The 56,815-nt window shown below is 67.4% G+C and carries 50 protein-coding genes and 1 riboswitch (1 of these 51 cut by a window edge); of the genes, 26 read left to right on the top strand and 24 right to left on the bottom strand.

Going from position 1 to position 56,815, the window contains the following annotated elements; genetic code table 11:
- Positions 1-763, top strand: the 3' end of a protein-coding gene (prpR, locus tag AC5P5W_RS05155) for a propionate catabolism operon regulatory protein PrpR (RefSeq protein ID WP_134967273.1). The gene continues 821 nt to the left of window position 1, outside the view; the window shows 763 of its 1,584 coding nt (coding positions 822-1,584); the start codon falls outside the window, past its left edge; its stop codon occupies positions 761-763.
- Between the two features lie 74 nt (positions 764-837).
- Here prpR and AC5P5W_RS05150 read toward each other — a convergent pair whose 3' ends face one another.
- The gene (locus AC5P5W_RS05150; protein ID WP_197575392.1) at positions 838-1,290 is read right to left on the bottom strand and encodes a DoxX family protein; all 453 of its coding nucleotides are present in this window, start codon (positions 1,288-1,290) and stop codon (positions 838-840) included.
- A 187-nt stretch (positions 1,291-1,477) separates the two neighbouring features.
- Positions 1,478-2,077 (bottom strand): pyridoxamine 5'-phosphate oxidase, encoded by a 600-nt coding sequence (gene pdxH, locus AC5P5W_RS05145; RefSeq protein WP_126411263.1) that lies wholly within the window; start codon positions 2,075-2,077, stop codon positions 1,478-1,480.
- A gap of 40 nt (positions 2,078-2,117) precedes the next feature.
- Between pdxH and AC5P5W_RS05140 the strand changes: the two genes are divergently transcribed.
- Entirely contained in the window at positions 2,118-2,945 is an 828-nt protein-coding gene (locus AC5P5W_RS05140) for a kinase (protein ID WP_046432003.1), read from the top strand.
- Positions 2,946-2,953: 8 nt separating this feature from the next.
- Here the strand turns inward: AC5P5W_RS05140 and AC5P5W_RS05135 are convergent, their stop codons facing one another.
- On the bottom strand, positions 2,954-3,157 hold the full coding sequence (locus AC5P5W_RS05135; RefSeq protein ID WP_005410663.1) for a dodecin family protein: 204 nt from the start codon (positions 3,155-3,157) through the stop codon (positions 2,954-2,956).
- Between the two features lie 98 nt (positions 3,158-3,255).
- On the opposite strand from AC5P5W_RS05135, the gene AC5P5W_RS05130 reads away from it, so the two are divergent.
- The 5 genes from AC5P5W_RS05130 (at position 3,256) to mdtD (ending at position 7,808) form a co-directional block, all read left to right on the top strand.
- On the top strand, positions 3,256-3,798 hold the full coding sequence (locus AC5P5W_RS05130) for a shikimate kinase (RefSeq protein ID WP_014648049.1): 543 nt from the start codon (positions 3,256-3,258) through the stop codon (positions 3,796-3,798).
- Positions 3,795-4,907: a 3-dehydroquinate synthase gene (gene aroB, locus AC5P5W_RS05125; protein WP_032957074.1), complete on the top strand. Its 1,113-nt coding sequence runs from the start codon at positions 3,795-3,797 to the stop codon at positions 4,905-4,907. The genes AC5P5W_RS05130 and aroB overlap by 4 nt, the downstream gene beginning before the upstream one ends.
- Before the next feature lie 51 nt (positions 4,908-4,958).
- Positions 4,959-5,198: a WGR domain-containing protein gene (locus AC5P5W_RS05120; protein WP_014648051.1), complete on the top strand. Its 240-nt coding sequence runs from the start codon at positions 4,959-4,961 to the stop codon at positions 5,196-5,198.
- 25 nt (positions 5,199-5,223) lie between these two features.
- Positions 5,224-6,306: a uroporphyrinogen decarboxylase gene (gene hemE, locus AC5P5W_RS05115; RefSeq protein ID WP_134809182.1), complete on the top strand. Its 1,083-nt coding sequence runs from the start codon at positions 5,224-5,226 to the stop codon at positions 6,304-6,306.
- A gap of 92 nt (positions 6,307-6,398) precedes the next feature.
- Positions 6,399-7,808: a multidrug transporter subunit MdtD gene (mdtD, locus tag AC5P5W_RS05110; RefSeq protein ID WP_014648053.1), complete on the top strand. Its 1,410-nt coding sequence runs from the start codon at positions 6,399-6,401 to the stop codon at positions 7,806-7,808.
- A gap of 514 nt (positions 7,809-8,322) precedes the next feature.
- Here the strand turns inward: mdtD and AC5P5W_RS05105 are convergent.
- Positions 8,323-11,850, bottom strand: coding sequence for a hybrid sensor histidine kinase/response regulator (locus tag AC5P5W_RS05105; RefSeq protein ID WP_495220892.1), 3,528 nt, complete (start codon positions 11,848-11,850; stop codon positions 8,323-8,325).
- 96 nt (positions 11,851-11,946) lie between these two features.
- Positions 11,947-15,489, bottom strand: coding sequence for a sensor histidine kinase (locus tag AC5P5W_RS05100; RefSeq protein ID WP_197575465.1), 3,543 nt, complete (start codon positions 15,487-15,489; stop codon positions 11,947-11,949).
- Positions 15,490-15,653: 164 nt separating this feature from the next.
- Here AC5P5W_RS05100 and AC5P5W_RS05095 point away from each other — a divergent pair, with 164 nt between their 5' ends.
- Genes AC5P5W_RS05095 through AC5P5W_RS05085 form a run of 3 tightly spaced genes read left to right on the top strand, consistent with a single transcriptional unit; the run spans position 15,654 to position 17,443 of the window.
- Positions 15,654-16,298, top strand: a complete 645-nt coding sequence (locus AC5P5W_RS05095; RefSeq protein WP_014648056.1) for a YceI family protein — start codon at positions 15,654-15,656, stop codon at positions 16,296-16,298.
- The gene (locus AC5P5W_RS05090; protein WP_049441295.1) at positions 16,295-16,867 is read left to right on the top strand and encodes a cytochrome b/b6 domain-containing protein; all 573 of its coding nucleotides are present in this window, start codon (positions 16,295-16,297) and stop codon (positions 16,865-16,867) included. Before AC5P5W_RS05095 ends, AC5P5W_RS05090 begins: the two co-directional genes overlap by 4 nt.
- A gap of 3 nt (positions 16,868-16,870) precedes the next feature.
- Complete coding sequence (locus AC5P5W_RS05085; RefSeq protein ID WP_014648058.1) at positions 16,871-17,443, top strand: YceI family protein; 573 nt, start codon at positions 16,871-16,873, stop codon at positions 17,441-17,443.
- 119 nt (positions 17,444-17,562) lie between these two features.
- On the opposite strand, the gene AC5P5W_RS05080 is transcribed toward AC5P5W_RS05085, so the two are convergent.
- Positions 17,563-17,793, bottom strand: a complete 231-nt coding sequence (locus tag AC5P5W_RS05080) for a glutaredoxin family protein (protein WP_014648059.1) — start codon at positions 17,791-17,793, stop codon at positions 17,563-17,565.
- 99 nt (positions 17,794-17,892) lie between these two features.
- Here AC5P5W_RS05080 and AC5P5W_RS05075 point away from each other — a divergent pair, with 99 nt between their 5' ends.
- Positions 17,893-19,275 carry an L-serine ammonia-lyase gene (locus AC5P5W_RS05075; protein WP_006464040.1) on the top strand — a complete coding sequence of 461 codons (1,383 nt, stop codon included), beginning with the start codon at positions 17,893-17,895 and terminating at the stop codon, positions 19,273-19,275.
- Positions 19,276-19,480: 205 nt separating this feature from the next.
- Positions 19,481-20,476 carry an alpha/beta fold hydrolase gene (locus tag AC5P5W_RS05070; protein WP_014648060.1) on the top strand — a complete coding sequence of 332 codons (996 nt, stop codon included), beginning with the start codon at positions 19,481-19,483 and terminating at the stop codon, positions 20,474-20,476.
- Positions 20,477-20,586: 110 nt separating this feature from the next.
- Here the strand turns inward: AC5P5W_RS05070 and AC5P5W_RS05065 are convergent, their stop codons facing one another.
- From AC5P5W_RS05065 to metX, 3 genes are read right to left on the bottom strand one after another with little or no spacing between them, the layout of a single operon-like run.
- On the bottom strand, positions 20,587-21,654 hold the full coding sequence (locus AC5P5W_RS05065) for a homoserine dehydrogenase family protein (RefSeq protein WP_197574654.1): 1,068 nt from the start codon (positions 21,652-21,654) through the stop codon (positions 20,587-20,589).
- Positions 21,651-22,886, bottom strand: coding sequence for an O-succinylhomoserine (thiol)-lyase (locus tag AC5P5W_RS05060; protein WP_046432019.1), 1,236 nt, complete (start codon positions 22,884-22,886; stop codon positions 21,651-21,653). Before AC5P5W_RS05060 ends, AC5P5W_RS05065 begins: the two co-directional genes overlap by 4 nt.
- Entirely contained in the window at positions 22,883-23,914 is a 1,032-nt protein-coding gene (gene metX / locus AC5P5W_RS05055) for a homoserine O-succinyltransferase MetX (protein WP_197574653.1), read from the bottom strand. The genes AC5P5W_RS05060 and metX overlap by 4 nt, the downstream gene beginning before the upstream one ends.
- Before the next feature lie 77 nt (positions 23,915-23,991).
- Positions 23,992-24,110, bottom strand: a riboswitch (SAM riboswitch).
- A gap of 148 nt (positions 24,111-24,258) precedes the next feature.
- Here metX and AC5P5W_RS05050 point away from each other — a divergent pair.
- From AC5P5W_RS05050 to AC5P5W_RS05035, 4 genes are all read left to right on the top strand, one after another.
- Positions 24,259-25,143 (top strand): M23 family metallopeptidase, encoded by an 885-nt coding sequence (locus tag AC5P5W_RS05050; RefSeq protein WP_197574652.1) that lies wholly within the window; start codon positions 24,259-24,261, stop codon positions 25,141-25,143.
- A 66-nt stretch (positions 25,144-25,209) separates the two neighbouring features.
- On the top strand, positions 25,210-26,814 hold the full coding sequence (locus tag AC5P5W_RS05045) for a peptide chain release factor 3 (protein WP_014648065.1): 1,605 nt from the start codon (positions 25,210-25,212) through the stop codon (positions 26,812-26,814).
- A gap of 160 nt (positions 26,815-26,974) precedes the next feature.
- On the top strand, positions 26,975-27,613 hold the full coding sequence (gene trhA / locus AC5P5W_RS05040; RefSeq protein WP_005410682.1) for a PAQR family membrane homeostasis protein TrhA: 639 nt from the start codon (positions 26,975-26,977) through the stop codon (positions 27,611-27,613).
- A gap of 82 nt (positions 27,614-27,695) precedes the next feature.
- Positions 27,696-29,669, top strand: coding sequence for an AsmA family protein (locus tag AC5P5W_RS05035; protein ID WP_032955910.1), 1,974 nt, complete (start codon positions 27,696-27,698; stop codon positions 29,667-29,669).
- A 483-nt stretch (positions 29,670-30,152) separates the two neighbouring features.
- Here the strand turns inward: AC5P5W_RS05035 and AC5P5W_RS05030 are convergent, their stop codons facing one another.
- From AC5P5W_RS05030 to mtgA, 3 genes are all read right to left on the bottom strand, one after another.
- Positions 30,153-30,584: a CBS domain-containing protein gene (locus AC5P5W_RS05030; protein ID WP_012511858.1), complete on the bottom strand. Its 432-nt coding sequence runs from the start codon at positions 30,582-30,584 to the stop codon at positions 30,153-30,155.
- Positions 30,544-31,563: a glycosyltransferase family 2 protein gene (locus AC5P5W_RS05025; protein ID WP_197574651.1), complete on the bottom strand. Its 1,020-nt coding sequence runs from the start codon at positions 31,561-31,563 to the stop codon at positions 30,544-30,546. Before AC5P5W_RS05025 ends, AC5P5W_RS05030 begins: the two co-directional genes overlap by 41 nt.
- Positions 31,564-31,627: 64 nt before the next feature.
- Positions 31,628-32,377, bottom strand: a complete 750-nt coding sequence (gene mtgA / locus AC5P5W_RS05020; protein ID WP_032957384.1) for a monofunctional biosynthetic peptidoglycan transglycosylase — start codon at positions 32,375-32,377, stop codon at positions 31,628-31,630.
- Between the two features lie 77 nt (positions 32,378-32,454).
- On the opposite strand from mtgA, the gene hslO reads away from it, so the two are divergent.
- The 3 genes from hslO to AC5P5W_RS05005 all read left to right on the top strand — a co-directional run bounded on the left by hslO (position 32,455) and on the right by AC5P5W_RS05005 (position 37,585).
- The gene (gene hslO / locus AC5P5W_RS05015; RefSeq protein WP_014648070.1) at positions 32,455-33,348 is read left to right on the top strand and encodes an Hsp33 family molecular chaperone HslO; all 894 of its coding nucleotides are present in this window, start codon (positions 32,455-32,457) and stop codon (positions 33,346-33,348) included.
- Positions 33,349-33,464: 116 nt separating this feature from the next.
- Positions 33,465-34,313 carry an XOO1806 family protein gene (locus AC5P5W_RS05010; RefSeq protein ID WP_014648071.1) on the top strand — a complete coding sequence of 283 codons (849 nt, stop codon included), beginning with the start codon at positions 33,465-33,467 and terminating at the stop codon, positions 34,311-34,313.
- Between the two features lie 383 nt (positions 34,314-34,696).
- The gene (locus tag AC5P5W_RS05005) at positions 34,697-37,585 is read left to right on the top strand and encodes a TonB-dependent receptor plug domain-containing protein (protein ID WP_053496147.1); all 2,889 of its coding nucleotides are present in this window, start codon (positions 34,697-34,699) and stop codon (positions 37,583-37,585) included.
- Positions 37,586-37,724: 139 nt separating this feature from the next.
- Here AC5P5W_RS05005 and AC5P5W_RS05000 read toward each other — a convergent pair whose 3' ends face one another.
- Positions 37,725-38,327, bottom strand: coding sequence for a TetR/AcrR family transcriptional regulator (locus tag AC5P5W_RS05000; protein WP_005418411.1), 603 nt, complete (start codon positions 38,325-38,327; stop codon positions 37,725-37,727).
- A 153-nt stretch (positions 38,328-38,480) separates the two neighbouring features.
- Between AC5P5W_RS05000 and AC5P5W_RS04995 the strand changes: the two genes are divergently transcribed.
- The 3 genes from AC5P5W_RS04995 to AC5P5W_RS04985 all read left to right on the top strand — a co-directional run bounded on the left by AC5P5W_RS04995 (position 38,481) and on the right by AC5P5W_RS04985 (position 42,415).
- Entirely contained in the window at positions 38,481-39,398 is a 918-nt protein-coding gene (locus AC5P5W_RS04995; protein WP_014648073.1) for an alpha/beta fold hydrolase, read from the top strand.
- Positions 39,395-41,872: an acyl-CoA dehydrogenase gene (locus AC5P5W_RS04990; protein WP_014648074.1), complete on the top strand. Its 2,478-nt coding sequence runs from the start codon at positions 39,395-39,397 to the stop codon at positions 41,870-41,872. The genes AC5P5W_RS04995 and AC5P5W_RS04990 overlap by 4 nt, the downstream gene beginning before the upstream one ends.
- A gap of 75 nt (positions 41,873-41,947) precedes the next feature.
- Positions 41,948-42,415, top strand: coding sequence for a hotdog fold domain-containing protein (locus tag AC5P5W_RS04985; RefSeq protein WP_197574650.1), 468 nt, complete (start codon positions 41,948-41,950; stop codon positions 42,413-42,415).
- 485 nt (positions 42,416-42,900) lie between these two features.
- Here the strand turns inward: AC5P5W_RS04985 and AC5P5W_RS04980 are convergent, their stop codons facing one another.
- Complete coding sequence (locus AC5P5W_RS04980) at positions 42,901-43,251, bottom strand: DUF1304 domain-containing protein (protein WP_014648076.1); 351 nt, start codon at positions 43,249-43,251, stop codon at positions 42,901-42,903.
- Between the two features lie 76 nt (positions 43,252-43,327).
- Positions 43,328-44,656, bottom strand: a complete 1,329-nt coding sequence (locus AC5P5W_RS04975; RefSeq protein ID WP_197574649.1) for an NTP/NDP exchange transporter — start codon at positions 44,654-44,656, stop codon at positions 43,328-43,330.
- A gap of 284 nt (positions 44,657-44,940) precedes the next feature.
- Here AC5P5W_RS04975 and AC5P5W_RS04970 point away from each other — a divergent pair, with 284 nt between their 5' ends.
- Positions 44,941-46,341 carry a serine hydrolase domain-containing protein gene (locus AC5P5W_RS04970; protein WP_126411272.1) on the top strand — a complete coding sequence of 467 codons (1,401 nt, stop codon included), beginning with the start codon at positions 44,941-44,943 and terminating at the stop codon, positions 46,339-46,341.
- A 102-nt stretch (positions 46,342-46,443) separates the two neighbouring features.
- On the opposite strand, the gene AC5P5W_RS04965 is transcribed toward AC5P5W_RS04970, so the two are convergent.
- Positions 46,444-47,202, bottom strand: a complete 759-nt coding sequence (locus AC5P5W_RS04965; RefSeq protein WP_197574648.1) for an SDR family NAD(P)-dependent oxidoreductase — start codon at positions 47,200-47,202, stop codon at positions 46,444-46,446.
- A gap of 114 nt (positions 47,203-47,316) precedes the next feature.
- Between AC5P5W_RS04965 and AC5P5W_RS04960 the strand changes: the two genes are divergently transcribed.
- Entirely contained in the window at positions 47,317-48,210 is an 894-nt protein-coding gene (locus AC5P5W_RS04960; RefSeq protein WP_032960844.1) for a LysR family transcriptional regulator, read from the top strand.
- 124 nt (positions 48,211-48,334) lie between these two features.
- Here the strand turns inward: AC5P5W_RS04960 and AC5P5W_RS04955 are convergent, their stop codons facing one another.
- The 8 genes from AC5P5W_RS04955 to nudE all read right to left on the bottom strand — a co-directional run bounded on the left by AC5P5W_RS04955 (position 48,335) and on the right by nudE (position 54,427).
- On the bottom strand, positions 48,335-48,829 hold the full coding sequence (locus AC5P5W_RS04955) for a hypothetical protein (RefSeq protein ID WP_014648081.1): 495 nt from the start codon (positions 48,827-48,829) through the stop codon (positions 48,335-48,337).
- Positions 48,830-49,604: 775 nt separating this feature from the next.
- Positions 49,605-50,000 carry a glycine cleavage system protein GcvH gene (gcvH, locus tag AC5P5W_RS04950; RefSeq protein ID WP_014648082.1) on the bottom strand — a complete coding sequence of 132 codons (396 nt, stop codon included), beginning with the start codon at positions 49,998-50,000 and terminating at the stop codon, positions 49,605-49,607.
- 93 nt (positions 50,001-50,093) lie between these two features.
- Complete coding sequence (gcvT, locus tag AC5P5W_RS04945; RefSeq protein ID WP_014648083.1) at positions 50,094-51,206, bottom strand: glycine cleavage system aminomethyltransferase GcvT; 1,113 nt, start codon at positions 51,204-51,206, stop codon at positions 50,094-50,096.
- A gap of 157 nt (positions 51,207-51,363) precedes the next feature.
- Positions 51,364-51,666: an Mpo1-like protein gene (locus tag AC5P5W_RS04940; RefSeq protein ID WP_197574647.1), complete on the bottom strand. Its 303-nt coding sequence runs from the start codon at positions 51,664-51,666 to the stop codon at positions 51,364-51,366.
- A 218-nt stretch (positions 51,667-51,884) separates the two neighbouring features.
- A complete protein-coding gene (locus tag AC5P5W_RS04935; protein WP_014648085.1) occupies positions 51,885-52,214 on the bottom strand; it encodes a YnfA family protein in 330 nt (109 codons plus the stop codon).
- Positions 52,211-53,050, bottom strand: coding sequence for a nucleoside triphosphate pyrophosphohydrolase (gene mazG, locus AC5P5W_RS04930; RefSeq protein WP_014648086.1), 840 nt, complete (start codon positions 53,048-53,050; stop codon positions 52,211-52,213). The genes AC5P5W_RS04935 and mazG overlap by 4 nt, the downstream gene beginning before the upstream one ends.
- A 13-nt stretch (positions 53,051-53,063) precedes the next feature.
- Positions 53,064-53,867, bottom strand: coding sequence for a 3'(2'),5'-bisphosphate nucleotidase CysQ (gene cysQ, locus AC5P5W_RS04925; protein WP_014038179.1), 804 nt, complete (start codon positions 53,865-53,867; stop codon positions 53,064-53,066).
- Positions 53,864-54,427: an ADP compounds hydrolase NudE gene (gene nudE, locus AC5P5W_RS04920; protein WP_005418435.1), complete on the bottom strand. Its 564-nt coding sequence runs from the start codon at positions 54,425-54,427 to the stop codon at positions 53,864-53,866. Before nudE ends, cysQ begins: the two co-directional genes overlap by 4 nt.
- A gap of 77 nt (positions 54,428-54,504) precedes the next feature.
- On the opposite strand from nudE, the gene bioA reads away from it, so the two are divergent.
- Positions 54,505-55,896 (top strand): adenosylmethionine--8-amino-7-oxononanoate transaminase, encoded by a 1,392-nt coding sequence (bioA, locus tag AC5P5W_RS04915; RefSeq protein ID WP_032959099.1) that lies wholly within the window; start codon positions 54,505-54,507, stop codon positions 55,894-55,896.
- Entirely contained in the window at positions 55,887-56,624 is a 738-nt protein-coding gene (locus tag AC5P5W_RS04910) for a 16S rRNA (uracil(1498)-N(3))-methyltransferase (RefSeq protein ID WP_197574646.1), read from the top strand. The genes bioA and AC5P5W_RS04910 overlap by 10 nt, the downstream gene beginning before the upstream one ends.
- Positions 56,625-56,815: the final 191 nt, after the last annotated feature.

Below are 56,815 nucleotides of genomic sequence, written 5' to 3'. Positions count from 1 at the left end.
CCGCTTCGTCGCGCTGAACTGTGGCGCGATCAGCGAATCGCTGCTGGAAGCGGAGCTGTTCGGCTACAGCGATGGCGCCTTCACCGGCGCACGGCGTGGCGGCCGCGTTGGCCTGGTGGAAGCTGCAGATGGCGGCACCCTGTTCCTGGACGAAATCGGCGAACTGCCGCTGCCGCTGCAGACCCGCCTGCTGCGGGTGCTGGAGGAACGTGAAGTGCTGCGCGTGGGTGCCACCGAACCGACGCCGGTGGACCTGCGCGTGGTCGCCGCCACCCTGCAGTCGCTGGAGCAGCGCGCGGCAGCCGGCAGCTTCCGCCGCGACCTGTATTACCGCCTGGCCGCGCTGCGGATTGCCCTGCCCTCGCTGCGCGCCCGACGCGGTGACATCCCGTTGCTGGCGCAGCATTTCTTCCGCCAGCTGCGTGGCATCGACGCGCCATTGGATGAGGCGGCGCTGGCGGTGCTGTGCGCGGCCGAGTGGCCGGGAAACGTGCGCGAGCTGCGCAATCTGGTCGATCGCCTGCGCATCCACTGGCAGCCCGGTGAAGGGCTGATCGATACGGCGCGGCTGCTGCAGCTGGCACCCGAGCTGGTGCATGAAGGTGTCGCGGCGTTGCCGCTGGAAAGCAACGGCAGGCGCCCACCGCGGGCCAAGCTGGAAGCACTGTTGCGGGAACACCGGCATGATCGCGAGGGCATGGCGCAGGCGCTGGGCGTGTCACGCACCACGCTGTGGCGCTGGCTGCGCGCGGAGGACCTGTAAAGCCGAGCCCATGCCCGGCTGATGTCCCCGCAGAAGCAGCCGAGCATGGGATCGGCTCTACAGGATGCGTGTCGTCAGCGCGCTTCGATGGCGAACCGTCCACTACCCACTGCGGCAATCCACAGCAGCAGTACGCCCAGCGGCACTTCGCTCAGGTAGAAGAACCAGCTCAGCCAATCCAGCACGCCAAGCCCTGCCGGAATGCGCGCGATGCCATCGGTCAGCGCAGCCACTACGCAGATCGCGGCCAGCAGCAGGGCCGAGGGGCGGCTCAAAAGGCCCAGCACCAGCAGACCACCCGCAATCCACTCGATCGCACCGAGTACCGGCGCACTGAACACCGGGAATGGGATACCGGCATCGACCAGCGTATGCGCCATGCGCTCGCGCCCGGCATCGGTGAACACCTTGTTCCAGCCGGAAACACAGAACATCACACCGGCGACGATGCGGGCGAGCAGCAACAACAACGCTTCCACGCCGCGGCGTGGTGGCGGCACGGCAAACAGGCAACGCCAGGAGGGCATGGCAACTCCGCAGATCGAGGGCATCGCAGCGAGTGTGCCCGTCGCCGACCTGCTCGTGCATGAAGCGGACCAGTCCGTTCGCGACAAACGCAGGTTTCTGTAGAGCCGAGCCCATGCTCGGCTGCTCCTGCGAGAACATCAGCCGAGCATGGGCTCGGCTCTACAGCAGCCCCGGCACCACCCCGCCTTACGGGTACAGCAGGCGCTTGCTCCAGCGCCCTTCGGCGCCGGCTTCATAGCACCAGCGCTCGTGCAGGCGGAACTGCGCGCCAAACCAGAACTCGATGCGGTCAGGCACCACGCGCAGGCCGCTCCAGCCCTCCGGGCGCGGCACGTCCTTGCCCTCGAAGCGGGCTTCGACCTCGGCCACGCGCGCATCGAATTCCTCGCGCGTTGCCAGCGTCTTCGACTGCTGCGAGGCCCACGCGCCGATCTGGCTCATCCGCGGGCGGCTGGCGAAATAGGCGTCGGCTTCGGCATCGGCGACCTGCTCGACACGGCCTTCGATGCGCACCTGGATGCCGGCCTCGCGCAGGCTGCGCCACAGGAACAGCAGTGCAGCCTGCGGATTGGCCTGCAGCTCCCGGCCCTTGTGGCTGTCCAGATGGGTGTAGAACACAAAGCCGCGCTCATCGAACGCCTTCAGCAGCACGGTGCGCGCCGAGGGGCGACCCTGCGTATCGGCGGTGGCCACGGTCATCGCGTTCGGCTCGACCTCGCGGCTCTGTTTGGCCTCGTCGAACAGGCCGGCAAACGTGGACAGGGCTTCGGCGTACAGGTCGCTCATGATTGCGTTCTTCTCACACGGATTGGGCTATTGTGGCTGCATGGCCGCTGCTGCGTATATGCCCCAGGTGAAAGGATTCCCCGAAACATTGGCCGAACAGGCGCTGGATGATGCGCTGGGCAGCGGCGCAGCGGTTCCAGTATTGGCGATCAGCGGCCTGCAGGGGAGCGGCAAATCGACGCTGGCGGCGCAGGTGGTGGCCCGTGCCCAGGCACGCGGCCTGAACGCAGCCACGCTGTCGATCGATGATGTCTACCTGACCCGCGCACAGCGCCAACGGCTGGCCCGCCAGGTGCACCCACTGCTGATCACCCGCGGCCCGCCCGGCACCCACGACCTGCCGCTGGCCCATGCGGTATTGAACGCCGTGGCCGCACGCCAGCCCTTCGCAATGCCGCGCTTCGACAAGCTGGCCGACGAGCGCCTGCCCGAAGCACACTGGCCGCAGCTGCAGCAACCGCTGGACCTGCTGGTATTCGAAGGCTGGTTCCTGGGCACGCCCGCGCAGGATGACGACGCGCTGGACAGCCCGTTGAACGCACTGGAACGCGAAGCCGACGCCGATGGCCGCTGGCGGCGCTGGTGCAACCAGGCGCTGGCCCGTGACTACCCGGCGTTGTGGCAGCGCTGCGACCGCCTGTGGTTCCTGCAGCCGCCGGATTTCTCGGTGGTACCACGCTGGCGCTGGCAGCAGGAGCAGAACCTGCAGGCCGCGCAGCCGGGCCGGCACGGCATGAGCCGGCCACAGCTGGAGCGCTTCGTGCAGTACTACGAGCGGGTCAGCCGGCAGGCATTGAGCGCCCTGCCCGCCCTGGCCGACCACGTGGTGGTGCTGGACGGCCAGCGACAGGTGCAGGACGTGCGCTGAACGCGCCCCTATTCCACCAGGAAAGTCACCCGCAGGTTGACCCGCCATTCGGTGATCTCGCCGCTGCCATTGGTGACCACCTTGGTCTCGTTCACCCAGGCGCCCTGGATGCCCTTGACCGTCTCGGAGACTTTCTTCAGCCCGCTGCGCACGGCGTCTTCCACGCTTTTCGGCGAGGACGCAGTGATTTCGATGACCTTGGCGACCGTCATGGCCTGTACTCCGTCTGGCGCGGGAGACCCCGCAGGAACGCCCACCCTGACGTGAAGAACGTAAAGGCCAGGGCACGGAGGTGTTAGCATCAGAAGGCATGAATCCTGCTCCGAACCTGATCCTGATCGGCCCGATGGGCGCCGGCAAAACCTGCATCGGCCGCCGCCTGGCCGAGCGTTTCACGCTGGACTTCGTCGATGTCGACCAGGCCATCGTCGATGCCGCCGGCGCCAGCATTCCGACCATCTTCGAGCACTCCGGCGAAGCCGGCTTCCGCAGCCATGAACGCCAGGCGCTTGCGCGGGTACTGGAAGGCCGTGGCCAGCTGGTCTCCACCGGTGGCGGCGCCGTGCTGGATCCGGACAATCGTGCACTGATCGCCCGGCGCGGCTTCGTGGTCTATCTTCGGGTCAGCGTGGCCGAACAGCTCGAGCGCCTGGCCCGCGACAAGGGCCGGCCGCTGCTGCAGCGCCCGGACCGCGAGCAGGTGCTGCACGATCTGGCCGCACACCGCGACCCGCTGTACCGCGAACTGGCCGACCTCACCCTCGACACCGACCCGTATACCGCTGCCGATGCGACCGCCCAACTGGTGGTCAAGCTGGCCACGCAATGGCAGCGCCAGGACCTGACCGCATGACCTCCCCCGCCCTGCTGCAGGTCGCCGTTGGCGGCGACCGCCCCTACTCCATCACCATCGGCGCCGGTGCCCAGGCCGATGGCACCGCGCTGGCCTCGCACGTGCGCGGCCGTCATGTGCTGCTGCTCAGCGACAGTGAAGTCGCCCCGCGCTATCTGGCGCCGGTGAAGCAGACGCTGCTGGCCGCTCGCCCCGACCTGGTCATCGGCGAGCACGTGCTGGCCGCGGGCGAAGCCTCCAAGACGCTGGCCGAGTTCGGCCGCGCGATCGAAGCGCTGGCCGCGCTCGGCGCCACCCGCGACGCCTGCGTCTTCGCCCTCGGCGGCGGCGTGGTCGGTGATCTCGCCGGTTTCGCTGCCGCCTGCTGGATGCGCGGCGTGGACTGCGTGCAGCTGCCGACCACCCTGCTGGCAATGGTCGATTCGTCGGTGGGCGGCAAGACCGCAGTCGACATTCCGGCCGGCAAGAACCTGGTCGGTGCCTTCCATCCGCCGCGTGCGGTCATCGCCGATACCCGCGTGCTGGCCACCCTGCCGCCACGCGAGCTGCGTGCCGGCCTGGCCGAAGTGGTGAAGTACGGCGCGCTGGGTGATGCCGTGTTCTTCGAGTGGCTGCAGCAGCATGCCGATGCGCTGCTGGCCGGCGAGGATGCGGTGCTGGCCGAGGCCATCGCGCGCAGCTGCCGGCACAAGGCCGCCATCGTCGAGCGCGACCCGTTCGAAAAGGGCGAGCGTGCCCTGCTCAACCTCGGCCACACCTTCGGCCACGCCATCGAGACCGAACAGGGCTATTCGGCCCCGGGCCGCGATGCGCTGAACCACGGCGAGGCGGTGGCGGTGGGCATGGTGCTGGCGGCGAAGCTGTCCACCGACCTGGGCCTGGCCGACGATGCCGACCGCGCGCGCCTGCAGGCCCTGCTGGAACGCCTCGGCCTGCCGGTGGCGATCCCGGCCGGGCTGGAGCCGCAGGCCCTGCTCGGCCGCATGCGCCTGGACAAGAAGAACGTGGCCGGCCGCCTGCGCCTGGTGTTGTGGCGCGGGATGGGCCGCGCCGAAGTGGTGCCGGACGTGGATGAGGCGGCGGTGCTGAAGGTGCTGTCGGTCCGGTAGTGCCGGCCGCGTTGCGGCCGGGGTCACCCTGGCCCCGCTACAATCGGCGCCATGCACGTTTACCTGCAACATCCCGACGCCGGTGCGCAGGCACCGCGCTTCCTGCGCCTGAGCCTGCTGCCGGACCTGTTCGGCGGCTGGGAGCTGCTGCGCGAGAGCGGCCGTGTCGGCAGCCGCTCGCAGCTGCGGCGCGAGCTGTTCCTGCAGGCCGACGACGCCCGCCACGCCTTCGAGAAGGCCCGTGATGCCGAACTGCATCGCGGCTTCCAGATCCTTTCGCACGGCGACTGACGCCGCTGCTCCTCCCGTCCAAGGAATGCCCATCGTGACCAGCCCTCTCCGCAACGATCGCCTGCTGCGCGCCCTGCGCCGCGAACCGGTGGACTGCACCCCCGTCTGGCTGATGCGCCAGGCCGGCCGCTACCTGCCGGAATACCGCGCGACCCGGGCCAAGGCCGGCAGCTTCCTGGCCATGGCCAAGACCCCGGAGATTGCCTGCGAAGTCACCCTGCAGCCGCTGCGCCGCTTCCCGCTGGATGCGGCCATCCTGTTCTCGGACATCCTCACCATTCCCGATGCGATGGGCCTGGAGCTGTACTTCGTCGAAGGCGAAGGCCCGAAGTTCCGGCACCCGGTGCGTGACGAAGCCGCCATCGCCCGGCTGGCGGTGCCGGACATGGAACAGGACCTGGGCTACGTGATGGATGCGGTACGGCTGATCCGCCGCGAGCTGGACGGCCAGGTGCCGCTGATCGGCTTCTCCGGCAGCCCGTGGACACTGGCCTGCTACATGGTGGAAGGCGGTGGCAGCAAGGACTTTGCGCGCATCAAGGCCATGGCACTGAACCACCCGCAGGCGCTGCACCGCCTGCTGGAGGTCACCACCGACGCGGTGATCGCCTACCTCGGCGCGCAGCGCGCCGCCGGTGCGCAGGCGCTGCAGGTGTTCGACACCTGGGGTGGCGTGCTGTCGCCGGCGATGTACCGCGAGTTCTCGCTGCGCTACCTGCAGCGCATTGCCGAGGGGCTGGAGCGCGGCGAAGGCAGCGAGCGCACGCCGCTGATCCTGTTCGGCAAGGGCACCGGCCTGCACCTGGAAGCGCTGTCGCAGACCGGCGCCGATGCACTGGGCCTGGACTGGACGCTGGACCTGGACGAGGCGATGCGCCGCACCGGTGGCCGCGTTGCCCTGCAGGGCAACCTCGACCCGACCACGCTGTACGCCTCGCCGGATGCGATCGCCGCGGCCGCCGCGCGCGTGCTCGACACCTATGCCGCCGGCAACGGCGGCTCGCGCGAGGGCCATGTGTTCAACCTCGGCCATGGCATGTCGCCGGACATGGACCCGGCGCATGTACAGGTGCTGGTCGACGCAGTGCACGCGCACAGCCAACGCTGAGCATTCCGCATGCAGGTACGGCGCGACCTTGATCGCGCCGTGACCCGCAGTGCGCGATCATGGCGGCCCCCACGCTGCACCGGCCGCACCCCATGTCCACATCGCCATCGACCTACAACCGCCAGCGTCCCCTGCTGTGGCTGGTCTCCCTGGCGATCTTCATGCAGATGCTGGACTCGACCATCGTCAACACGGCGTTGCCGGCGATGGCGGCCAGCCTGGGCGAGAGCCCGCTGCAGATGCAGTCGGTGGTGTTCAGCTATGCGCTGGCGGTAGCCACCTTCATTCCCGCCTCGGGCTGGATCGCCGACCGCTACGGCACCCGGCGCACCTTCCTGGTGGCGATCATCCTGTTCACCCTCGGCTCGCTGGCCTGCGCGCTGGCCCAGCACCTGCACCAGCTGGTCGGTGCGCGCGTGCTGCAGGGCATCGGCGGTGCGATGCTGCTGCCGGTCGGCCGGCTGGCGGTGATGCGCTCGGTGCCCCGCGAGGATTTCCTGCGCGCGATGAGCTTCATCGCCATCCCCGCGCTGGTCGGCCCGCTGATCGGCCCCACGCTGGGCGGCTGGCTGGTCGAGATCGCCTCATGGCACTGGGTGTTCCTGATCAACCTGCCGATCGGCGTGATCGGTTTCATCGCCGCGATGAAGATCATGCCCGACCATTACGCCAGCCACCGCACCCGCTTCGACCTGCGCGGCTACGTCATGCTGGCCTTCGCGATGGTGGTGCTGTCGCTGGCACTGGACGGCATCTCCGGCCTGGGTACGCCACACGCACTGGTGATGCTGATGACCGTGGCTGGCCTGGCCGCGCTGGTGGGCTACTGGCTGCACGCCGCCAACTCGACCGCACCGTTGTTCTCGCTGGCCCTGTTCCGCGTGCCCAGCTACCGCATCGGCATTCTCGGCAACCTGTTCTCGCGCATCGGCAGCAGCGCGATGCCGATGCTGATCCCGCTGCTGCTGCAGGTCGGCCTCGGCCTGGGCCCGATGCATGCCGGCCTGATGATGGTGCCGGTAGCGGCCGCCGGCATGGTCTCCAAGCAGCTGGCGGTGAGGCTGGTCGAGCGCTTCGGTTACCGCCGCGTGCTGATGGTCAACACCGTGCTGGTCGGCCTGGCGATGGCCAGCTTCATCCTGATGACACCCGGCCAGCACCTGGCCTGGCGCCTGCTGCAGCTGGCGTTCTTCGGCGCGGTCAATTCGCTGCAGTTCACCGTGATGAACACCGTGACCCTGCGCGATCTGGACCGTGAGTTCGCCAGTTCCGGCAACAGCCTGCTGTCGATGGTGATGATGCTGGCCGCCGGCTTTGGTGCTGCTGCGGCCGGCAGCCTGCTGGCCGCGTTCGGCAACCACCTGGACAGCAACAGCGCCACCGCCGCGCTGCATGCCACGTTCCTGTGCGTGGGCGCGATCACGCTGACCTCGACGATGATCTTCTGGCAGCTGCCCGACACCAAGCCCGAACCGCGGCAGGTCGAGCACGTCGCGGAGTGAAGGGGGTTCGGCAGGGCCTGCGGCCCTGCACCTGCAGAGGCCGAAGCAACAGCAACAGCAACAGCGAGCATTCCGTGAGTTGGCGGGGCGGAGTCGCAGTGCGGGGACGCCGCAAGTACGTCCCTGTAGGCTTGGCAGCCGCATCCATGCGGCTGACACCCCGCACTGCGACACCCCCCCACCTCTGACAGATGGTCGCTGCTGTTGGTGGGTGTCGACCTTGGTCGACACATCTGTCAGATATCGAAATACATCTGGGGTCAGATCCGTTTTCCTTCGGAAAACGGATCTGACTCCGAGCGTCGTTCCGACAGATCGCGGAATACTATCGAAGGCGGGGTGGGTCCGGTTGCGGGAGTGTCCGCGGCATGGATGCCGCGGCCAAGCCCCCATGGATGGGTTTACGGCGTCTCCCGCAACCGGATCCACCCCGCCATCCCAAGGAATGCAGGCTTTTGACGTTGACGTTGACGTTGATTCTGCAGGTGCAGGACTGCAAGCCCTGCAATAAACCCTACCTGCCCATCGCCCTGGCGATCGCTTCCACCAGCAGTTCACCAGTCACCGGCTTGCGCAGGAAGCCGCCGATGCCGGCCGCTTCCACCTGCTGCTGAAGGTCCGGATCAGTCCGCGCGGTCACCGCCAGCAGCGGCAGCATGTAGCCCTGGTTACGCAGGTGCTGGGCCAGTTCGAAGCCGCTCAGGCCGGGCAGGTCCAGATCCAGCAGGCCGACGTCGAAATCGCCGGCACTGATCTCGCGCAGCGCCGCCAGCGCATGGCCGGCATGCACCACCTCGTGGCCGCGTGCGCTCAACAACCCCCGCACCACATCGGCCACGGTGGCATCGTCCTCGACCAGCAGCACCCGCAGCGGTGGCATGTTCGCCGCATCGTCGCGATGCCCCTCGGCGGACACCTCGGCGTCACCGTCCACCACCAGTGGCAACGGCAGGGTGACGCCGAAGCAGGTGCCCCGGCCCAGCTGGCTCTCCACCTGGATCCGCCCCTGCATCGCTTGTGCCAGCTCGCGGCAGATCGCCAGGCCCAGGCCGCTGCCACCGTACTGCGCTGCCGTACGTGCACCATCGGCCTGCTCGAAGCGTCGGAACAGGCGCTGCTGCTGTTCCTGGCTGATGCCCGGGCCGGTATCACGTACCTCGAAATGCAGCGCGCGCAGCTCGCCATCGCAACGTGCATGCAGGGTGATGGTGCCGCGGCTGGTGAATTTCACTGCGTTCGACAGCAGGTTCAGCAGGATCTGCCGCACGCGCATGGCATCGCCGGTCGCCTGCAGGCCCGGCGGCAGCTGGTTGTCCAGGACGAAGCGCAGGCCCTTCTGTGCAGCCAGCGGGCCCATCAGCGCCGCCAGATCCTGCAGCAGGCCATTCAACGCAAACGACTGCGACTGCAGCTCCAGGCGCCCGGACTCGATCCGCGCCAGGTCCAGCGCATCGTTGACCAGATGCAGCAGGTGCTCGCCCGCATGCCGGATCGACTGCGTGTAGCCGCGCTGCTGCGGGTCCAGTGGCGAAGCCAGCAGCAGCTCGCTCATGCCCAGCACGCCGGTCATCGGCGTACGGATCTCATGGCCAAGGTTGGCCAGGAAGCGGGTCTTGGCCGCCGAGGCCTGCTCGGCCAGTTCCTGCTTGTGCAGCGCCAGCTGGTAGGCGTGGCGCCGCTGCAGGCGGCGTCGGTACAACCAGGCGAACCAGCTGGTCAGCAGCAACCCGACCGACGCCAGCACCAGCAGGCCGGACAGGCTGCGCCACCACGGCGGCTGCACGCGGAACTCCAGGCTCTGCACCCGCGACCACACATGGTCGGCCGAGCGTGCCTGCACCTCCAGCCGGTAGCTGCCCGGCGCCAGGCGCGAGAACAGGCGTTCACCCGCCGGACCGACCTCAACCCAATCCGGGTCGTAGCCGGCCAGGCGATAACGGTAGGTATTGGACGCCGAGTCGGCAAAGGACAGCAATCGCGCGACGATGCGCAGGTCGCGATCGCCATCGGCGATCTGCAACGGCGCATCGTGGGTCATGTCCAGCACCTGTTCGTTGCGGCGCACTTCCACCCGCTCGATCACCAGTGGCGCGCGACGTACCGAAGGCCGTACCTGCTCCGGGTCGAACACCACCGCGCCCGCTGCCGTTCCGGCCACCAGGTGGCCATCGGCCGCTGCGATCAGGGTGTGCTCGCGGAATTCCTGGCTTGGCAGGCCGTCGTGCACGCCGTACAGGCGCACGCTCTGCCCATCGGCACTGACACGTACCAGGCCGCGTGCGCTGGTCGCCCAGGCCACGCCCTGCGCATCCACCACCAGGCCAGAGGCGGAGATCGCCGGATAGCCCTGTTCGGCACCGACCACCGCCTGCCGTTCCAGCCGCCCCTGGCTCCAGCGGTATCGCGACAGGCGCCCGTCCTCGGACAACCAGACCTGGCCGTCACGGCCCACATGCAACGCATGGATGGCCGTTGCCGGCGCACCCGGCACCGGCTGGAAGCGTTCGCTTTCCGGCAGCCACTGCAGCAGGCCACGGCTGCTGGCCAGCCAGATATGGTCCTGCGGACCGCATTCCACATCGAGGTTGAGCTGGCCCTGCTGCAGGCCGCGCTGGCCATTGTCCAGCTGGCGCCGCAGGCGTCCGTCGAGATCACGTTGCTGCAGGCCCGCGGGAAGCATCAACCAGAGGCTGTCGCCGTCGCAGGTCATCATCGCTTCGATGACCCCTTCCATCGCCGCATCGGTACCGGCATCACGGCCCCAACGACGCAGTTCGCGCCGTTGCGGGTCGTAGCGCACCAGTGCATCGGTCGATCCGATCCAGACCTGGCCACGCCGGTCCTCGCGCACCGAGGTCAGCCAGTGCATGCCGTTGACCCAGGTGCGGTGCTGCTCGATCCTGCCGGTCTTCGGATCGAAGCGGTCCAGCGCGCCATGGCTGCCCACGGTCCAGACACCGCCATTGCTGGACGGGCTGGTGCCCAGCACGAGCGCATTGCGCAGCGAGCTGGGGTCGTCCTCCAGCCGCGACAGCACCGAGAACTGCCACCAGCGTGGCAGCAGGTGCCACAACCCGGCATTGGTGCTGGCCAGCCAGATGCCACCTTCGCGGTCCTCATAGGCACCGGTCCAGTTCGGCCGCACCGGACCGCGTGCGATCGCGCTGTACAGAGGCACGGTCTGGTACTGGCCGTCGACCGCACGTCCCAGCCCGGTGCGCGTATCCAGCCAATGCCCGCCCTGCTCGTCGCGCAGCATCATGCCCAGCACCTGCTCGCCTGGCGGCAGCTTCCACGGTGGTGCCTCGAAGCGGCCATCCGGGCGGCGCACGGTGGCCCCGGCCATCGTGCTGATCCACAGGCTGCCATCGGGCTCGGCGGTCAACCCGTTGATCAGCAGGCTGGGAATGATGTCCGTACCGACACGCTCGAAGTCGGTCCCGGTCCAGCGTGCCACGCCATGCTTGGTGCCGATCCACAGGCTGCCATCGGCCAGCGTGGCCAGGTAGGGCACCGACGACGAAGGCAGGCTGCGCGGATTGTTCGGCTCGGGCAGGTAGCGCTGCAGGCGGTCCTGGCTGTCCAGGCGGTACAGGCCGCCTTCGTGGGTACCGAACCAGATCGAGCCATCAGGCGTGCTGGCCAGGCTCCAGACCGTGTTGGTGCCCATCAACGGCTGGCTGCTGCGGTCGTAGAAGTGCAGCTGCCGGCGGTCGGCCGACATGCGCACCAGGCCAGCGTTCTCGGTGCCTATCCACAACTGGTTGCGGGCATCGACCAGCACCGTCCAGATGCGGTTGTCACGCAGTCCATCCTTGGAACGCCACACGCGGTAAGTGCGGCCGTCATAGCGGGCCAGGCCATCGTTGGTCGCGATCCACAGGTAGCCGTACCGGTCCTCGGCCATGCGGTTGACGGTATTGGACGGCAGGCCATCGAACACCGTCACCTGCCGCGGGCTCGGAGGCACCGGCTGTGCCGCAGCGGGCAACGCGCCGCACAGGAGGACCAGCAGCAGCATCGCCGCCCGCAGATACACCACCGATTGCCTCCTCACGCTGGTCCTGATGATTCCCGCGCTGCGGGCGTCGGCATGGTAAACCGAAAGTCGCGCCGTTCACGCCCGGCGCCGGCACGGTCACGCAGTTGCCTGCCGTTTCGCACGCGCCTGGGCGATGGCCGCCACCAGCAGGTCGCCGGTCACCGGCTTGCGCAGGAAGCCATCGAAGCCGGCGGCCAGCACCTGGGTTTCGGCGTAGGCATCGGAACGGGCGGTCACTGCCACCAGCGGCAGTTCATAGCCCATGGTGCGCAGCTGGCGGGCGATGGCCGTACCGTCCAGCGCGGGCAGATCGAGATCGAGCAGGCCGACGTCGAAACCATCGGTGGCGATCTCCGACAGCGCACCCAGGCCATGCAGCACGTGGACCACCTCATGCCCGCGCCCCCGCAGCAGGCCGGCGATGACCTCGGCCACCGTGGCGTCGTCCTCGACCAGCAGGATGCGCAGCGGCGGCAGTTCCGGCAGGGCCGCCACCTCGCCCGCGGTGCCGGCGGCCTGGCGCGTCCAGGGCAGGGGCAGGCGCACGCGGAACCGCGCACCCTTGCCAGGCTGGCTGTCCACTTCGATACGCCCCCCCATCGCCACCGCCAGTTCCTGGCAGATCGCCAGTCCCAGGCCACTGCCGCCGTAGCGCGACGCGGTGCGCGGACCGTCGGCCTGTTCAAAACGATGGAACAGGCGCTGCTGCTGCTCGGCATTGATGCCCGGGCCACTGTCATGCACTTCGAAACACAGGCCGCCCTTCTCTTCCAGGCGTACGGCCAGGCCGACGTGGCCGCGCTCGGTGAACTTGATGGCGTTGCCGAGCAGGTTCAGCAGGATCTGGCGCACGCGCATCTCGTCGCCGCTGACACTGACCGGCCCTGCCGGGTTTTCACCGCGCCGGAATTCCAGCTGGCGCTGCTGCGCCATCGGCTGCATCAGGCCCTGCACCTGGTCAAGCAGTTCCTCCAGGTCGAACGGACGCAGATCCAGCTCAAGCCGCCCGGCTTCGATGCGGGCCAGGTCCAGCGCATCGTTGACCAGCCGCAGCAGATGGCTGCCGGCCTGCTGGATCGACCCCGCGTAGCCACGCTGCACCGGATCCAGCGGAGTCGCCAGCAGCAGTTCGCTCATGCCCAGCACGCCGGTCATCGGCGTGCGTACTTCGTGGCCCAGCGTGGCCAGGAAACGGCTCTTGGCCTGCGAGGCCTGCTCGGCCAGCTGCTGCTTGTGCACCGTCAGCTGCCATTGCTGGCGACGGCGCAGCCGCGCGCGGACCGACCAGACCAGGACCACCAGCAGCAGCGACCCCAGCAGGATGTAGCCGAAGATCGCCATGCCGCTGCGCCACCACGGCGGCAGCACCTTCACCTGCAACTGCTGCGAAGGTGTCCACGCGCCCCGGGCGGTCGCTGCCTGCACCTCGATGACGTAGCTGCCGGTCGGCAGCCGCGACAGGGTGCGCTGGCCATCGCCCCCCTGCTCCACCCAGTCCTGGTCATAGCCCTGCACGCGGAAGCGGTAACGGTTGCCCTGCGGGCTGGCATAGGACAGCAGCCGCGCATCGATCTGCAGATCGCGGTCATCCGGTCCCAGCAACAGGGTGCCGGTGAGCGGCAACGGTTGCCAGCCGCGCGCGTCGTCGCGGCGTACGCGCACTTCGGCGATCACCAGCGATGAAGAAGGCAGCACCGTGTCGTCGGCATTCACATCGAAGGCAACCAACCCGGTCTGGGTGACGGCCAGCACGCGACCATCTGCATTCACTGCCGGTGGCCGGCCGGTGAACTCCGCATCGGACAGTCCATCGCGCTCGTTGAACTGCTGCAGGCGCCGCGTTTTCGGGTCCCAACGCAGCAGGCCGCGCGGCGTCGTCGCCCACAGCTGGCCGTTGCCGGCCAGCGCCAGCCCGCCCATGGTGACCGGCGGCACGCCTGCACTGCCGTCGATGCGCTGGATCAGGCGCAGGCTCAGGCCATCCCACTGGTAGCGCTCGAACGCGCCTTGGCGCGCCAGCCACAACTGTTGCGGATCGATCCACACCAGGTCGTAGATGGGCCCGCGCGAAACGCCCGGTACTGCCTCGAAGCGTCCAGCCTGCTCGCGCCAGATGCCCATGTCACCCATCACCCAGGGCCGGCCATGGGCGTCGAAGCGGATCTGCTCGATCGGCGCATCGGCGGTCCCGCGGAAATGCTCCAGCGGATAGCGGTGCAGCAGCCGGCCCTCTGCATCGCGCTGCTGCAGGTCCAGGCCCATCACCGACACCCACACCGTGCCATCAGGCGCCTGCCGCATCAGGTCGATGCGCTGGCGCAGGTCGGCACTGCCATCGATCCGCAGATCGCGCAGCGCGCCGGTAGCCGGATCGTAGACGGTGATGCGGCCGCCGCGTCCCAGCCACAGGCGCCCATCCGGGCGCGGCAGCACCGACCACACCACGCCGCTGCCGAGCTGCCGGTCGCTGGCCAGCAGGCGCAGGGTGCCCTGCGCATCGAGCTGGTACACCCCTCGCGCCGAGCCGACGTAGTAGTTCTTCCCATCGCTGGCCGCGCTCAACAGGTACTGGCTGTCCAGCGGCTTGCCGTCGAGCTGGTTCCAGATCGAGAAGCGCCGCCAGTCCGGTGGCAGATAGGCCAGGCCCTGGGTCAGCAGCGCCACCCACAATCCGCCCTCGTGGTCCTGCAGCAGATCGAGCACACCGCTGTGCGCGGTCAGGAAGCCGCTGCCGCGGTCGCCCTCCAGCCGGCGCAGCGCCGCCGCATCCCCCCGCAACAGGCCATCGGAGGTGCCAGCCCAGAAGCCCCCCTGGCGATCGGCCAGGACCAGGGCCGAGCGCAGCTGGGCGCTGTCGGCCCATCGCGGACGACTGACCCGGTCCTGCCCATCGATGCGGTACAGGCCATCGTTCTGGCTGCCGACCCAGATCGAACCCTCCGCATCCCGGCTCAACCGGAGCACGCTCAGCGTGCCCAGTTCCCGCGCGGCCACCGGCTCGAATCCGCTGCCGTTCCAACGCGCCACGCCCGCTTCGGTGCCCAGCCACAGGCGGCCCTGCGCATCGACCAGGCTGGTGAAGATGCTGTTGCTGGGCAGGCCCCCCGGCTGCGCCGGGTCATGGGTGTAGAGGCGCACGCTGCCGTCCTCGCCAAGCCGGCAGACGCCATGGTTGTTGGTCCCGATCCACAAGGCGTCGTCGACATAGGCCAGCGCCCAGAACTGCCCCTGGCAGGTGGAATTGACCGTGTCGAAGGTCCGGAAGCGCTCGCGGTCGGCATCCAGGCGGGCCACGCCCTTGCCGTTGATGCCCACCCAGACCCGGTCCAGCGGATCGATCAGCAGGGTCTCGATCTCGTTGCCGGGCAGCGAGCCCGGCTGTTCCGGATCGTGCTCCCAGACCCGCAGGCTGTTGCCGTCATAACGGGCGAGTCCACCATCGGTGGCGGCCCAGATGTGGCCCTGGCGATCCTCGGCCAGCGCCACCACCATGCGTGACGGCAAGCCTTCGGCGGCACCGAAGCGGCGCAGGCGCGGTGTTTCTGCCATGTCCAGGGTCGCAGCCGCCGTGGCCATCGCCATCAGCAGCAGTCCCATACCTGCGATGCCACGGCACCACCGGCGCCAGCCGCTCGTCATCCTGAACCCCCTGTCCTGGGCCGATTGTCACACAGGGCCGGGTTCATGGCTGCAACAGGCTGTTTCCAGCGGCGGCACCACCACGAACTGTTGCAGCCATGCACGCAACGTTGGCAGGGGGCTGTGCGTATGATCACAGCGTCACCTTCCGGAGCCCGCCATCGATGCGTCCCTGCCTGGCCCTGCTGCCGATGCTGCTCGCCACCGCCCCTGCCTGGGCGGCCGCCGACACCTATCGCCTCGATCCGGTGCACACGCGGGTGCTGTTCTCCATCGATCACGCGGGCTACTCGCAGGCCATGGGCACCGTGTCCGGCAGCGAGGGCCGCGTGCTGTTCGATCCCGACAACTGGCGCGACGCCACCCTGGAAGTGGACATTCCGGTGTCGCGTCTGGACCTTGGCGACGCCAAGTGGAACCAGGCCACGCTGGCCCGCAGCCTGCTCGATGGCGAGCGATTCCCCAGCGCACGCTTCGTCTCCAGCCGGGTCGAACCGATCGACGCCAAGCGTGCGCATGTGATCGGCACGCTGACCCTGCGCGGGGTCAGCCAGGAAGTCACCCTGGACGTGACCCTCAACGCGCTCAAGCGCTACCCGCTCCCTCCATTCCGACGCACCGCCGGGTTTTCCGCCAGCACGACGCTGAGCCGGCGCGCGTTCGGCATCACCGCCTGGCCGGGGGTCATCGGTGATGCGGTACAGGTGCGGATCGAGGCCGAAGCCACCCTCGACCGCAGCGACGCCCCGGGAACTCCCGCTCCCGTTCCACACTCCGACCACACGACGGCCCCCAAGGACCCTTCATGACCGCCAAGAACACCCCCGCCGCGTGGGGAAGTGTCAGCCAGCTCCTGCACTGGTTGATCGCACTGCTGATCCTCGCCCTGGGCGTGGTCGGCCTGACCATGGGCGAACTGCCCAAGACGCCCAAGTACTTCTGGGTCTACACCGCGCACAAGTCGATCGGCATCACCGTGCTGGCGCTGGTGCTGTTCCGTCTCGGCTGGCGCCTGTATGCCGGTGCGCCGAAGCAGGTGCCGGGCGTGCCCAGCTGGCAGGAACGCATCGCCAGTGCCACCCACGTGCTGCTGTACGTGCTGATGTTTGCCATTCCGCTGTCGGGCTGGCTGTACGATTCGGCCAGTGGCCTGCGCCCGTTCCGTTGGTTCGGCCTGGTCGACGTGCCCAAGCTGAGCGGCCCCGACCCGCAGGTCGTCGCGGTGTCCCATGCCCTCCACGAATACGGCTTCTGGCTGTTGATCGCGGTAGTGCTGGCCCATGCCGGCGCTGCCTTCTACCACCACCTGTTCCAGCGCGATGCAACGCTGTCCCGCATGTTGCCGCGCGGCTGGCTCGCCTCCCCTCAGAAGGACTGACCGATGAACCTGAAACTGACCACTCCGGCCGCCGTGGCTGCCGCCCTGGCCGGCATGCTGGCCACCGCCCCGGCGCTCGCTGCGGAGTATGCGCAGGCCCCCGGTGCCGGCTCGATCCTGGTGTTCGCCAGCAAGTACGACGGCGAAGTGTTCACCGGCAGCTTCCCGGGCTTCGCCACCAAGCTCAGCTTCGACCCGGCCAACCCGGCCGCCGGTTCGCTGGATGTGGTGATTCCGCTGGCAGGCGCCAGGAGCGGCAACAGCGACCGTGACTCGACCCTGCAGGGCGCCGACTTCTTCAATGTCGGCAAGTTCGCCACCGCGCGTTACACCGCCAAGGGCTTCCGCGCCGTGGGCAACGACCAGTTCGCCGCCGATGGCACCCTGGAACTGCGCGGCGTCAGCAAGCCGGTCACCCTGACCTTCACCTGGAAGCCGGGCACCCAGCCGGTGCTGACCGGCAAGGCCACGGTCAAGCGCCTGGACTTCGGCGTCGGCGGCGGTGACTGGGCCGATACCAAGACCATTCCGGACGACACCGCGATCAGCACGATCGTGAAGTTTGACGCGAAATAAGACGCATCCGGTGATGCCGTGCCCGCGGCCGGCATCACCGGGCATCGCAACGCATGCGGTAGTGCCGGCCGCTGGCCGGCATCACCGGGAACAGAGGGGTTGCCGGCCAGCGGCCGGCACTACTGATCGACGGCCAACCAGGCCTGCACCGTGGCCGCATCGAACGGCCAGTCCAGCTCGCGCTCGCCGCGCTCGTCGCGCAGCACCGGCACGCGCGTGCCATAGCGCGCTTCCAGCGCCGGCTGGTCATCCAGGAACACCGATTCGAACTCCGGCGCCCGCGCCTTGGCCAGCTCGGCCAGGGCCAGGTCGCACAGGTGGCAATCGTCACGCTGGATCAGGGTCAGCACCAGTCAGGCTCCCGTGGCGGAAATGCTGCGCCGCAGCCATCGGATGGCCCGGCAAGCCGCTAGAATAGCGGCTTGTCCGGTACCCGCAGTTTGGCATCCATGGCTGTCAGCACGTTCGACGTTTTCAAGATCGGCATTGGCCCGAGCTCCTCGCACACCGTCGGACCGATGAAGGCCGCCGAGCGATTCATCCATCGCTGGCTGCTCGACCCGGGCCGCCTGCACGAGGTCGCGCGCATCCGCGCCGATGTCTATGGCTCGCTGGCCTTGACCGGCCGCGGCCATGGCACCGACAAGGCGATCCTGCTGGGCCTGGAAGGCCAACGGCCTAACCTGATCGACCCGGACATCATTCCGGCCACCCTGGAGCGCATCCGCAGCAGCAAGCGCATCCAGCTGATGGGCCAGCACGAGATCGCCTTCGACGAGAAGCGCGATCTCGGCATGAACAAGCGCCAGAAGCTGCCCTACCACACCAACGGCATGCGCTTCACCGCGTACAACGCCGACGACGAAGTGATCGCCACCCGCGATTACTACTCGGTCGGTGGTGGCTTCGTGGTCAACCAGGACGACGCGGCCGATGACCGCATCGTGCCCGATGAAACCCCGCTGCCCTACCCGTTCAAGAGCGGCGACGAGCTGCTGGCACAGACCGCACGCAGCGGCCTGAGCATCGCCCAGCTGATGTTCGAGAACGAAAAGTGCTGGCGCAGCGAAGACGAGATCCGCGCCCAGCTGCGCGAGATCTGGAGCGCGATGCAGTCGTGCGTCACCCGCGGCATCCGCGAGGAGGGCGTGCTGCCGGGTGGCCTGAAGGTCGGCCGTCGTGCACCGGCGCTGTACCGCGAGCTGTCGTCGAAGCCGGAAGCGGCGATGCGCGATCCGCTGACGACGCTGGACTGGGTCAACCTGTACGCACTGGCAGTGAACGAAGAGAACGCTGCCGGTGGCCGCGTGGTGACCGCACCGACCAACGGTGCGGCCGGCGTACTGCCGGCGGTGCTGCATTACTTCGACCGCTTCTGCCCCGGCGCCAACGAACAGCGCGTGTTCGATTTCCTGCTGACCTCGGCGGCGATCGGCATCCTGTACAAGGAAAATGCTTCGATTTCCGGTGCCGAAGTGGGCTGCCAGGGCGAAGTGGGCGTGGCCTGCTCGATGGCGGCCGGTGGCCTGGTCGCGGCGCTGGGGGGCAACCCGAGCCAGATCGAGAACGCCGCGGAAATCGGCATGGAACACAACCTGGGCCTGACCTGCGACCCGATCGGCGGCCTGGTGCAGATTCCCTGCATCGAGCGCAATGCAATGGGCGCGGTGAAGGCGATCAATGCCTCGCGCATGGCGATGCGTGGCGACGGCAAGCACAAGGTGTCGCTGGACAAGGTCATCAAGACCATGCGCGATACCGGCCGCGACATGCAGGACAAGTACAAGGAAACCAGCCGCGGTGGCCTGGCGGTGAACGTCATCGAGTGCTGAGGGCGACCGGCTCCGGCGCGATGGCGACGGGCCACAGGTAGAGTCGACTGTCAGTCGACCATCGCGAGCAGCGCGGGATTTCCGCGGCCTGAGGGAAGAGCAGTCGACCAACAGTCGACTCTACCCGGTCACCCTTGCCCGAACGGGCGACACCGTCACCGCGTTCCGGTTAGGCTCGGGGCTTCCCCCCCCCCCGGATTGCCCCATGCGCGTGATCGCTGCCGCCCTGCTTGCCTGCCTTCCGCTGGCCGCCCTGGCCGCCCCCACCTACGGGCCTCGGCTGGAGGGTTTCGACTACGGCTATCCGGTGAAGACCTTCGCGCTGGAATCGCAGCGGCAGCCGCTGGAGATGGCCTACCTGGACATCGCGCCGAAGAAGGCACCCATCGGCGTGGTGGTGCTGCTGCACGGCAAGAACTTCTGTGCCGCCACCTGGAAGGAATCGATCAAGCCACTGGTCGCCGCCGGCTATCGGGTGATCGCCCCGGACCAGGTGGGCTTCTGCAAATCCAGCAAGCCCGAGCGTTACCAGTATTCGTTCGCGCAGCTGGCCGCCAACACCCATGCCCTGCTGCAACAGCTGCAACTGGGTGACGTCCCGGTGCACCTGGTCGGTCATTCGATGGGCGGCATGCTGGCGGTGCGCTACGCGCTGATGTTCCCGCAGGACCTGCGCAGCCTGTCGCTGGTCAATCCGATCGGGCTGGAGGACTGGAAGGCGCTGGGCGTCCCCTGGCGCAGCGTCGACGCGTGGTACGCCGGCGAAATGAACATCAGCTATGACAGCATCCGCCGCTACCAGCTGGAGGTGTACTACGACGGCAAATGGAAACCGGCCTACGAACCGTGGGCGCGGATGCAGTCGGGCATGTACGAAGGCCCGGGCAAGCAGGCCGTTGCATGGAGCCAGGCGCTGGCCTCGGACATGGTGTTCAACCAGCCGGTGGTCTACGAACTGAAGCACGTGCAGGTGCCGACCACGCTGTTCATCGGCCAGAAGGACCGCACCGCGATCGGGCGCGACCTGGCGCCGCCTGCGGTGAAGGCGACGCTGGGCAATTATCCGGTGCTGGGCAAAGCAGCGGCCGCAGCGATTCCCGGCGCGACGCTGGTCGAGTTCGCCGAACTGGGCCATTCGCCGCAGGTGCAGGACCCCAAGCAGTTCAACAGCGCGTTGTTGAAGGCCCTGAAGTCCCGCTGACCGGCAGGCGTGCCCTCTGTAGAGCCGAGCCCACGCTCGGCTCATGCGGCAGGACCGGGGTTCTGTCAGGAGCAGCCGAGCATGGGCTCGGCGCTACAGGAACAATGCGATCAACCCACGATCCGCAGCACGTCATCCAGCAACGCAGCCGCAGTGACTTCCGCGCCGGCACCCGGTCCCTGGATCAACAAGGGTTGGTGGCGGTAGCGATCGCTGTGGATGGCCACGCGGTTGTCGGTGCCGGCACCCTGCGCCAGCGGATGATCGGCCGGCAGTTCGCGCAGGCCCACCTGCGCACCTTCGCTGTCAACACGGCCAACGAAACGCAGCACGCGGCCGTTGTCACGTGCCTGCTGCCAACGCGCCTGCAGCGGCGCATCCAGCTGCTCCAAGGCAGCCACGGCATCCTCCAGCGGCAACGCTGCCAGCGCTTCAGGCACCAGTGAATCCACCTGTACCTGCGACGCATCCAGCGCCAGCCCGCTGCTGCGCGCCAGAATCAGCAGCTTGCGGCGCACGTCCTCGCCGGACAGGTCCAGACGCGGGTCTGGCTCGGTATAACCGGCCGCCAGCGCCTCGCGCACCGCCGCCGAGAACGGCGACTGGCCGTCATAGCGATGGAACAGCCACGCCAGCGAGCCGGACAGCACGCCCTCGATGGCATGGATGTGATCGCCACCGGCCACCAGCGCGCGCAGGCTGCTCAACAGCGGCAGCCCGGCACCAACGGTGGCACTGTCGCCATAACGCGCGCCACTGTCGGCACAGCTTTCGGCAATGGCCTGCGCGCGGGCGAGCTGCGCGCCCCGGCCCAGCTTGTTGGCGGTCACCACATGCACGCCCCGCGCCAGCCACTGCACGTGGCGCGCGGCCACGTCTTCGCTGGCGGTGGCGTCGACCACCACGTCGCCACGCTCCAGTCCTTCCGCACTCGCCCACGGTGGCGAACTCTGGCCATCGCGCGGTGCACGCCGTGCCAGTTCCAGCGGCAAGGCCAGGTCACGATCGATCTCCAGCGCAGTGCGTGAATTGGCCAGCCACTGCACGCTGGGCAGTTCCAGCCCACGCGCCCGCAATGCCTGGTAACGCTGTACGAAGGCCGAGCCGACCGTGCCGGTGCCCAGCAGCGCCAGGCGTCCCACGCCCAGAGCAGGAATTTCTGCGGCGAGCGCGCTCATGCATCCACCACCTGTTTGCGGCGCGCAGCCGCATCAATCACCGCTTCGGCGCGCTGCAGCGCGGCGCCGAGATCGGCCAGCAGGTCACGCTCGGCCTCGATGCCGACCGACAGGCGCAGCAGGCCTTCGCTGATGCCGGCCGCAGCACGCGCTTCGGCGGTCATCGCCGCATGGGTCATGGTGGCGGGGTGCGCGATCAGGCTTTCGACGCCGCCCAGCGATTCGGCCAGGGTGAAACAGCGTAGCCCGTCGACAAATGCACGCACCGCCGCATGCGGATCATCACCGGCGCAGTGCGCCAGTTCGAATGACAGCATCGCGCCGAAGCCATTCTGCTGGCGCGCGGCGATGGCGTGGCCCGGGTGATCGGCCAGGCCCGGGTAGTACACCGCGCCGACCGCCGGATGCTGGTCCAGCAGGGCAACGATCGACGCCGTGTTTTCCTGGTGCACACGCAGGCGCGCATCCAGCGTGCGCAGGCCGCGCAGGGTCAGGAAGGCATCGAACGGCGAACCGGTCAGGCCCAGCGCGTTGCCCCACCACACCAGCTGCTCGTGCAGCGCCGGATCGCGCGCGACCACCGCCCCACCCACCACATCGCTGTGGCCATTGATGTACTTGGTGGTGGAATGCAGCACCAGGTCCGCACCAAACGACAGCGGCTGCTGCAGCGCCGGTGACAGGAAGGTGTTGTCGACCACCACGAGGGCACCGGCCTTGTGCGCGGCATCGATGACGAAGCGCAGGTCGGTGATGCGCAGCAGCGGGTTGGACGGGGTTTCCACCAGCACCAGCTTTGGCTGCGTGGCTAGCGCCTGCGCCAGCGCTCGCGGATCGGTCAGGTCGGCGGTGACCAGTTCGAAGTGCCCCTTCTTTGCCAACGCGTTGAACAGCCGCCAGCTGCCGCCGTAGGCATCGTGCGGCACCACCAGGGTGTCGCCCGGCTGCAGCAGCGCGTTCAGCACCAGGTTGATCGCGCCCATGCCGGTCGCGGTGATGACGCCGCCGGCGCCGCCTTCCAGTTCGGCCAGCGCTTCACCCAGCAGGTCGCGGGTCGGGTTGCCACTGCGCGTGTAATCGTACTGGCGCTTGTTGCCGAAGCCTTCAAAACTGAAGTTCGACGACAGCACGATCGGCGGCGTGACCGCGCCATGCGCGGTGTCCCGATCGATGCCGGCACGGACGGCGGCAGTGGTACGACTACAGGACGGCTCGTTGGCGTGCAGGCTCATGCGGACTCTCCAGAAGTGCGGAAGGCGGTGGCGAGGATCGCATTGATGCGATCGGTTTCTTTGAGGAAGGCATCGTGGCCATAGGGCGAGCGCAGCACGCGCAGGCTGCCGCGCGGGCCCAGCCCTTCGACCAGGCCGACCAGGTCGGCCAGCGGCACCAGGCGGTCGCCCTCCACGGCCACCACCACGGTCGGCGGCAGGATCGCGGTGGGATCGACGCGGTGCAGGTCGATTGATTCGGACAGGCGCAGGTAAGCGGTCACCGGCGTGCGCGCGACGTACTGCGCACCGGCCGCATCGAGATAGTCTTCGGCAGCCACGCGCACGCGGCCATTGATGACCTCCGGCGCAGCATCAAAGCGCTCGCCGAACTCTTCCGGGGTGCGGTAGCTGAGCATGGCGAACTGCCGGGCCAGGGCCAGGCCGTGGTCTTCGCCGCACTGCAGCTGGCCCAGCGCGACCGCGCGGCGCTGCAATGCGCGCCAGGCGGCGGCATACGGATGCGGTCGGTGCGCACCGCTGGCCAGCACCAGCTGGCGCACGCGGGCACGATGACGGATCGCGAACTGCTGGCCGACCAGCGCACCATACGAATAGCCAACGAAGGCCTTCAGCGTGCGGATGCCGAGATGGTCCAGCAGCAGCGCCAAGGCATCGGCCTGGTCGGCGGTATCGATCGGCACATCCAGTGCACCGTCGGCGCCGATGAAGTCGAAGGCCAGCACGCGCAGCTGCTGCGGATCCAGCGCGCGGCCGCTGCCCACCAGGTCTTCGGCCCAGCCCTTCTCGCTGAACTGCGTGTTGGACGCCACGTGGCGATGGGCGGAAATGCCGCCGGCCAGCACCACCACCGGTGCATTGGCCGGACCGACCCACTCATAGCGCAGGCGCACCGGGCTGGGGCCGGCGTGGCGCATCGACAGCACCGCGGCGAACTCACCGCGCTCGGCATGCACGCGGTCTTCGACCGGCACGCTGACGGGGACAAAGGGTTCGGGGCGAATGGCGGTACTGGCGGCGAAGCTCATGGCGGGATCCGGTTGGGGAATCGGCCATCGAGCCTTCGCGGGGCCCGCGTTCGAGATGCACGTGTGGTGCATGGTTCGAACCATCTTTCGGTGGACGCCACGGTCCCCGCAGGATTTGGCACCTACGCAGACGCTTGCGCGCCTGCGGGCTGCCCCGGCTTCAAAGGGCCTGTCCCTCTGCCGGTCTCGATGGTGGGGCCACGATGCCAGCCCTTTCCGGCACTGTCAATCCCTTCATGCGGATAAAGCGATGAATATTCTTGGGGCAGCTATGCGAAGGCCGTCCCGGTCGCCCTGTTCAGGATCGGGTACAGTCCGGGCGGTCCATTCCGCTGGAAACGCCGATGTCGCGCCTGCCCCTGTCCTGCCTGCTGCTGCCTCTGCTGGCGAGCGCGACCGCACACGCCGGCGACTGGCGCCAGGGCTGGGGGCTGGCTCCCCCTTCCGCCCCTGCCACCCGCGCAGGCAGTGCCGAGGGCGCCGCCCCCATGGCCCAATTGCGCCTGCAGCCGGTCGGTACGCAATGGCAGGCCCGGATCGACAACGGGCTGGCAGGGCCGCTGCAGATCCAGCTGCGCGCCGCCGCCGGGCACCCGGTCGAAGGCCTCCCGGTCGAGTCGCTGATCCAGGGCAACAGCAGCCTGGTAGTCGGCCACCTGCCCGCCCCGATCGATGGCCGCATGCTGGATCTGCGCCTGCAGTCGGTGCCGGGCAACCCGGCCGCACAGGCCGAAGATGTCGCCTACCGCCTGCCATTCGATGCGGCGCGCCTGCGCGTGGACCAGGCGCCGCAGGGACGATTCAGCCATGACGACGAGGAGAACCGCGACGCGGTCGACTTCGCACTGCCGGAGGGCACCCTGGTGCTGGCCGCGCGCGAGGGTACGGTGATGCAGATCCAGGATGGCTTCCGTGGCAACGGCCAGGACCGCGAACGCGATGGTGCCCGCGCCAACTTCATCCGCGTGCTGCACAGCGACGGCAGCATGGCGCTGTACGGCCACCTGCAGGCCGGCGGCATGCGCGTGCGTCGTGGCCAGGCGATAGGGGCCGGACAGCCGATCGGCCTGTCTGGCAACAGCGGCTATAGCAGTGCCCCGCACCTGCACTTCGTGGTGCAGGTCAATCGCGGCATGGGCCTGCGCTCGGTGCCGGTGCGCATCTTCGCCGAGCAGGGCCAGCTGCAGTTCGCCCGCCAGGGCGAGGCCGGAGGCGGTACCGGGCGCTGACCGCCCCCGGCCGGTATAATCGGGCGCTTATCTCTTTGAAAAGCGCCCCGGGCGGGCGCCACTGCCATGTCCGAAGTCGCCAACGAAGCGTCGCGTCGCCGCACCTTCGCCATCATTTCCCACCCTGACGCCGGCAAGACCACGCTGACCGAAAAGCTGCTGCTGTTCGGGGGCGCGATCCAGATGGCCGGTTCGGTCAAGGGCCGCAAGGCTGCCCGCCACGCCACCTCCGACTGGATGGCGCTGGAAAAGGAGCGCGGCATCTCCGTCACCTCCTCGGTGATGCAGTTCCCGTATGAAGGCAAGATCGTCAACCTGCTCGACACCCCCGGCCACGCCGACTTCGGCGAAGACACCTACCGCGTGCTGACCGCGGTGGACTCGGCGCTGATGGTGATCGACGTGGCCAAGGGCGTGGAAGAGCGCACCATCAAGCTGATGGAAGTGTGCCGCCTGCGCGACACCCCAATCATGACCTTCATCAACAAGCTCGACCGCGAGGGCAAGGACCCGATCGAGCTGCTGGATGAAGTGGAAACCGTGCTCGGCATCCAGTGCGCGCCGGTCACCTGGCCGATCGGCATGGGCCAGCGCCTGAAGGGCGTGGTCCACCTGCTGACCGGCGAAGTGCACCTGTACGAACCGGGCCGCAACTTCACCCGCCAGGACTCGACCATTTTCCCGTCCATCGATGCTCCCGGCCTGGCCGAGAAGATCGGTGCACAGATGCTGGCCGACCTGCGCGACGAGCTGGAACTGGTGCAGGGCGCCAGCCACCCGTTCGACCTGCAGGCCTACCGCGAGGGCAAGCAGACGCCGGTGTTCTTCGGCTCGGGCGTCAACAACTTCGGCGTGCAGCCGCTGCTGGACTTCTTCGTCGAACACGCACCCGCACCGCAGGCGCGCTCCACCACCGGCCGCGAGATCGCCCCGGAAGAAAACAAGCTGACCGGCTTCGTGTTCAAGATCCAGGCCAACATGGACCCGCAGCACCGCGACCGCGTGGCCTTCATGCGGGTCTGCTCGGGCCGCTTCAGCGCCGGCATGAAGACCTTCCACGTGCGTACCGGCAAGGAAATGAAGCTGGCCAACGCGCTGACCTTCATGGCCAGCGACCGTGAGATCGCCGCCGAGGCGTGGCCGGGCGATGTGATCGGCATCCACAACCACGGCACCATCTCCATTGGCGATACCTTCACCGAAGGCGAAGCGGTCACCTTCACCGGGATCCCCAACTTCGCCCCGGAACTGTTCCGCCGCGCCCGCCTGCGCGATCCGCTCAAGCTGAAGCAGCTGCAGAAGGGCCTGGCCCAGCTGTCCGAGGAAGGCGCGACCCAGTTCTTCCGCCCGCTCACCAGCAACGACCTGATCCTGGGTGCCGTCGGCGTGCTGCAGTTCGACGTGGCCGCCTACCGCCTGAAGGACGAGTACGGCGTGGAAGCCACCTTCGAGCCGGTGAGCGTGACCACTGCGCGCTGGGTCCACTGCAGCAACGAGAAGAAGCTGGAAGAGTTCCGCGAGAAGAACGCGCTGAACCTGGCGCTGGATGCCGCCGGGCACCTGGTCTACCTGGCGCCGACCCGGGTCAACCTGCAGCTGGCCCAGGAACGCTCGCCGGATGTTCGCTTCTCTGCCACCCGCGAAGCGGCGCATACCGTTTCGGCAGGCTGATGCCACGGGGTCGGATCCCTTTCCGGCAGGAAAGGGCTCTGACCCCAGCCAACGCAAGGCAGACATTCACCCACCATACGGTGACAGGCGTGCACGCATCGCCCATCGCGGCGATGATAGGGGGGTGCGGGTCCCCCTCCCCGCGAACAATGCCTACGCCATGTCCACGACGTCCATTGCTTCGATCCGTGAAGAAATCGCCAGCGCCCTGACCCATGGCCTGGGCGCGGTATTCGCCCTGGCCGCCAGCGCGGTGTTGATCACCCTGGCGGCGATCTACGGCGACGGCTGGCAGCTGGCCAGCGCGATCGTATTCGGTATCGCGCTGTTGCTGCTGTACACCGCCTCCACGCTGTACCACGCCATCCAGCATCCGGTCGCCAAGGGCCGGTTGAAGGTGTTCGACCATTGCGCGATCTATGTGCTGATCGCGGGCACCTATACCCCGTTCACCCTGATCGGCCTGCGCGGTCCGTGGGGCTGGGGCCTGTTCACCGCGATCTGGGCGCTGGCGCTGGGCGGCGTGGTGTTCAAGCTGTTCTACACCGGCCGCTTCAAGGTGCTCTCAACGGTGATCTACATCGCCATGGGCTGGCTGGTGGTCGTGGCGATCAAGCCGATGTGGGCCTCGATCGATGGCGGCACCCTCACCTGGCTGTTCGCCGGCGGCCTGTCGTACACGCTGGGGACCTATTTCTACCACCGTGAATCGATCCCGTACTCGCATGCCATCTGGCACCTGTTCGTGATCGGCGGCAGCGTCTGCCACTTCGTCGCGGTCACCATGCAGGTGCTGTAACGGCCGCTCGACGGCAGCGCGTGCACACCATGCACATGGTCGCTTCGCGCCCTGTCCACGAAGAGCGGGCAACCATGGCAGCGTGAATGCTGCCGCCTCCCCTGCCGCAAAGCGCACGCCCCGCTGGCGCCTCCGCCGCCCCGGCCCACGAGGCCGGCGCTGGCTCACGATCCTGATCTTCCTGCTGGCGGCGATCCTGGTACTGATCGCGTTGTGGGACTGGAACTGGTTCAAGGGGCCGGTGGAGCGCGCGGTGCAGGCACGCACCGGCCGCGTGCTGCACATCGGGAACCTTGATGTCGACCTCGGCCGCACCAGCACGATCCGCGCCGATGCGGTCACCTTCGCCAATGCCAGCTGGGCGAAACAACCCGATATGGCCAGCGCCGACCGCGTCGAGATCGACGTGCGGGTCTGGCCCCTGCTGCGCGGCAGCGTGCAGCTGCCCGAAGTGCGCCTGACCCGGCCGGACGTGCTGCTGGAAACCGCCCCGCGCAAAGGCGAACCGGGCAACTGGGATTTCCTCGGTGACAGCGCCGGCGGGACCAGCCCCCAGCTCAAACGGCTGCGCGTCGATGACGGTCGCCTGCAGTTCCTCGATGCGCTCGGCCGCACCGATATCCGCGTGGACGTGCGGAGCGGCCAGCCGAAACAGGCCGACGCGGCGCCACCGCTGCTGGTGCAGGGCAAGGGACGCTGGCAGGGCAATCCGTTCACCCTGCGCGGTGGTACTGAATCACCGCTGGAGCTGACCGACAGCGGCCACCCGTTCCGCATCCACCTCGACGGTCGCGCTGGCGCCACCCACGCCGTCGCCAGCGGCACATTGACCAATCCCTTCCAGCTGCGCGTGTTCGACCTGCAGTTCGCGCTCAGCGGCCAGGACCTGGCCGACCTCTACCCCTTGCTCGGCATCGCCATTCCGCCGTCCCCGCCCTACGCGTTGAATGGTCGGCTCAAGCGTGACCACGACCTCTGGCGTTACGAGCAGTTCACCGGCAAGGTCGGCGACAGCGACCTCGGTGGCAACCTGCAGTTCGAAGTGGGAGGCGCGCGCCCGCGACTGACCGCCACGCTGGAATCCAGACGCCTGGACTTCGATGACCTGGCCGGCTTCGTCGGTGCGCCACCGAAGACCGGCGGCGGCGAAACCGCCAATGCAGAGCAGAAGGCCGAGGCCGCACGGCTCGCCGCGCGTGCGCGTGTGTTGCCGGACACGCCCTACAATCTCGGCAAGCTGCGTGCGATGGATGCCGACGTGCGTTGGAAAGCCCACCGCATCAACGCGCCGTCATTGCCATTGGACGACATGGATGCACACCTGTTGCTGGATGACGGTGTGCTGCGGCTGGACCCACTGAACTTCGGCGTCGCCGGCGGCGACATCCGCAGCACGATCCGCATGGACGCGCGCCAGCCGCAGATCAGTACCGCGCTGAAGGCCAGTGTGCGCGGCGTGCAGCTTGGCCAGTTGTTCCCCGACGCCAAGCTGGCCGAACAGGCCAAGGGCGGCATCGGCGGCGAGGTGGACCTGAGTGGCCGCGGCAATTCGATCGCCGCGATGCTCGGCAGCAGCAGCGGCAAGGTCGGCCTGGCGATGGGCCGTGGCCATGTCGGCAACCTGGTGATGGAACTGGCCGGCCTGGACATCACCGAGTCGCTGAAATTCCTGGTGACCGGCGACAAGCAGATCCCCCTGCGTTGCGCCTTCGCCGACTTCGGCGTGCGCGACGGCCTGATGACCAGCCAGGCGTTGGCGGTGGATACCACCGACACGATCCTCATCGGCGAAGGCACGGTCAGCCTGCGCGACGAGAGCCTGGACCTGCTGTTGAAGCCACGCCCGAAGGACAAGAGCATCCTGGTGCTGCGCTCGCCACTGCACATCGCCGGCACTTTCAAGGACCCGTCGTTCCGCCCGGACTTCAAGGCCCTGGGCATCCGCGGCGCGGTGGCCCTGGCACTGGGCAGCATCGCCCCGCCGGCGGCATTGCTGGCAACCATCGAACTGGGGCCGGGCAAGGATGCCGACTGCGGTGGGCAGTATGCGAAGTAGGGTTACAGCGTTGTTCGCGGCGCCTGCATTGATGGTGGCTTGAGGGGGACGGGTGACGCAGGCAGGACACGCCGCAAGTAGGTCCCTGTAGGCTCGATGGCGCCATCCATGGCGCCAACGGTCCTGCCTGCGTCACCCGTCCCCCTCCTGACAGTTTCCTGCGCGCGCGGAACGAGAGCGGAAATTCAAAGTCAAAAAAAAAAGCAAAGTCAAAAGTTGTTGCCAACCAAGGTTGGCGGCTACCAAAGGCGAGGCACCGCGCATGTACGCACCGCGCTCGCGGAAATGTTTCCAGAGGCGGAGGGCATGGGCGTGCAGGACCGTTGGCGCCATGGATGGCGCCATCGAGCCTACAGGGACGTACTTGCGGCGTGTCCTGCACGCCCATGCCCTCCGCCTCTCCGACGTATCAGGAAGGCGCCGCTTCTGCTTCTGCACTTGCTGTTGGCGGGCCGGCGGGCCGCAGGCCCGCCAGCGAACACCTCACCCCGCCACGATGTACTGCTGCAGCTGGTCCAGCTCGCGCCGCTGCGCATCAATCACCGACTTCACCAGGTCACCGATGGAGATCACCCCCAGCACCTGCGCGCCCTCCACCACCGGCAGATGGCGGATGCGGTAGTCGGTCACCAGTTGCAGGCAATGCTCCACCTGCTCACCGGGCGACACCGTCACCACCTGCGCCGTCATGATCTCCGCCACCGCGGTATCGCGCGATGAACGATCACGCAGCACGATCTTGCGCGCGTAGTCACGCTCGGACAGGATCCCGACCAGCCGCGGCCCGTCCATCACCAGTACCGCACCGATGCCCTTTTCCGCCATCAACCGGATCGCATCGATCACCGCCGCGTCCGGCGCGACCGCATGTACTTCAGGAGACTTGCCATCCAACAGTTGCCGTACCGTCGTCATCTGCCTGCCCTCCGAGGGTGGGTTGCAGGGCCGAGTCTGCCACGGCGGATGCTAGCCACGCGTCAACCAGGTACAACGGCCGCTGCTTGGACTCTTCGTACAGCCGCCCCAGGTACTCTCCCACCAGCCCCAGCGCGATCAACTGCACTCCCCCCAGGAACAGGATCACCGCCATCATCGTCGGCCAACCCGCCACCCGGTCGCCATACAGCGCCGCCTTCACGATCACCCACAGGCCGAACACGAACGCGACTGCGGCGGTTGCCAGTCCCAGGTAGGTGGCAGCCCGCAGCGGCACAGTCGAGAAGCCGGTGATGCCTTCGAGGGCGAAATTCCACAGCCGCCACAGGCTGAATTTGCTGGTGCCGGCCACGCGCGCGTGGCGGTGATAGGGCACGGCAATCCGCTTGAAGCCTACCCAGCTGAAAAGCCCCTTCATGAAACGGTGGCGCTCACGCATCCCGCGCAGGGCGCTCAGCGCGCGCGGGGACAGCAGGCGGAAATCTCCGGTATCGGCCGGAATCGGCGTACGCGACAGGCGACCCATCACCCGGTAGAACATCGCTGCCGTGGCGCGCTTGATCCAGGACTCGCCATCGCGGGCCATGCGCGTGCCGTAGACGTTGTCATGGCCCTCGCGCCAGCGCGCGACGAATTGCGGCACCAGCTCCGGCGGGTCCTGGCCGTCGGCATCGAGGATCATCGCTGCCCCCTCGTGCACCAGATCCAGGCCCGCGGTCAGCGCCGCCTCCTTGCCGAAGTTGCGCGACAGCTTCAGCGCCGAGACGCGCGCATCAGCCTTGGCCAACTCCGCGATCACCTCCCATGTGCGGTCATGACTGCCGTCATCCACATAGAGGATGTGGCCGTCGATGTCGGGCATGCCGTCCAGCACCGCGCACAGCCGTGGATGCAGCAGCGGTAATGCCAGGGCCTCGTTGTAGGCGGCGATGACAAAAGTGAGCCGTTCGCGGGTCATGCCCGGATTGTACATTGCCGGCCAGGCGCACGACCCGTCGCCCGCCGCTCACGCCACGCCTGCCTCAGTCCTCCGACAAGTATGACGCGCCTCCCAGCTGGCGCGCCTGGCGCTGGATCCATGCGGCGCGCCGCTGCACATACGGCCCCGGTGCGGCCGCGTTGTAGCGTCGCGGTGCCGGCAGTACCGCCGCCAGTCGCGCACTCTCGGCCGGGCTCAACCGGGCCGCGTCCTTGCCCCAGTATTTCTGGGCTGCCGCCTGCGCACCGTACACACCATCACCGAACTCGGCGATGTTGGCGTACATCTCCAGGATGCGCTCCTTCGGCCACAGCGCCTCGATCAGCACCGTGTACCAGACTTCCAGGCCCTTGCGGATCCAGCTGCGGCCCTGCCACAGGAACAGGTTCTTGGCCACCTGCTGGCTGATCGTGCTGGCGCCACGCAGGCGCCCTCCCCTGGCGTTATGGTCGCGGGCCTTTTCGATGGCCTGCAGATCGAAGCCATTGTGGTCGGGGAAGCGCTGGTCCTCGGCCGCCACCAGCGAGATCGGCAGGCTCGGCGCCATCTGGTCGAGGTCGCGCCACTGGTAATGCAGCCGATAGGACCAGTCCGCCTCGCCCAGCGCCTCGCCGTAGCGCCACAGCATCACCGTGGACACCGGCGGGTCGATGAAGCGCAGCACCAGCACCTGCAGGCAGCTGAAGGCGGCCAGCAGCACCGGCAGCCACAGCAGCCGCTTCCAGCGCCAGCGTCGCCGGCGCGGTGCGGCCACCTCCGCCACTACCTTGTGCTGCTCTCCCGCTGCCCCCATTACTGGTGCATCCTTCTTTTGTCTGGTTGTCGGCGCATTATCCGGCAACCGCCCCCGTTTACGCGCGATGTGAGCCGATGACCGCCAACTCCGATTCCCTGATCCGTTTCCTGCTCCCCGACGCCGGCGTCCGCGGCGTGCATGTGCACCTGCAGGCCACCTGGCAGGAAATCCTGTCCCACGCCGTGTACCCGGACGCCGCTGCCGAGCTGCTCGGCGAGGCCTGTGTCGCCTCGGCCCTGTTCACCGGCCACACCAAGATCGACGGCCGCCTGTCAGTGCAGCTGCGCAGCAGCACTGCCCTGCGCACCCTGTTCGCCGAATGCACCGCGGGCGGCACCCTGCGTGGCATCGCCCAGCTCAGCGAAGGCGCCGACGCGCCGCGTGACCTGTCCAGCCTCGGCGATGACGCCATCCTCGCCATCACCATCGAGAACCCCGGCCTGGACCCGCGCGAGCCGCAGCGCTACCAGAGCCTGGTCGCGCTGACCGCGCCGGAACTGGACGAGGCCTTCGAGGACTACTTCCGCCAGTCGGAGCAGCTGCCCACCCGCCTGCTGCTGGCGGCCGACCGCAACGGTGCCGCCGGCCTGCTGCTGCAGAAACTGCCGGGCGACGAAGGCGACGAAGATGGCTGGGCGCGCGCCAGCGCCCTGTTCGAGACCCTGGGCAAGGCCGAACTGCTGGCGACCCCGGCCGAGCAGCTGCTGCACCGCCTGTTCCACGAGGAGCGGCCGGAGCTGCTGGGTGAAAAGCCGCTCTCTTTCGCCTGCTCCTGCTCGCGCGAGCGGGTGGCCGGCATGCTGCAGTCGCTGGGGGAAGAGGAGGCCCGTGCGGCCGCCGAGGACACTGGCGCCGTCGAGGTGCGTTGCGAATTCTGCGGACGCGAGTATCACTTTCCATTGACGGAGTTCGGCATACTGTTCCACGGCGCCCAGGGGGCTGTACCGGCGCCTGAACGACTTCAGTGAACGGCAGTCTTGTACCTGGGGAGGATCAAGGCTTGTTAAGAATTCATAAACACCCTAGGATCGAGTTCCCGTCCCCACGGGAACTTCCGTTGTCTGTCCCTGTCTGAACTGGTCCGATGCGTACCTTCCTGCGTCTACCGCTGGCCCTGCTGATCGCCCTTGGCGCGATCACGGGCGTGCATGCGCAGAGCAAGGACACCCGCACCGTGCTGCCGGTCTGGAACAAGGGCAGCGGCAAGGTCGAGGCGCTGCTGTACCTTGAGCCTACCGGCGAACAGGCGGCCGGCGCCCGCTGGCATTTCGGCCGCAACTCGCTGGACGCGGCCTTTGGCCTGTCCTCCGGCGATTCGCTGGGCCTGCTCTGCAACAGCAGCAGCGGCACCAGCATCAGCGGTCTGGCCAGCCATTGCATGCTGGCCAGCCTGGGCGACGAGGATGATCTGAACAGCCGTCGTTTCAGCGGTACCGCCGCGCTGAACCGCGGCAACAGCCGCCTGGGCATCACCGCCGGCACTGGCCGTGAAACCCTGCCCGCCTGGTTGTCGGGCCCGAACAAGACGCCCTCGCTGCGTGCCGAGCAGAACGATCTGACCGTGTTCGCGCAGAAGAACATCGGTCGCGAAGGCTTCGTCTCCATTGCCGGTACCTACGCCAAGGCGCGCCTGGTTCCGCTGGCCGACGCCTCGCCGGCCATCGTCGATCGCTGGGACAGCAAGAGCCTGAGCATCGGCGCCGGTTACGGCAACTTCACCGGCAGCATCATCGGCCGCGTGGTCGACGTCCCGGGCAAGCCCGGCAAGTGGGAAGGCCTGGGCATCGGCCTGACCTGGCGTACCCCGTGGTCCGGCCAGCTCACCGTCGGCGCCGAGAATGTGATCAGCCGCGGCAAGAATCCGTTCTCCCCGCGCAACGAAAGCAACGACGACGGCACCGTGCCGTATGTGCGTTACGAACAGGATCTCTGATCCCGGTAAACAGGCTCAGCAACGATATTCCCAAAGGCGCCGAAAGGCGCCTTTTGCATGTGCAAGCCTGCCGCGCACTTGCGTAACCGGTATCGCCGCTGGGCGATGAAACGCTGCGCACCGACATAGTGAGATACATTTCAATCGAAACTTTTTTCATCATTCTGCGTTAACAAACGAGGCAGAGCGCCCTGACCATGCCGGTAAACTATTGAGTGGCATCGAAAAAGCGCATCTTTACCAAAATCACAGGCTTGATTAACACAGCTTTAATTCTTGGCGAACGCCCGTTACTATCGGGTCAGCCTCGCGATTTGGGAGCGCTTTTTCGCTCCCCCGCCGGGCATTAACCCCAGCCAAGATTTCTTGGAGAGAGAGAGCCAATGAAACTCAAGTCCAGCCAGCTGCGTGACGCAGTTGTGATCGCGCTTGTCGCCGGTGCCACCACCGCGACGGCCCACGCCCAGGAAGCCACCAACCTCGACCGCATCGAGGTCACCGGTTCGCGCATCCGTCAGGTCGATACCGAAACCGCCCAGCCCGTTCTGAGCATCAGCCGCGCTTCGATCGAGAAGAGCGGTTTCAAGACAGTTGCCGACGTCCTGCAGAACATCTCTGCCGCTGGCAGCCCGGCCATCAGCCGTTCCGAGCCGCTGTCCTCCGGCGAAGCCGTCGGTGGCTTCTACATCGACCTGCGCAACCTCGGCGCCGAACGCACCCTGGTGCTGGTCGACGGCAAGCGCCTCGGCGCCAGCGTCAGCGGCCTGCAGGACGTGTCGCAGATCCCGTCGGCCATCGTCGAGCGCATCGACGTCCTCAAGGACGGCGCCTCGTCGATCTACGGCTCCGACGCGATCGCCGGCGTGATCAACATCATCACCCGCAAGAACTTCCAGGGCCTGGAAGCCAACGCCTACGTCGGCCAGTACGGCGAAGGCGACGGCCAGAAGAGCAGCTTCGACTTCGTGGCCGGCTTCACCGGTGATCGTGGTTCGGTCACCATCGGTGCGGAATACGCCGAAGAAAAGGCCGTCTGGGCCAAGAATCGCTGGTTCAGCAAGTCGCAGCGCACGGATCGCCACCCGGACCGCGGCTGGACCCCGGTCAGCCAGTGGGGCGCGGTCTATGACGTCAATGATCCGAATGCACCGTTGCTGACGCTGAACCGTGGTGGAAATCCGTTCGATCCGAACGCCTATCACGAGACCGACCTCACCCCGATCACCGGTGACGTCAGCAACTCCAACGAGCAGATGCACCTGCTGACGCCGACCAAGCGTCGTTCGGTGTTCGCCAACGTACAGTACGACCTGACCGACAACATCCGCTTCGTCTCCGACCTGCTGTACACCCGTCGCGAGTCGCAGGCCCAGGTCGCCGGTTATCCGCTGCAGTCGGCCGACTATGAGCGTCAGCTGGGTACCGTGCTCTCGCAGGACAGCTACTACAACCCGTTCGGCACCGACATGGGCTTCATCCGCCGTGGCTGGGAAGTGCCGCGCCTGTCGACCAACAAGCTGACCACCTTCCGCTTCACTGGCGCCCTGCAGGGCAGCTTCCAGTTCAATGACAAGTACTTCGACTGGGAAGCCGGCTACATCTACCAGAACTCGGAGAACCTGCAGACCCAGACCGGCAACTACAACATGCTGGCGGTCACCCAGGCCACCGGCGCGTCGTTCCTCAACCCGGCCACCGGCCGCGTCGAGTGCGGCACGGCCGCCGGCCTGGCCGCGGGCACCAACCCGATCTATGGCCCGGGCCCGGGCGGCTGCATTCCGTGGAATCCGGCCATTCCGTACGGCCGTACCGGCGACGGCGGCCTGACCGGCAATCCTGCCCTGCAGCAGTTCCTGTTCCCGACCACCAAGAACACCGGTGAAGTCACCACCAAAACCTACTACGCGAACATCGCCGGCAGCCTGTTCACCCTGCCCGCCGGCGACCTGGGCTTCGCGCTGGGTTACGAGTACCGCGAAGACAAGGGCACCTACGTCCCGGATGCGCTGTCACAGTCGGGCTACTCGACCGATCTGGCGGCCGGCCCGACCGGTGGTGGCTACAACGTCAACGAAGTGTATCTGGAGCTGAATGTTCCGATCCTGGCCGACCTGCCGGGTGCCAAGGAACTGAGCTTCAACGCCGCATCGCGCTACTCGAAGTACAACACCTTCGGCAACACCACCAACAACAAGTTCGGCCTCAAGTGGAAGCCGATCGACCAGTTGCTGGTGCGTGCCACCTATGCCGAGGGCTTCCGCGCACCGACCATCGATAATCTGTACGGTGGCAGCTCGCAGACCTTCGCCTACTTCACCGATCCGTGCGATACCGATTTCGGCCTGGCTGCCAGCGATCCGGCCACCGCCCAGCGTTGCGCCGCCGCTCTGGGCGCGCTGGCCCCGAATTTCCGCCAGCTGAAGCAGGGTTACGTCCCGGCGGAAGGTCAGGATGAGCAGAGCCCGGTGCCGTTCAACGCCGTCTCCAACCCGAACCTGACTCCGGAAAAGTCCAAGTCCAAGACCGTCGGCCTGGTGTGGAGCCCGACCTTTGCCCAGGGCCTGAACATGAGCCTGGACTGGTGGAACATCAAGATCACCAACACCATCGTCACCGACGATCCGACCACCCAGCTCAACGACTGCTACGTACTCGGCATCGCCGACCGCTGCAACTCGTTCACCCGCGACGCAACCCGTGGCATCGTGACCAACCTGACCTACGCACCACGTAATGCCGGTTACCAGGAAACCGAAGGCTTCGACTTCGATGTGGCCTATCGCTTCGAAACCAGCAGCTGGGGCAGCTTCAACGCCAACCTGCAGAACACCTACGTCAGCAAGAACGTGCTGAAGACCACCAACGCGCAGCAGGTGCCGGTGTCGATCCTCAACGGCTTCAGCAGCAACTTCCGCCTGCGTTCGAACCTGGTGCTGGGCTGGGAATACGGCGATTGGGGCATTACCTGGGGTACGCGCTACTTCTCCAGCGTGAAGGAACAGTGCTACTTCTCGACCGAGTGCAGCCTGCCTGACTTCGGCTCGCCGGATCCGGCACGCGACCAGCCGATGAACCGCCGTGGCGCCACCACCTTCCACGACGTCCAGGTCTCCTGGAACGCACCGTGGAATGCAACCATCGCCGTGGGCGCGCGTAACGTGTTCGATCATTACGGCCCGCAGATGTACTCGGCGCCGAACTCGCAGTACTCCTACTACGGTGGCTACGACATCGGTCGCTTCATGTACATGCAGTACAAGCAGAAGTTCTGATCGGCACTCTGATCAGCTGATGCAGCAACGGCCCCGCAAGGGGCCGTTGCTCTTTGTGTCGCATGGAAACAGCTGGCCAGGCACAACAAAAAAGGCCGCGGTGTCGCCGCGGCCTTGCTTCAACATCATTCCCGGGTGCTCATCCGTTCGGAATCAGCGTCTCGATCAGATGCTCGACGTACGCTTCGAAATCCTCGCGCGCCTGCTTGGGCTGCTGCAGCTGCAACGACAACTGCAGGAAGCCGACATACGCGGCGTAGGCAAGGCGTGCCCGATGACGCGCATCGGTCGAGCTGAGGCCCGCCTGGCGGAACGACGCGACCAGATAATCGAGGCGGCGCTGCGAGACGCGGTCGATCACCGGCCGCACCATCGGATGATCCAGTGCCTTCAGCAGCTCGCTGTAGATGATGTGCGGCTGCACTTCATGCGCCACCATCTGGAACAGCTGGCGCAGGCGCACGCGCGGATCCGGCACGTCTTCCAGGCTGCCGAACACCTGTTCCTGTTCGAACAGTTCCCAGCGCTCCAGCGCCGCCTGCAGCAATGCATCGCGCGAAGGGAAATGCCAGTAGAAACTGCCCTTGGTAACGCCGAGCCGCCGTGCCAGCGGCTCCACCGCGACGGCGCCGACACCTTGTTCAGCAATCAGATCGAGGGCCGCCTGGGCCCAATCTTCGGCACTCAGGCGGCTGTTGCGGCCGGCGCGCGGTTCGCCGGCGGAAGCGTCAGGTTGATTCATGGGCTGATTTAACCATACGCCGGGGTTCGTTGCAGTACGCGGTTGCGGTCGAAACCGTCGCAGCCTCCCAGGCGAGGTCCATTCAGGGGACTTCCGCAGCGCACCATACCGTGCAGTATTGACTTCCCCCCGAACCGATCCATACTAGCAAGTATGGTTACGTCCCCACCTCCCGCTGCGTTCCATGACCTGCGCCTGGACGCCGCCCATGGCGCCCGCCTGGCCGCCACCGCCAGCGACCATGGCCGGCGCGGCCGGGTGCTGTTCGCGCATGGCTTCGGCCAGACCCGCCACGCCTGGAATGCCACTGCCCGCGCACTGAATGCCGCCGGCCTGCAGACGCTGGCCTACGACGCCCGAGGCCACGGCGATTCGGACTGGAATGCCGCCAACCTGCCCTATCACGGCGAACAGTTCGCCGATGACCTGATCGTGCTGGCCGGCGAGCAGCCGCGCCCGCCGGTACTGGTTGCCGCATCGATGGGCGGGCTGTTCGGCCTGCTGGCCGAGTCGCGCTGGCCCGGCCTGTTCTCGGCGATGGTGCTGGTCGACATCACCCCGCGCTGGGATACCGCCGGCGTCGAGCGCATCCTCGCCTTCATGACCGCCCATCCCGACGGCTTCGCTTCGCTGGCCCAGGCCGCCGACGTGATCTCGGCGTACATGCCGCACCGTCCGCGCAAATCCGAGCAGTCGCTGCGTGCGCTGCTGCGCGAGGACGGCCGCGGCCGCTGGCGCTGGCACTGGGATCCGCGCCTGGTGGCCGAACTGGCCCGCGACAGCGAACAGCACCAGGACGCACTGGCCGAGGCCGCGCGCCAGGTGAAGTGCCCGCTGCTGCTGGTCAGCGGCGGACGCAGCGACCTGGTCACGCCGCAGACCGTGGCCGAGTTCCTGGCGTTGGCGCCGCATGCGCGCCATGTGCAGCTGCCGCAGGCCACCCATATGGTCGCCGGCGATGACAACGACGCCTTTACCGCTACTGTGTTGGACTATCTGGACGTGTTGCCCGCAGCGGACGCTGCGGCTTCGTCCGCCACAAACGAGCACGTCACCGGAGCACGCTCATGAGCATCGTTCTTCCCTTCCTCGCCCTGCTGCTGGCAGGCGCGTTCGTCGCCTACCACCGCATGCGGCTGGTTACCTGGACGCTGATCAGCGTGGCCCTGCTGGCCGCCTGCTGGTTCATTCCCTACGTCAACCAGACCGCCACGATCGTCGCGGCCGCCGTGTTGGCCGTCATCGCCGTGCCGCTGCTGCTGCCGTTCATCCGCAAGCCGCTGCTGACCGGCCCGATGATGAAGGTGTTCCGCAAGGTGCTGCCGCCGCTGTCGCAGACCGAGCGCATCGCACTGGAAACCGGTTCGGTCGGTTTCGAGGGCGAACTGTTCACCGGTGATCCGGACTGGAACATCCTGCTCAACTATCCCAAGCCGCAGCTGACCGCCGAGGAACAGGCCTTCCTCGATGGCCCGGTGGAAGAGCTGTGTGCGATGGTCAACGACTGGGAAATCACCCATGTCCATGCGGACCTGCCGCCGGAACTATGGGCCTTCATCAAGAAGAACAAGTTCTTCGGCATGATCATCCCGAAGGAATATGGCGGGCTGGGCTTCTCCGCACTGGCCCACCACAAGGTGATCCAGAAGCTGGCGTCGGTGTCTTCGGTGGTCAGCTCCACCGTCGGCGTGCCCAACTCGCTGGGCCCGGGTGAACTGCTGGTGCATTACGGCACCCAGGAACAGAAGGACCAGTACCTGCCGCGCCTGGCCGATGGCCGCGAAGTGCCCTGCTTCGGCCTGACCGGTCCGTTCGCCGGCTCCGACGCCACCTCGATCCCGGACTACGGCATCGTCTGCAAGGGCGAGTGGAACGGCGAGCAGGTGCTCGGCGTCAAGCTTACCTTCGACAAGCGCTACATCACCCTGGCCCCGGTCGCTTCGCTGATCGGCCTGGCGTTCCGCATGTACGACCCGGATGGCCTGATCGGCGATACCCGCGACATCGGCATCACCCTGGGCCTGCTGCCGCGCGACACCGCCGGCGTTGAAATCGGCCGTCGCCACTTCCCGCTGAACTCGACGTTCCAGAACGGCCCGATCCGCGGCAAGGACGTGTTCATTCCGCTGACCCAGCTGATCGGTGGCGCGGCGATGGCCGGCAAGGGCTGGAACATGCTCAACGAGTGCCTGGCCGTGGGCCGCTCGATCACCCTGCCGTCCACCGCCAGTGGTGGTGCCAAGGCCGGTGCCGCGGTGACCGGCGCCTATGCGCGCATCCGCAAGCAGTTCGGCCTGTCGGTCGGCCGCTTCGAGGGCGTGGAAGAAGCGCTGGCCCGCATCGGCGGCAAGGCGTACAAGATCAGTGCGCTGTCGCAGGCCACCGCCGCCGCGGTTGACCGTGGCGACGTGCCGTCGGTGCCGTCGGCGATCGCCAAGTACCACTGCACCACCATGAGTCGCGAAGTGATCTCGGACATGATGGACGTGATCGGCGGCAAGGGCATCATCCTGGGGCCGCGCAACTTCGCTGGCCGCAGCTGGCAGGCCGCGCCGATCGCGATCACCGTGGAAGGCGCCAACATCATGACCCGCAGCCTGCTGATCTTCGGCCAGGGTGCGATCCTGTGCCACCCGTGGGTGCTGAAGGAAATGAAGGCCGCGCAGGATCCGGATACCCGCGCCGGCCTGCAGGATTTCGACCGCAGCCTGTTCGGCCACATCCGCTTCGGCATCTCCAATGCCGTGCGTTCGTTCTGGTTCGGCCTGACCGGCGCGCGCTTCGGTGCCGCCCCGGGCGACGCCTATACCCGCCGCTACTTCCGCAAGCTGGACCGCTACTCGGCCAACCTGGCGCTGATGGCCGACATCTCGATGATGACCCTCGGCGGCAAGCTGAAGTTCAAGGAATCGCTGTCCGGCCGCCTGGGCGATGTGCTGAGCCACGTCTACATGACCAGCGCCATGCTCAAGCGCTACCACGACGAAGGCGCACCGCAGGCCGACCAGCCGCTGCTGGCCTGGGCCTTCCATGACAGCGTGCACAAGATCGAAGAGTCGCTGTCGGCCGCACTGCGCAACTTCCCGATCCGTCCGATCGGCTGGCTGATGTGGGCACTGATCTTCCCGCTGGGCCGTCGTGCCGAGGCTCCGGGCGATCGCCTGAGCCGTCGTGTCGCCGCCCTGCTGATGGCGCCGAATGAAGCCCGCGACCGTCTGGCCAGTGGCGTGTTCCTGACCCCGTGCGAGAACAACCCGGGCGGCCGTATCAACAGCTACCTGAGCAAGGCGATCATGGCCGAGCCGGTGGAGCGCAAGTTCCTGAAGGCGCTGAAGAGCAAGGGCATCGAGGCGCTGGACTTCAAGGCGCAGCTGGACGAAGCCGTGGCCGAGGGCGTGATCACCCAGGATGAGCGCAGCCTGCTGGAAGAGCTGCGCACGCTGACCCTGGACACCATCAGCGTGGACGACTTCGACACCCACGAACTGCGCGCGGCCAGCTACTACGACCGCCAGCACAAGGACCCGCATTCGCAGGCAGCCTGATCGCCCGCGACACGCGTTGCTTCGACGGCGGGCCTCGGCCCGCCGTCGCTTTATCCGCCGACCGGAATACCCACCATGTCCACGCCCCTGCTCTCGCTTTACCACCGGCTGCAGCGCTGGCCCGCCGGCACCTGGCTGTTCTCGCGCGCGGTGTGCTTCAAGGCGCCCTACTTCGCCAGCATCGCGCCACGCATCACCCGCCTGGAACACGGCCGCTGCGAAGGCACGCTGGCCGACCGCCGCAGGGTGCGCAACCACATCGGCACGGTGCACGCGATCGCGATGTGCAACCTGGCCGAACTGACCGCCGGGTTGATGGTCGATGCATCGCTGCCGGAGGGCATGCGCTGGATCCCGAAGGGGATGCAGGTGCAGTACCTGGCCAAGGCACGTGGCACGCTGCAGGCGGTGGCGTTGCCGGCACAGCCGATTGTCGTCGCGGCCGAGGGCTATGCCCTGCCGGTGACGGTGAGCGTGCGCGACCGTGCGGGCACGGAGGTGTTCAGCGCGGTGATCGACATGTGGTTGTCGCCGGCGAAGTAGGTTCCCGCGAACGGCGCAGCCCCTCGTGGGTGGACGGTTGATCGCGGAAAGCCCTGGTTAGGCTGGGGACGGTGGGTTCGCGGGGGACGCCGTGAACCCATCCCTGGGGACTTGGCCGCGGCATCCATGCCGCGGACATCCCCGCGAACCCACCGCCCCCAGCCTCGGACGCATCTCTGCGGCGTCCACCCACGCAAGAGAAAAAAGAAGGGCAGAAGCAAAAGCAAAAGCGGCCCACCGGCCGCTTTTTGCTGTTGCTGTTGCTGTTGCTCTTGAACTTCTTTTTCTTCTCCGTGGGCTGGCCGCGCCCTGAAACTGTCAGGGGTGTGGCGGGTGGGCCGTTCAGGGGCGTTGGCGCCATGGATGGCGCCATCGAGCTTACATGGACGTACTTGCAGCGTCCCCTGCACGGCCCACCCGCCACACCCAACACATGACCCGCTCCACGCGACCAACCCACGAGGGGCTGCGCCGTTGGCTGGAAACTACGCCAGCGCGCGAAACACCAACGCCAGGATCGCCGGCACCGCCTGGATCATGAAAATACGGCGGCTCACGCTGTACGCGCCGTAGCACCCCGCCACCACCACGCAGGCCAGCGAGAACGTCACCAGCACCGGCTGATCGATCACCAGCCCCACCACGATGCCTGCCGCCAGGAAGCCGTTGTACAGGCCCTGGTTGGCCGCCAGCACGCGCGTGGCCCCGGCCTTCTCCGGCGTGTTGCGGAAGGTCTTCAGGCCCAGCGGGCGGGTCCACAGGAACATCTCCAGCACCAGGAAATAGACGTGCAGCAGTGCGACCAGCAAGGTCAGGGCGAGTGCGATCCAGTACATGTGCGGTTCCTTGGACAGGGAAGGAGAATGGGGTCAGCGCCCTTTCCCCGCGGGAAAGGGCCCTGACCCCGGCAAATCAACGGTCGCGCGGCAGCTTCTTTTCTTCGCGCAGCACGCCGAACGCAGCCAGGGTCATGAAGCCGGCCACCAGTACGCCGCCGATGAACACCACGTGCGAACCGAACAGGGTCAGTGCCTTGTGGATCCAGGTGAACCCCAGGTCCGCGCCGCGGTACACCACGGTGTCGATCGCCGCGCCGGCCTTGTAGCGCCACTGCCGGTCCACGCGCGTGTAGATGGTCTCGCGCGCCGGCTTGGCCAGTGCGAATTCGCTGGCGCGGGTCATCACCTGCACCACCGCGACCATCAACGGCATCGGCGAGGCTGCCAGCACCGAGAAGCCGATCAGGATCGCGAAACCGGGAATCAGCAGCGCCGGCGCGATGCCGTGGCGCGACAGCAGCCAGCGGGTCAGGCCCACCTGCATCAGCAGCGCCAGCGCGTTCACCGCCAGGTCGATGCGCGAGAAGAACGCGGTACTGTCCGCCGGGTCGGTAAACGCCGCGCGCACGATGCTGGCCTGCTGGTTGTACAGCAGCGTGCCGACGCCCACGCCGAACACCACCATCACCGCCAGCCAGCGCAGCAGCGGCTCGCGCACGATCAGTTTCAGGCCGTCCAGCACGCTGCCGCCCATCGGTTGCTCGCCGGACACCAGTTGCTGCTCGCGTTCGCGCAGCACCGCCCAATGCCGCAGCCGCCAGATGCACAACAGGCACACGACCAGGAATGCTGCCGAGACCAGCATCAGGTTGGCGATGCCCACGCGCTGGGCCAGCGCGCTGGTGATCAACGGGCCGAGGAACGCGCCAACGGTGCCGGCCGCACCGATGTAGCCGTAGTAGGCACGCGCCTGTGCGTTGGAGAACACGTCGGCCATGAAGCTCCAGAACACCGCCACCGCGAACAGGTTGAAGACCATCACCCAGAGGAAGAAGGCCATGCCCCGCCCTGGCACGTGACTGTCGAACAGTGCGTAGAACCCCAGCAGGGTGACGATGAAGAAGCCGTACACCACGGGAAGGAACACACGGCGCGGGAAGCGGCTGACCAGCCAGCCGTACACCGGCTGCAGCACCAGCATGATCACGAACACGCAGGAGAACAGGAACTGCAGGACGAAGTCCTTCAACGCGATGCCATGGCTGGCGAACCAGGTGATCAGCACGGGCGGGAACACCGTTTCCAGGTCCGCCGAGGCGGCCATGGCCTCACGCACCGGGCGCAGCACGTAGTAGCCGCTGAGCAGGCAGAAGAAGTACAGGAACGACCACCACAGCGCCGGCGACTCGCGCAGCGCCGCCGCCAGGCCCTGCAGCGGCCCCTTGCCCGATGCAGCGCTCATGCAGCGCCCCTCGCCCACAGACGGCGGTTGGACAGCAGCATGGCAGGCTCCGGGGCGGTGAAGCGCGTACGTTAGCCAATGCACTGCAACATCGCCAGCGTGACGCGCCCTCGCGCCTGCGGACGGACGCGACGACCGGCCTGGACGACACGTTCCGATACACACTTTCGGGGCGTCAAAATTCCAACTTTTTCAACAAGATGCGCATTCATCTTCGCTCTGTTTGTGCACAGGGGAAAAGCGGCGCTAGAATCGCCATCAGCAGTCGCGCACGGGTCCAACCGATGAAAAAGAACAGCCTGCGTCGTCCGATCCGTTCGGCGGCCACCGGTTTGCTGGGCATGTTGATGCCCGTTGCCTTGTCCACCACCGCGCAGACACCGCCGGCGTTGCCGCCGATGCCGACCAACATCGAATCCGCGACGGCTGCCACCGTCGCCCACACCCAGCCTGCGGCCTACCGCACCGGTCTGGTGCCGCGCGTCCAGGCGCCGGCGGCTGGCTTCAACGTCGCCAACATCGAATCGATGGCGCAGCAGCTGACCTATGGCGAGCGCGTGCCAGGCATGGCGGTGGCGATCGTGCAGGGCGGCCGCATTCTCAGCGCGCGTGGCTATGGCGTCACCGACGTCAACAACCCGCTGCCGGTCGATGCGCACACCGTGTTCCGCCTGGCCTCGCTGTCCAAGGCCTTCGCCGGCACCATGGCCGGCCTGCTGGTCAACGACGGCACGCTGCGCTGGGACAGCAAGGTCACCGACTACGTGCCGGGCTTCCGCCTCAATTCGCCCGAAGCCACCGACCGCCTGACCGTGGCCGACGTGCTCAGCCATCGCGTCGGCCTGCCGTACAACGCCTACGACCGCGACATCGAAGGCAACGCCGAGTACTACGCGCTGACCCAGAAGCTGGCCAACACCAGCCTGAAATGCCTGCCGGGCGAGTGCTACGCCTACCAGAACGTGGCCTTCAGCCTGATCGGCGACGTGGTCTATGCGGCCTCGGGCAGCTTCTACGAGCAGTCGGTCGAGCGCCGCATCTTCAAGCCGCTGGGCATGAATGATGCCAGCCTCGGCCTGGCCGGCATCCAGGCCAGCTCGCGCTGGGCGCGTCCGCACGTGCGCAGCCGCAACGGCTGGGTCTCGCTGACGCCCAAGCCCACCTATTACCGCGTCGCTCCGGCGGCTGGCGTCAACGCCAGCGCCAGCGACATGGCGCAGTGGCTGCTGGCCCACACCGGCCATCGCCCCGACGTGCTGCCGGCACCGCTGCTGGCCACCCTGCATTCGAGCCTGATCAACACGCCGGGCGAGATGCGTTCAGGCTGGCGCCGTGAGCGCCTGCACTCGGCGGGCTACGCATTGGGTTGGCGTACCTTCGACTACGCCGGCCACGACGTGGTGTTCCATGCAGGTGCCGTGCAGGGCTATCGCGGCCTGGTCGCGCTGGTGCCGGAACGCGACCTCGGCATCGCCATCCTCTGGAATGGCGAAAGCGGCCTGCCCAGCGGCCTGCTGCCGACCGTGCTCGACTCGGCGCTCGGCCTGCCGGCGCAGCGCTGGCTGGACGTGGACACCGACTTCGGCAGCGACAACCTGATGGCCGAGGGCGCAAGCCCGGCGCAGCAGGACAAGCGCAAGGGCAAGGGCGCCTCGGGCAACCGCGCGGTGGCTTCGCCGCGCTGACCAGGCGGGCTCGACCGTGTGTGCGAAGGGCGGCCCATCGGTCGCCCTTTTTGTTGGCCGTTGCAGCGTCGAGCCCATGCTCGGCTCTGCAGTTCCGCAGCGCTAGTGCGCGAAGTAGTGCATGCCGCCGTCCACTGGAATCACCGCACCGGTGATGTAACCCGCCAGCGGCGAGGCCAGGAACGCCACCAGCGGCGCCACTTCCTCCGGTTCACCAAAGCGTCCGATCGGGATGTTGCGGGCAATGAACGCGCGTCTGCTTTCCTCGGTGGGGTGCAGGCGGTCCAGGATCTGCGCGCTGTTGATGCGCCCCGGTGCAATCGCGTTCACCGTGATGCCCTGCCCCGCCACCTCCGACGAAAGGCCCTTGCTCCACAGGTGCAATGCCGCCTTCGCCGCGGTGGCCGCGTTCACCGCGCGCGGTTCCATCGAACCGCTGAAGTTGATCACCCGTCCCCATGCCTGCGCCTGCATGCCGGGCAACAGCGCCTGGGTCAGCCGTCGTGCGGCGGAGAAGTTCAGGGCGATCGCTTCCTCCCAGATATCGTCATCGGCATCGACCGTGGTCGGCCGGGAACCGCCTGCGGCATTGACCAGGATGTCGACACGCTGCAATGCCTCACGGGATGCGTCCGCGATGTACCGGAGGTCGCCGGCAACCGTGACATCGCCGGCCACGATGACCGGTGCGGCGCTGCCTTCGGCTTCGATCCGCGCCGCCAGCGCCTGCAACGGTGCCCGCTGCCGCGACGTGATGGCAATGCGCACGCCCTGGGCCGCCAGCTGCCTGGCGACGGCGGCACCGATGCCGCTGGCCGCGCCCGTCACCAACGCGGTACGACCAGCAAGATTCAAGTCCATGGTGTTCTCCTGTCAGCGTGGCCGGCGAATCCGGTCCGTGCACGACATGCTGTTTGATCACCCCTGATTGATAAACTCCACGCAGGTTTCAGCATTCAACACCCGGGGTGTCAGATGAACCTGCTGGAGAGCATGCAGGTCTACGTGCTGATCGTGGACAAGGGCAGCCTCAGTGCGGCAGCCGCGGCGATGGATATCTCGGCAACGATGGCCGGCAAGCACCTGCGCGCATTGGAAGCCCGGCTGGGCATGCAGCTGTTGAGCCGTACCACCCGGCGCCAGCACATGACACCGTTCGGCGAGGACTACTACGCGCGCTGCAAGGAGATCCTGCGCCTGGTGGAGGAAACCGACGCGCAGGCGCAGCACCAGCAGCTCTCACCGGCGGGCACGCTGCGCATCAGCGCACCGGTGATCTTCGGTACACACGCGCTGGTACCGGCGCTGGCCGAGTACATGGCCCGTCATCCGGATGTCCGGGTCGAAGCCACGCTGACCGATCGTGTGGTCGACCTGGCCGAAGAGGGCTTCGAGGCGGCACTGCGCATCGGCACGCTGGCCGACAGCAGCGTGCTGGTGGCACGAGCACTGGCCCCCTATCGCTTGATGATGTGCGCCTCGCCGGCGTATCTGGCCAGGCATGGCACGCCACGCAGCGTGCACGCACTTGCCGGCCATCAATGCCTGTCGTTCGAACCGAGTGCGCTTGCGCAGTGGCTGCAGGACGACGCTGGCGAGCTCGACCACGTGCCCGACGGCCGACTGCAGATCAACAATGGCGAAGCGCTGCGTTCGGCGGCGCTGCACGGCCTTGGCATCGTCCTGCAATCGACGCTGCTGCTGGCCGCCGATGTCGAGGCGGGGCGTCTGGTGCAGCTGTTCCCGGAATACGGTCAGGCCGGTCGGCCGATGCACGTGGTCTATGCGCACGACCGTTACCACTCCACCCGCCTGCGCAGCTTCCTCGACTTCCTGATGGAGCGCTTTCCAGCGGCGCCGCACGGCTAGCGCCGACCGTCAGCAAAGCGGTCGAGCCTGGCTCGACTCGACGCTACAAGTGGCCCATAAAAAAACCCCCTCCCCGCTGGGCAGCCAGGGAAGGGGGTTTCAGGATGCGGCTATCGGGAAGTACTTAGATCAGCGGCGCCGGGGTTGCCGGCAGAGCGACCGGAGCGGCCTTCTTCTTGCGGGCGGCCGGCTTGCGCTTGGCAACCTTCTTCGCTGCCTTCTTCGGGGCAGCCTTCTTGGTGGCCTTCTTCGCGGTCTTCTTCACTGCCTTCTTGGCGGTCTTCTTGACGGCCTTCTTGGCAGTGGCCTTCTTCGCGACCTTCTTGGCCGGCTTGCGCGCCGCGGCCTTCTTGGCAGTCTTCTTGGTGGCCTTCTTGGCAACCTTCTTGGTGGCCTTCTTGGCAGCGGACTTCTTGGCTACCTTCTTCGCCGCCTTCTTCACTGCCTTCTTCGCAGTGGTCTTCTTGGCGACCTTCTTCGCAGCCTTCTTCACTGCCTTCTTGGCGGTTGCCTTCTTCGCGACCTTCTTCACTGCCTTCTTGGCAGCGGCCTTCTTCGCGACCTTCTTCACCGCTTTCTTGGCGGCGGGCTTCTTCTTCGCAGCTTTCTTGGTTGCCATGGGATGGCTCCTCGTCAGTGATAGGGAGTTGAAACGCCCAGTTGGATCAAACCCGCGGATGCTGCGTGCGGGGACCGCCGGCGCGTCAGGCGCGCCGTTACGGATGCGGCAATGCCCGCCTCGATCGGCGGAGCGGGCATCGGAACGGGAGTTGCCTTGCATTTCTCCGGGGGAAGCGGGGCCATGTCCACCGTCATCAGGGTCGCGGTGGTCTTGAAGGGGCTGCTTCGCATCGGACGATTGATTCTGCGCACTCGGTTGGGCAGGCAAGGTCTGCTGAGGCGAAACCTAATCACGGTTTTTTTTACTGTCAACAACCCCCGCGAAAAATTTTCACATCCGCGCCTTCCCGGGCGCCGCCGGCGCCACCACTCTGCACGGCCTGCAACGACGGTGGAAGCGGCGCGCACGCACGTTGCCTGCATCGATGCCAATGCAGGCGTTGATCAAAAAACACTTGAAATAAGCACTCCGCGTAGACAGGCGCAGGCAAGGCACAACGGCGTACGCGCATCGTCGGTGGTCACCGGCACCGCCGCCAACGCCAGCACAACGGCGCCGCAACGGGGGGCGAAAAGTTTTCACATTCGAACGCTTCGGCGCGGGGCTGAAACGCGGATTTGCGCAAAACTGCGCACGCCCATCGGCACCGTTCGCCTGTCGGCTGATGCCACGCCGAGGGTGCACAGCGAACCCCGCGTCATGAGTCCGACGCGGTCGCCAAAACAAAAACGGCCACCCGAAGGTGGCCGTTCCAGAATCCGGAAACGACGACTCAGTGGTCGTCGTTCTCCAGGGCTTCGGCGTACGCGTCCGGGTCCAGCAGCTCGTTGACCTCTTCGGCGTTGGTCAGTTCGATCACGAACATCCAGCCTTCGCCGTAGGCATCTTCGTTGATGGTTTCCGGCTTGTCGGACAGGGCCGAGTTGACCTCGACGACCTTGCCGCTGATCGGGCTGTAGACGTCCGAGGCGGCCTTCACCGACTCGACGACGGCGATCTGTTCGCCGGCCTTGGCGTCGGCGCCGACTTCCGGCAGTTCGACGTAGACCAGGTCACCCAGCAGGCCCTGGGCGTGGTCGGAAATACCGACGGTGACGCGGCCATTGCCTTCGACACGGGCCCACTCATGGGACTTGAGGAACTTGAGGTCGCCGGGGATCTCGCTCATGGGACTGCTCCAGAGATATGCAGGGGTGGAAAAAACGGGGCTAGTGTAACCAACCGGCCGCCACTGCTGTCAGTGACGACCGGCACGTTCGGATCAGGCGTCGGCGAGCACGCCGGGCTGGGCCTGGCCTTCGCGCACGAACGGGAACTTGACCACGCGCACCGGCACCTGCCGGCCGCGGATGTCGACGGTGACCTCGCCGAGTTCACCGGCCGGCACGCGGGCGAAGGCGATGCCCTTGGCCAGGGTCGGCGAGAAGGTGCCGGACAGGATCTCGCCCTGGCCGCCAGCGGTGGTCACCGCCTGGCCGTGGCGCAGCACGCCCTTCTCGTCCATCACCAGGCCGATCATCTGGCGCGCGGTGCCGGCGGCCTTCTGCGCCTCCAGCACGTCGCGGCCGATGAAGTCGCGGCCTTCGTCCAGCGACACGGTCCAGGCCAGTGCCGCTTCATACGGGCTGATCTCTTCGTCCATGTCCTGGCCGTACAGGTTCATGCCGGCCTCCAGGCGCAGGGTGTCGCGCGCACCGAGGCCGGCCGGCTTCACGCCTGCCGCCAGCAGGCGGTTCCAGAAGGCGACCACGGCATCCTGCGGCAGCAGGATCTCGAAACCGTCTTCACCGGTGTAGCCGGTGCGGGCGACAAACAACTCGACGCCGTCGTCGGACTGCGCCTGCAGGGCGGCGAAGCGGCCCAGCTTGGTCAGTGCTGCACGGTCGGCTTCGCGGGCCAGGCCGATCACGATGTCGCGCGCCTGCGGGCCCTGCACGGCGAGGATGGCCAGGTCCGGGCGCTGCTCGACGGAAACACCGAACGGTGCCGCCTGCTCACGCAGCCAGGCCAGGTCCTTTTCGCGGGTGGAGGCATTGACCACCATGCGGAAGAAATCGTCGCCCAGGTAGTAGACGATCAGGTCGTCGATGACGCCGCCGCGCGGATTCAGCATGCACGAGTACAGGGCCTTGCCGGTCACCTTCAGTTTGTCGATCGAATTGGCCAGCAGGCGGCGCAGGAACGGCTTGACCTGGTCACCGCGCAGGTCGACCACGGTCATGTGACTGACGTCGAACACGCCGGCTTCGCGACGCACCAGGTGGTGTTCGTCCAGCTGCGAGCCGTAGTGGATGGGCATGTCCCAACCCCCGAAATCGACCATCTTGGCGCCAAGGGCGCGGTGGGTATCGTTGAGCAGCGTCTTCTGGGTCATGACCGGTCCGGCAGCAGAGGAAACAGGAATTCCCATTATCCCAGATCGGTCGCCCGCAGGCGTGCCGCAGCGCAGCGGTTCGTGGAAGCGGAAGCGCGGCCCGCCTTGCCCTTTCCCTTTCGGGCAAGGCAATGGCTGCGCTCCCCGCAACCGCCTGTTACAGGTGCACCCGCCCACGCAGGATGTCGACGAACATCACCCAGTCACCCATGAATGAATACAGCGGATGCCGGAAGGTGGCCGGGCGATTCTTCTCGAAGAAGACGTGGCCGACCCAGGCGAATCCATAACCGCAGAACAGCGCGGCCAGCAGGAGCGTCGGCTGGCCGCGCAACACGGCGGCCGCAGCCAGCAGCAGCACCCCGCAGCTGCCGATGAAATGCAGGCGCCGCGAGACCGGGTGGCGGTGCTCGCTGAGATAGAACGGATAGAACTCGCGGAAGCTGGCGAAGCGGGACATGCGCGTGCTCCGGGGGCCGTGGTCACTGCCATCATGCGCCTTACCGGGATGCAGCGCTGCGCGCTTGCGGGGCATGGCCCGGCGGCCGTTGTAGAGCCGAGCCATGCTCGGCTGCCTTGGCCCTTGTAGCGCCAAGCTTGCTCGACTGCTCCCCGGAGAAGCAGCCGAGCATGGCTCGGCTCTACAAAAGGGTGGGCGCGGTCGAGCCTGGCTCGACGCTACACCGGGGGCGTGCGCGGACCGAACATGATCACCGCCATGCCGGCCAGGCACAGGGCTGCACCGAACAGGTCCCAGCGGCTGGGGCGGATGCCGTCGACCAGCCACAACCAGAACAGCGCGGTGCCGATGTACACGCCACCGTAGGCGGCATAGACCCGTCCACTGGCAGTCGGGTGCAGAGTCAGCAGCCAGGCGAACAGGGCCAGGCTGGCCGCGGCCGGCAGCAGCAACCAGACGCTGCCTCCCTTGCGCAGCCACAACCATGGCAGGTAACAGCCGACGATCTCGGCCAGCGCGGTCAGCAGGAACAGGCCAAGCGTCTTCACGCTTTTTCTGCTGCCTTGGCGTGCTGCCACAGCGCTTCCTGCGCATCCAGGTCCAGTGCCGCCAACGCCTCCCCCTGCGCCTCGGCCTGCGCTTCCATCGCGCGGAAGCGCCGCTCGAACTTGTGGTTGGCCCCGCGCAGTGCGGCGCCCAGATCGATATCGGCGTGCCGGGCCAGGTTGGCGCAGACGAACAGCAGGTCGCCCAGTTCTTCCTGCAGGCGCGCCTTGTTGCCCGCGATATCGCCGCGCTCGAATTCCTCGCGCAGCTCCTGCAGCTCCTCGGCCGCCTTGTCCAGCACAGGCAGCGGGCCCGGCCAGTCGAAACCGACCCTGGCCGCGCGCGACTGGAGCTTCACGGCGCGCTGCCATTCCGGCAGGCCACGCGAGATACCGGCCAGTGCGGAGGTGTCCTGCTCGCCCTTGGCGGCACGCTCGGCGCGCTTGATCGCGTCCCAGTTGCGCATCACCCCGTCGGCATCGTCGACGCTGACATCGGCAAACACATGCGGGTGACGGCGCTGCATCTTGTCGCTGATCGCACGTGCGACATCGGCGAAGGCAAATGCCCCCTGCTCCTCGGCCATGCGTGCGTGGAACACCACCTGCAGCAGCAGGTCGCCGAGCTCGTCGCAGAGATCGTCGAGGTCGCCGCGGTCGATCGCATCGGCCACCTCGTAGGCTTCCTCGATGGTGTACGGGGCAATGGTCGAGAAGTCCTGCTCCAGGTCCCATGGGCAACCTCCCTGCGGGTCGCGCAGGCGCGCCATGATGACCAGCAGGCGTTCCAGTTGATGGCTTGCCTCGCTGCCGGTGGCAGGGGTGTCGTGCGCGCTCATGCGGCCTCCAGGTTCAGTCGGACAACCAGTCGCGCCACGGCAGGCTGGTATCACCAAGGGCAATGAAATCGCCGTTCAACAGCGTTTCGCGGCGGTTGTAACGGAACGGCTTGCCGGTCGCGGCCGACAGCACCGCGCCACCGGCGGCGTGCAGCACGCACTGGCCGGCGGCGGTATCCCATTCAGAGGTCGGGCCGAGCCGCGGATAGACATCCAGGCCGCCTTCGGCGATCCGGCAGAATTTCAGCGACGAGCCCTGCGCGATGGTCTCGATGCGGCCCATGCGCGCCAGCAGCGCCTCGGTTTCCGGCGAACGGTGTGATCGGCTGGCGGCGACGCGCAGCGGAGCAGTGGCCGGCGTGCGGGTGCGCAGCACGGTGTCGTGCAGACCCTGCCGCCGATAGGCCAGTTCCCCGCGCATGGCATGCCAGACAATGCCGGTGACCGGCGCCAGCACCACGCCGAATGCCGGTGCGCCCTGGTAGATCAAGGCAATGTTGACGCTGAACTCACCGTTGCGCTTGACGAACTCGCGGGTGCCGTCGAGCGGGTCCACCAGCCAGTAGGCGCCCCAGTGGCGGCGCTGCTCCCAGCCCACCTGCGCCGATTCCTCGGACAGGATCGGCAGGTCCGGGGTCAGCTGGCGCAGGCCCAGTTCAATGACCTGATTGGCGGCCAGGTCAGCTGCGGTGACCGGGCTGTTGTCGTCCTTGATCTGCACGTCGAAGCCATCGGCATACACCTGCATGATGGCCTGTCCGGCTTCCTGGGCGATGGCGATGGCGGTCTCGCGCAGGTCCGTCGTCAGCTTGATCATCGCGTTCCCTGCAGCCACTGGCGGGCAATGAACAGCGCCGCCAGCGAGCGTCCCTCTGAGAAGTCCTCGCGCAGCATCAGCTGGTCCAGTTCGGCCAGCTTCCACGGCACCACTTCCAGCTCCTCCGGCTCGTCGCCGGCCAGTTTTTCCGGGTACAGGTCGCGCGCCACCACCAGCCACGACTGGTGGCTCATGTAGGTCGGGGCCAGGGTCATCGCGCGCAGCACGTCGACCCGGCGCGCACCATAACCGGCCTCTTCCTTCAGTTCGCGGTCGGCCGCCTGCTCGGGCGTCTCGCCGGCATCGATCCGGCCCTTCACCAGCCCCAGTTCGTAACGGTGCATGCCAGCGGCGTATTCACGTACCAGCAGCACGGTTTCGTCGTCGAGCATCGGCACCACCACCACCGCACCGTGCCCACGGCTGACCAGGCGCTCGAAGCGGCGGCGTTCGCCGTTGGAGAACTCCAGGTCCAGGTGCTGGCGCTGGAAGGGGCCGTTCTCCTCATCGGTGATCCGATGGATGATCGGCAAGCGACGGCCGGCACGGTCATCGTTCATGCGGAATCTCCGCGGCGACCGGCGGCTGCGCCGGGGCCGATAGAATGTGCAGGCAGCAACATGTTCATGAGCCCGAAATGCTAGCAGACCCAACCCCCTCCCCGCTGGCCCGCCACTGGCGGCAGCGCGACCTGCAGGTGCTGTGGCACCCGTGCACGCAGATGCGTGAGCATCCGGACACCCTGCCGCTGGTACCGATTGCCCGTGGCGAAGGCGCATGGCTGATCGACCACGACGGCAACCGCTATCTGGACGCGGTCAGCAGCTGGTGGACCAATCTGTTCGGTCATGCCGAACCGCGCATCGGTGGTGCCATCGCTGCCCAGGCCGGGCAGCTGGAACAGGTGATGCTCGCCGGTTTCGGCCACGAGCCGGCGATCACCCTGGCCGAACGCCTGCTGGCACTGGCGCCACGCCAGGCCGGCCGCGAACCGCTGGCCAAGGTGTTCTACGCCGACAACGGGTCCGCCGGCGTGGAAGTGGCGCTGAAGATGGCCTTCCAGTACTTCCAGAACCGAGGAGAGCCCCGGCGCACGCGCTTCATCGCGCTCGAGAACGGCTACCACGGCGAAACCCTGGGCGCGCTGGCGCTGGGTGACATTCCGCTGTACCGCCGCGTCTATGCGCCGCTGCTGGCCGAGGGCCTGTTCGCGCCGTCGCCCGATGCCTACCTGGCCGAACCGGGCCAGAGCGCGGCCGATCGCGCACGGCAGGCGGCCGATGGCCTGGCCACGCTGTTCGACCAGCACCCGGGCGAGGTCTGCGCGGTGATCCTGGAACCGCGCCTGCAGTGTGCCGGCGGCATGCGCATGCATGACCCGGTCTACCTGCAGCGCGTGCGCGAACTGTGCGATGCCCATGGCGCGTTCATGATCGCCGACGAGATCGCCACCGGCTTCGGCCGCACCGGCACCCTGTTCGCCTGCGAGCAGGCCGGGGTGATGCCGGACCTGATGTGCCTGTCCAAGGGCCTGACCGGCGGCTTCCTGCCACTGGCCGCCGTACTGGCGACGCAGGCGCTGTATGACGCCTTCCTCGACGACTCGCGCGAGCGCGCCTTCCTGCATTCGCACAGTTACACCGGCAACCCGCTGGCCTGCGCCGCGGCGCTGGCGACGCTGGACATCTTCCGCGACGACGATGTGATCGCGCGCAACCGGGGCATCGCCTCGGTGATGGGCACGCTGGCGGCACCGTTTGCCGACCACCCGCACGTGGCCGACGTGCGCCAGGCCGGCATGGTGGTGGCGTTCGAGCTGTCGCGCGACGGCAACAAGCGCACGCCGTTCGACCCGGGCCTGCGGCTGGGCCTGCAGGCCTACAAGGCCGCCCTCAAGCGCGGCGTGGTGCTGCGCCCGCTGGGCGACGTGCTGTACTGGATGCCACCCTACTGCGTGGACGACGAACAACTGGAGCTGCTGGCGCACACCACGCTGGCGGCCATCGACGAGGCGATTGCATGCGCGTGACCCGCTGCCCCATCGACCTGGCGCTGCACAGCGGCCAGACCGTGACCCTGCCGGAAGACACCGCCAACCACCTGGTGCGGGTGATGCGCCTGCGCGAAGGCGATACCTGCGTGCTGTTCAACGGCGATGGCCACGACTACAGCGCGACGCTGACCGTGGCCGGCAAGCGCGAGGTGCAGGTCCGCATCGACGCCGTGCAGGCCATCGACAACGAATCCCCGCTGGCGATCACCCTGCTGCAGGGCATCGCCCGTGGCGAGAAGATGGACCTGATCCTGCAGAAGGCCACCGAGCTGGGCGTGGTCGCGATCATTCCGGTCAACGCCGAGCGCACCGAGGTGAAGCTGGACGCGGCACGGGCGGAGAAGCGCGTGGCGCACTGGAACAACGTGGTGACCTCGGCCTGCGGCCAGTCCGGGCGCGCGCGCATTCCGCCGGTAGGATCGCCGCTGTCGCTGGCGCAGGCTGCGGCGGCGCTGCCAGCCGATTCGCTGCGGCTGACCCTGGATCCGCAGGGAGCACATCGCCTGTCGACGCTGGAAGCCGCTCCCGCTGGCGGCATCGTGATTGCAATCGGCCCGGAAGGCGGCTGGTCGCCACGCGACCGCGATCAACTGGCCGCGGCGGGATTCCAGGGGCTGCAACTGGGGCCGCGGATCCTGCGCACGGAAACGGCCGGACTGGCCGCGATCGCGGCGTTGCAGGCGCGCTTGGGCGATCTGGGGTAAGGCTGATTCGTGGTAGTGCCGGCCGCTGGCCGGCATCCACGGGATCATGAGGTTGCCGGCCAGCGGCCGGCACTACCGGGAACCCGACCGGCGGATTGCCGATCAGGCCGCCAGCGGATGTCGACGCTGGAAGCCGCTCCCGCTGGCGGCATCGTGATTGCAATCGGCGGGATTCCAGGGGCTGCAACTGG

It is taken from the genome of Stenotrophomonas sp. YJH_SMC_123, assembly GCF_059368215.1.
Note: the sequence above shows the minus strand (reverse complement) of the source record. Positions and strands in the feature narration are given on the sequence as shown.

Coding starts and splice junctions, on each gene's coding strand:
- AC5P5W_RS05010 (WP_014648071.1), top strand. CDS start 33,465: ATGCGTACCTTCCTGCGTCTACCGCTGGCCCTGCTGATCGCCCTTGGC.
- AC5P5W_RS04970 (WP_126411272.1), top strand. CDS start 44,941: ATGAAAAAGAACAGCCTGCGTCGTCCGATCCGTTCGGCGGCCACCGGT.
- AC5P5W_RS05050 (WP_197574652.1), top strand. CDS start 24,259: ATGTCGCGCCTGCCCCTGTCCTGCCTGCTGCTGCCTCTGCTGGCGAGC.
- AC5P5W_RS05140 (WP_046432003.1), top strand. CDS start 2,118: ATGGCCGCTGCTGCGTATATGCCCCAGGTGAAAGGATTCCCCGAAACA.
- mdtD (WP_014648053.1), top strand. CDS start 6,399: ATGTCCACATCGCCATCGACCTACAACCGCCAGCGTCCCCTGCTGTGG.
- mazG (WP_014648086.1), bottom strand. CDS start 53,050: ATGAGCGCGCACGACACCCCTGCCACCGGCAGCGAGGCAAGCCATCAA.
- AC5P5W_RS04985 (WP_197574650.1), top strand. CDS start 41,948: ATGTCCACGCCCCTGCTCTCGCTTTACCACCGGCTGCAGCGCTGGCCC.
- cysQ (WP_014038179.1), bottom strand. CDS start 53,867: ATGATCAAGCTGACGACGGACCTGCGCGAGACCGCCATCGCCATCGCC.
- hslO (WP_014648070.1), top strand. CDS start 32,455: ATGACCGCCAACTCCGATTCCCTGATCCGTTTCCTGCTCCCCGACGCC.
- AC5P5W_RS05120 (WP_014648051.1), top strand. CDS start 4,959: ATGCACGTTTACCTGCAACATCCCGACGCCGGTGCGCAGGCACCGCGC.
- nudE (WP_005418435.1), bottom strand. CDS start 54,427: ATGAACGATGACCGTGCCGGCCGTCGCTTGCCGATCATCCATCGGATC.
- gcvT (WP_014648083.1), bottom strand. CDS start 51,206: ATGACCCAGAAGACGCTGCTCAACGATACCCACCGCGCCCTTGGCGCC.
- trhA (WP_005410682.1), top strand. CDS start 26,975: ATGTCCACGACGTCCATTGCTTCGATCCGTGAAGAAATCGCCAGCGCC.
- AC5P5W_RS05100 (WP_197575465.1), bottom strand. CDS start 15,489: ATGACGAGCGGCTGGCGCCGGTGGTGCCGTGGCATCGCAGGTATGGGA.
- bioA (WP_032959099.1), top strand. CDS start 54,505: ATGCTAGCAGACCCAACCCCCTCCCCGCTGGCCCGCCACTGGCGGCAG.
- AC5P5W_RS05135 (WP_005410663.1), bottom strand. CDS start 3,157: ATGACGGTCGCCAAGGTCATCGAAATCACTGCGTCCTCGCCGAAAAGC.
- metX (WP_197574653.1), bottom strand. CDS start 23,914: ATGAGCTTCGCCGCCAGTACCGCCATTCGCCCCGAACCCTTTGTCCCC.
- AC5P5W_RS04980 (WP_014648076.1), bottom strand. CDS start 43,251: ATGTACTGGATCGCACTCGCCCTGACCTTGCTGGTCGCACTGCTGCAC.
- AC5P5W_RS05000 (WP_005418411.1), bottom strand. CDS start 38,327: ATGAATCAACCTGACGCTTCCGCCGGCGAACCGCGCGCCGGCCGCAAC.
- AC5P5W_RS05090 (WP_049441295.1), top strand. CDS start 16,295: ATGACCGCCAAGAACACCCCCGCCGCGTGGGGAAGTGTCAGCCAGCTC.
- AC5P5W_RS05075 (WP_006464040.1), top strand. CDS start 17,893: ATGGCTGTCAGCACGTTCGACGTTTTCAAGATCGGCATTGGCCCGAGC.
- AC5P5W_RS05025 (WP_197574651.1), bottom strand. CDS start 31,563: ATGACCCGCGAACGGCTCACTTTTGTCATCGCCGCCTACAACGAGGCC.
- AC5P5W_RS04955 (WP_014648081.1), bottom strand. CDS start 48,829: ATGGCAACCAAGAAAGCTGCGAAGAAGAAGCCCGCCGCCAAGAAAGCG.
- AC5P5W_RS04965 (WP_197574648.1), bottom strand. CDS start 47,202: ATGGACTTGAATCTTGCTGGTCGTACCGCGTTGGTGACGGGCGCGGCC.
- AC5P5W_RS05005 (WP_053496147.1), top strand. CDS start 34,697: ATGAAACTCAAGTCCAGCCAGCTGCGTGACGCAGTTGTGATCGCGCTT.
- AC5P5W_RS05095 (WP_014648056.1), top strand. CDS start 15,654: ATGCGTCCCTGCCTGGCCCTGCTGCCGATGCTGCTCGCCACCGCCCCT.
- AC5P5W_RS04995 (WP_014648073.1), top strand. CDS start 38,481: ATGGTTACGTCCCCACCTCCCGCTGCGTTCCATGACCTGCGCCTGGAC.
- AC5P5W_RS05045 (WP_014648065.1), top strand. CDS start 25,210: ATGTCCGAAGTCGCCAACGAAGCGTCGCGTCGCCGCACCTTCGCCATC.
- AC5P5W_RS04910 (WP_197574646.1), top strand. CDS start 55,887: ATGCGCGTGACCCGCTGCCCCATCGACCTGGCGCTGCACAGCGGCCAG.
- aroB (WP_032957074.1), top strand. CDS start 3,795: ATGACCTCCCCCGCCCTGCTGCAGGTCGCCGTTGGCGGCGACCGCCCC.
- AC5P5W_RS05150 (WP_197575392.1), bottom strand. CDS start 1,290: ATGCCCTCCTGGCGTTGCCTGTTTGCCGTGCCGCCACCACGCCGCGGC.
- AC5P5W_RS05030 (WP_012511858.1), bottom strand. CDS start 30,584: ATGACGACGGTACGGCAACTGTTGGATGGCAAGTCTCCTGAAGTACAT.
- AC5P5W_RS05060 (WP_046432019.1), bottom strand. CDS start 22,886: ATGAGCCTGCACGCCAACGAGCCGTCCTGTAGTCGTACCACTGCCGCC.
- pdxH (WP_126411263.1), bottom strand. CDS start 2,077: ATGAGCGACCTGTACGCCGAAGCCCTGTCCACGTTTGCCGGCCTGTTC.
- gcvH (WP_014648082.1), bottom strand. CDS start 50,000: ATGAGCGAGATCCCCGGCGACCTCAAGTTCCTCAAGTCCCATGAGTGG.
- AC5P5W_RS05130 (WP_014648049.1), top strand. CDS start 3,256: ATGAATCCTGCTCCGAACCTGATCCTGATCGGCCCGATGGGCGCCGGC.
- AC5P5W_RS04990 (WP_014648074.1), top strand. CDS start 39,395: ATGAGCATCGTTCTTCCCTTCCTCGCCCTGCTGCTGGCAGGCGCGTTC.
- AC5P5W_RS04960 (WP_032960844.1), top strand. CDS start 47,317: ATGAACCTGCTGGAGAGCATGCAGGTCTACGTGCTGATCGTGGACAAG.
- AC5P5W_RS05085 (WP_014648058.1), top strand. CDS start 16,871: ATGAACCTGAAACTGACCACTCCGGCCGCCGTGGCTGCCGCCCTGGCC.
- hemE (WP_134809182.1), top strand. CDS start 5,224: ATGCCCATCGTGACCAGCCCTCTCCGCAACGATCGCCTGCTGCGCGCC.
- AC5P5W_RS05070 (WP_014648060.1), top strand. CDS start 19,481: ATGCGCGTGATCGCTGCCGCCCTGCTTGCCTGCCTTCCGCTGGCCGCC.
- AC5P5W_RS05065 (WP_197574654.1), bottom strand. CDS start 21,654: ATGAGCGCGCTCGCCGCAGAAATTCCTGCTCTGGGCGTGGGACGCCTG.
- AC5P5W_RS04940 (WP_197574647.1), bottom strand. CDS start 51,666: ATGTCCCGCTTCGCCAGCTTCCGCGAGTTCTATCCGTTCTATCTCAGC.
- AC5P5W_RS04975 (WP_197574649.1), bottom strand. CDS start 44,656: ATGAGCGCTGCATCGGGCAAGGGGCCGCTGCAGGGCCTGGCGGCGGCG.
- mtgA (WP_032957384.1), bottom strand. CDS start 32,377: ATGGGGGCAGCGGGAGAGCAGCACAAGGTAGTGGCGGAGGTGGCCGCA.